This is a genomic window from Streptomyces sp. NPDC088732 (genome assembly GCF_044751205.1).
GTDB lineage: Bacteria > Actinomycetota > Actinomycetes > Streptomycetales > Streptomycetaceae > Actinacidiphila.
In genome coordinates, this window is sequence record NZ_JBIVLI010000030.1 from 1 (window position 1) to 56,460 (window position 56,460).

At 73.0% G+C, this 56,460-nt stretch carries 50 protein-coding genes and 1 tRNA gene (1 of these 51 only partly in view); 21 read left to right on the plus strand and 30 right to left on the minus strand.

The features are described 5' to 3' along the window. Nucleotides 1-216 precede the first annotated feature (216 nt). Nucleotides 217-954: a hypothetical protein gene (locus tag ACIP9H_RS36450; RefSeq protein ID WP_401963301.1), complete on the plus strand. Its 738-nt coding sequence runs from the start codon at nt 217-219 to the stop codon at nt 952-954. A gap of 1 nt (nt 955) precedes the next feature. On the opposite strand, the gene ACIP9H_RS36455 is transcribed toward ACIP9H_RS36450, so the two are convergent. Beyond that, a complete protein-coding gene (locus tag ACIP9H_RS36455) occupies nt 956-1,540 on the minus strand; it encodes a hypothetical protein (RefSeq protein ID WP_401583602.1) in 585 nt (194 codons plus the stop codon). Between the two features lie 71 nt (nt 1,541-1,611). Between ACIP9H_RS36455 and ACIP9H_RS36460 the strand changes: the two genes are divergently transcribed. The 6 genes from ACIP9H_RS36460 (at nt 1,612) to selB (ending at nt 11,639) form a co-directional block, all read left to right on the plus strand. Further along, a complete protein-coding gene (locus ACIP9H_RS36460; protein WP_401963304.1) occupies nt 1,612-2,796 on the plus strand; it encodes a cysteine desulfurase family protein in 1,185 nt (394 codons plus the stop codon). Between the two features lie 84 nt (nt 2,797-2,880). Then, on the plus strand, nt 2,881-6,171 hold the full coding sequence (gene fdh / locus ACIP9H_RS36465) for a formate dehydrogenase (RefSeq protein ID WP_401963306.1): 3,291 nt from the start codon (nt 2,881-2,883) through the stop codon (nt 6,169-6,171). Next, nucleotides 6,168-7,193: a 4Fe-4S dicluster domain-containing protein gene (locus tag ACIP9H_RS36470; protein ID WP_401583606.1), complete on the plus strand. Its 1,026-nt coding sequence runs from the start codon at nt 6,168-6,170 to the stop codon at nt 7,191-7,193. The genes fdh and ACIP9H_RS36470 overlap by 4 nt, the downstream gene beginning before the upstream one ends. Beyond that, nucleotides 7,190-8,203 (plus strand): NrfD/PsrC family molybdoenzyme membrane anchor subunit, encoded by a 1,014-nt coding sequence (gene nrfD, locus ACIP9H_RS36475; RefSeq protein ID WP_401583608.1) that lies wholly within the window; start codon nt 7,190-7,192, stop codon nt 8,201-8,203. The genes ACIP9H_RS36470 and nrfD overlap by 4 nt, the downstream gene beginning before the upstream one ends. Nucleotides 8,204-8,496: 293 nt before the next feature. Continuing rightward, on the plus strand, nt 8,497-9,834 hold the full coding sequence (selA, locus tag ACIP9H_RS36480; RefSeq protein ID WP_401583610.1) for an L-seryl-tRNA(Sec) selenium transferase: 1,338 nt from the start codon (nt 8,497-8,499) through the stop codon (nt 9,832-9,834). 2 nt (nt 9,835-9,836) lie between these two features. After that, a complete protein-coding gene (gene selB, locus ACIP9H_RS36485; RefSeq protein ID WP_401583611.1) occupies nt 9,837-11,639 on the plus strand; it encodes a selenocysteine-specific translation elongation factor in 1,803 nt (600 codons plus the stop codon). A gap of 23 nt (nt 11,640-11,662) precedes the next feature. On the opposite strand, the gene ACIP9H_RS36490 is transcribed toward selB, so the two are convergent. Next, nucleotides 11,663-11,755 (minus strand) — tRNA-Sec (locus ACIP9H_RS36490). 98 nt (nt 11,756-11,853) lie between these two features. Between ACIP9H_RS36490 and selD the strand changes: the two genes are divergently transcribed. Further along, complete coding sequence (gene selD, locus ACIP9H_RS36495; protein WP_401583613.1) at nt 11,854-12,885, plus strand: selenide, water dikinase SelD; 1,032 nt, start codon at nt 11,854-11,856, stop codon at nt 12,883-12,885. A gap of 15 nt (nt 12,886-12,900) precedes the next feature. Here selD and ACIP9H_RS36500 read toward each other — a convergent pair whose 3' ends face one another. The 3 genes from ACIP9H_RS36500 to ACIP9H_RS36510 form a co-directional block, all read right to left on the minus strand. Beyond that, nucleotides 12,901-13,269 carry a hypothetical protein gene (locus ACIP9H_RS36500; protein ID WP_401583615.1) on the minus strand — a complete coding sequence of 123 codons (369 nt, stop codon included), beginning with the start codon at nt 13,267-13,269 and terminating at the stop codon, nt 12,901-12,903. Between the two features lie 146 nt (nt 13,270-13,415). Then, entirely contained in the window at nt 13,416-14,612 is a 1,197-nt protein-coding gene (locus ACIP9H_RS36505) for an amidohydrolase family protein (RefSeq protein ID WP_401583616.1), read from the minus strand. A gap of 611 nt (nt 14,613-15,223) precedes the next feature. After that, nucleotides 15,224-15,784: a hypothetical protein gene (locus tag ACIP9H_RS36510; RefSeq protein ID WP_401583828.1), complete on the minus strand. Its 561-nt coding sequence runs from the start codon at nt 15,782-15,784 to the stop codon at nt 15,224-15,226. Between the two features lie 702 nt (nt 15,785-16,486). Between ACIP9H_RS36510 and ACIP9H_RS36515 the strand changes: the two genes are divergently transcribed. After that, complete coding sequence (locus tag ACIP9H_RS36515) at nt 16,487-18,145, plus strand: phosphodiester glycosidase family protein (protein WP_401583617.1); 1,659 nt, start codon at nt 16,487-16,489, stop codon at nt 18,143-18,145. Between the two features lie 53 nt (nt 18,146-18,198). Here ACIP9H_RS36515 and ACIP9H_RS36520 read toward each other — a convergent pair whose 3' ends face one another. Continuing rightward, a complete protein-coding gene (locus ACIP9H_RS36520; protein ID WP_401583619.1) occupies nt 18,199-18,693 on the minus strand; it encodes a PaaI family thioesterase in 495 nt (164 codons plus the stop codon). A gap of 90 nt (nt 18,694-18,783) precedes the next feature. Between ACIP9H_RS36520 and ACIP9H_RS36525 the strand changes: the two genes are divergently transcribed. Continuing rightward, a complete protein-coding gene (locus ACIP9H_RS36525; protein WP_360905251.1) occupies nt 18,784-19,251 on the plus strand; it encodes a helix-turn-helix domain-containing protein in 468 nt (155 codons plus the stop codon). Between the two features lie 59 nt (nt 19,252-19,310). Here the strand turns inward: ACIP9H_RS36525 and ACIP9H_RS36530 are convergent, their stop codons facing one another. Further along, a complete protein-coding gene (locus tag ACIP9H_RS36530) occupies nt 19,311-19,622 on the minus strand; it encodes a hypothetical protein (protein ID WP_360905249.1) in 312 nt (103 codons plus the stop codon). Between the two features lie 707 nt (nt 19,623-20,329). Between ACIP9H_RS36530 and ACIP9H_RS36535 the strand changes: the two genes are divergently transcribed. Then, nucleotides 20,330-21,562 (plus strand): MFS transporter, encoded by a 1,233-nt coding sequence (locus tag ACIP9H_RS36535; RefSeq protein WP_401583621.1) that lies wholly within the window; start codon nt 20,330-20,332, stop codon nt 21,560-21,562. A gap of 39 nt (nt 21,563-21,601) precedes the next feature. On the opposite strand, the gene ACIP9H_RS36540 is transcribed toward ACIP9H_RS36535, so the two are convergent. Next, nucleotides 21,602-22,495, minus strand: coding sequence for a LysR family transcriptional regulator (locus ACIP9H_RS36540; protein ID WP_401583623.1), 894 nt, complete (start codon nt 22,493-22,495; stop codon nt 21,602-21,604). Between the two features lie 116 nt (nt 22,496-22,611). Further along, a complete protein-coding gene (locus ACIP9H_RS36545) occupies nt 22,612-23,724 on the minus strand; it encodes a PP2C family protein-serine/threonine phosphatase (protein WP_401583625.1) in 1,113 nt (370 codons plus the stop codon). Between the two features lie 307 nt (nt 23,725-24,031). Between ACIP9H_RS36545 and ACIP9H_RS36550 the strand changes: the two genes are divergently transcribed. After that, nucleotides 24,032-24,928 (plus strand): alpha/beta fold hydrolase, encoded by an 897-nt coding sequence (locus ACIP9H_RS36550; RefSeq protein ID WP_401583627.1) that lies wholly within the window; start codon nt 24,032-24,034, stop codon nt 24,926-24,928. Here ACIP9H_RS36550 and ACIP9H_RS36555 read toward each other — a convergent pair. The 3 genes from ACIP9H_RS36555 to ACIP9H_RS36565 are packed head-to-tail and all read right to left on the minus strand — an operon-like array spanning nt 24,855 to nt 27,570. Continuing rightward, nucleotides 24,855-25,724 carry a metal ABC transporter permease gene (locus ACIP9H_RS36555; protein WP_401583831.1) on the minus strand — a complete coding sequence of 290 codons (870 nt, stop codon included), beginning with the start codon at nt 25,722-25,724 and terminating at the stop codon, nt 24,855-24,857. The genes ACIP9H_RS36550 and ACIP9H_RS36555 overlap by 74 nt on opposite strands. A gap of 14 nt (nt 25,725-25,738) precedes the next feature. Next, nucleotides 25,739-26,632 carry a metal ABC transporter ATP-binding protein gene (locus ACIP9H_RS36560; RefSeq protein WP_401583628.1) on the minus strand — a complete coding sequence of 298 codons (894 nt, stop codon included), beginning with the start codon at nt 26,630-26,632 and terminating at the stop codon, nt 25,739-25,741. Further along, complete coding sequence (locus ACIP9H_RS36565) at nt 26,629-27,570, minus strand: metal ABC transporter solute-binding protein, Zn/Mn family (RefSeq protein ID WP_401583834.1); 942 nt, start codon at nt 27,568-27,570, stop codon at nt 26,629-26,631. Before ACIP9H_RS36565 ends, ACIP9H_RS36560 begins: the two co-directional genes overlap by 4 nt. A gap of 191 nt (nt 27,571-27,761) precedes the next feature. Between ACIP9H_RS36565 and ACIP9H_RS36570 the strand changes: the two genes are divergently transcribed. After that, nucleotides 27,762-28,601, plus strand: coding sequence for a patatin-like phospholipase family protein (locus tag ACIP9H_RS36570; protein WP_401583630.1), 840 nt, complete (start codon nt 27,762-27,764; stop codon nt 28,599-28,601). A gap of 63 nt (nt 28,602-28,664) precedes the next feature. On the opposite strand, the gene ACIP9H_RS36575 is transcribed toward ACIP9H_RS36570, so the two are convergent. From ACIP9H_RS36575 to ACIP9H_RS36585, 3 genes are all read right to left on the minus strand, one after another. Then, on the minus strand, nt 28,665-31,562 hold the full coding sequence (locus tag ACIP9H_RS36575) for a M4 family metallopeptidase (RefSeq protein WP_401583632.1): 2,898 nt from the start codon (nt 31,560-31,562) through the stop codon (nt 28,665-28,667). A 235-nt stretch (nt 31,563-31,797) separates the two neighbouring features. Beyond that, on the minus strand, nt 31,798-33,132 hold the full coding sequence (locus ACIP9H_RS36580; RefSeq protein ID WP_401583633.1) for a PP2C family protein-serine/threonine phosphatase: 1,335 nt from the start codon (nt 33,130-33,132) through the stop codon (nt 31,798-31,800). A gap of 287 nt (nt 33,133-33,419) precedes the next feature. Further along, nucleotides 33,420-34,016 carry a CGNR zinc finger domain-containing protein gene (locus ACIP9H_RS36585; RefSeq protein WP_401583635.1) on the minus strand — a complete coding sequence of 199 codons (597 nt, stop codon included), beginning with the start codon at nt 34,014-34,016 and terminating at the stop codon, nt 33,420-33,422. Between the two features lie 137 nt (nt 34,017-34,153). Here ACIP9H_RS36585 and ACIP9H_RS36590 point away from each other — a divergent pair, with 137 nt between their 5' ends. Together ACIP9H_RS36590 and ACIP9H_RS36595 are read left to right on the plus strand one after the other, a co-directional pair. Next, entirely contained in the window at nt 34,154-35,014 is an 861-nt protein-coding gene (locus ACIP9H_RS36590; protein ID WP_401583636.1) for a DUF427 domain-containing protein, read from the plus strand. A gap of 53 nt (nt 35,015-35,067) precedes the next feature. After that, on the plus strand, nt 35,068-35,784 hold the full coding sequence (locus tag ACIP9H_RS36595; protein WP_401583638.1) for an SDR family oxidoreductase: 717 nt from the start codon (nt 35,068-35,070) through the stop codon (nt 35,782-35,784). Nucleotides 35,785-36,004: 220 nt separating this feature from the next. Here ACIP9H_RS36595 and ACIP9H_RS36600 read toward each other — a convergent pair whose 3' ends face one another. Genes ACIP9H_RS36600 through ACIP9H_RS36615 form a run of 4 tightly spaced genes read right to left on the minus strand, consistent with a single transcriptional unit; the run spans nt 36,005 to nt 41,819 of the window. Continuing rightward, nucleotides 36,005-38,683 carry a hypothetical protein gene (locus ACIP9H_RS36600; protein ID WP_401963313.1) on the minus strand — a complete coding sequence of 893 codons (2,679 nt, stop codon included), beginning with the start codon at nt 38,681-38,683 and terminating at the stop codon, nt 36,005-36,007. Beyond that, nucleotides 38,680-39,597, minus strand: a complete 918-nt coding sequence (locus tag ACIP9H_RS36605) for a carbohydrate ABC transporter permease (protein ID WP_401583642.1) — start codon at nt 39,595-39,597, stop codon at nt 38,680-38,682. Before ACIP9H_RS36605 ends, ACIP9H_RS36600 begins: the two co-directional genes overlap by 4 nt. Further along, nucleotides 39,594-40,493 carry a carbohydrate ABC transporter permease gene (locus tag ACIP9H_RS36610; protein ID WP_401963315.1) on the minus strand — a complete coding sequence of 300 codons (900 nt, stop codon included), beginning with the start codon at nt 40,491-40,493 and terminating at the stop codon, nt 39,594-39,596. Before ACIP9H_RS36610 ends, ACIP9H_RS36605 begins: the two co-directional genes overlap by 4 nt. A gap of 42 nt (nt 40,494-40,535) precedes the next feature. Further along, nucleotides 40,536-41,819 (minus strand): ABC transporter substrate-binding protein, encoded by a 1,284-nt coding sequence (locus ACIP9H_RS36615; RefSeq protein WP_401963317.1) that lies wholly within the window; start codon nt 41,817-41,819, stop codon nt 40,536-40,538. Nucleotides 41,820-42,118: 299 nt separating this feature from the next. Here ACIP9H_RS36615 and ACIP9H_RS36620 point away from each other — a divergent pair, with 299 nt between their 5' ends. Continuing rightward, nucleotides 42,119-43,174: a LacI family DNA-binding transcriptional regulator gene (locus ACIP9H_RS36620; RefSeq protein WP_401963319.1), complete on the plus strand. Its 1,056-nt coding sequence runs from the start codon at nt 42,119-42,121 to the stop codon at nt 43,172-43,174. Nucleotides 43,175-43,284: 110 nt separating this feature from the next. Further along, nucleotides 43,285-44,787, plus strand: coding sequence for a CocE/NonD family hydrolase (locus ACIP9H_RS36625; RefSeq protein ID WP_401963321.1), 1,503 nt, complete (start codon nt 43,285-43,287; stop codon nt 44,785-44,787). Nucleotides 44,788-45,044: 257 nt separating this feature from the next. Here ACIP9H_RS36625 and ACIP9H_RS36630 read toward each other — a convergent pair whose 3' ends face one another. The 6 genes from ACIP9H_RS36630 to ACIP9H_RS36655 form a co-directional block, all read right to left on the minus strand. After that, nucleotides 45,045-45,938 (minus strand): DUF1963 domain-containing protein, encoded by an 894-nt coding sequence (locus tag ACIP9H_RS36630; protein ID WP_401963322.1) that lies wholly within the window; start codon nt 45,936-45,938, stop codon nt 45,045-45,047. 152 nt (nt 45,939-46,090) lie between these two features. Beyond that, nucleotides 46,091-46,240: a hypothetical protein gene (locus ACIP9H_RS36635; RefSeq protein WP_401963324.1), complete on the minus strand. Its 150-nt coding sequence runs from the start codon at nt 46,238-46,240 to the stop codon at nt 46,091-46,093. 45 nt (nt 46,241-46,285) lie between these two features. Then, the gene (locus ACIP9H_RS36640) at nt 46,286-46,714 is read right to left on the minus strand and encodes a cytidine deaminase (protein WP_401963326.1); all 429 of its coding nucleotides are present in this window, start codon (nt 46,712-46,714) and stop codon (nt 46,286-46,288) included. Nucleotides 46,715-46,854: 140 nt separating this feature from the next. Next, nucleotides 46,855-47,409 (minus strand): hypothetical protein, encoded by a 555-nt coding sequence (locus ACIP9H_RS36645; protein WP_401583654.1) that lies wholly within the window; start codon nt 47,407-47,409, stop codon nt 46,855-46,857. 75 nt (nt 47,410-47,484) lie between these two features. Further along, complete coding sequence (locus ACIP9H_RS36650) at nt 47,485-47,934, minus strand: group III truncated hemoglobin (protein ID WP_401963329.1); 450 nt, start codon at nt 47,932-47,934, stop codon at nt 47,485-47,487. Continuing rightward, nucleotides 47,931-48,365: a hypothetical protein gene (locus ACIP9H_RS36655; protein WP_401583658.1), complete on the minus strand. Its 435-nt coding sequence runs from the start codon at nt 48,363-48,365 to the stop codon at nt 47,931-47,933. Before ACIP9H_RS36655 ends, ACIP9H_RS36650 begins: the two co-directional genes overlap by 4 nt. A gap of 198 nt (nt 48,366-48,563) precedes the next feature. Here ACIP9H_RS36655 and thrS point away from each other — a divergent pair, with 198 nt between their 5' ends. Continuing rightward, entirely contained in the window at nt 48,564-49,880 is a 1,317-nt protein-coding gene (thrS, locus tag ACIP9H_RS36660) for a threonine--tRNA ligase (protein ID WP_401963331.1), read from the plus strand. 11 nt (nt 49,881-49,891) lie between these two features. Here the strand turns inward: thrS and ACIP9H_RS36665 are convergent, their stop codons facing one another. After that, nucleotides 49,892-50,356 carry a MarR family winged helix-turn-helix transcriptional regulator gene (locus tag ACIP9H_RS36665; RefSeq protein ID WP_401583662.1) on the minus strand — a complete coding sequence of 155 codons (465 nt, stop codon included), beginning with the start codon at nt 50,354-50,356 and terminating at the stop codon, nt 49,892-49,894. A 66-nt stretch (nt 50,357-50,422) separates the two neighbouring features. On the opposite strand from ACIP9H_RS36665, the gene ACIP9H_RS36670 reads away from it, so the two are divergent. Beyond that, nucleotides 50,423-51,988, plus strand: coding sequence for an FUSC family protein (locus tag ACIP9H_RS36670; protein ID WP_401963333.1), 1,566 nt, complete (start codon nt 50,423-50,425; stop codon nt 51,986-51,988). Here the strand turns inward: ACIP9H_RS36670 and ACIP9H_RS36675 are convergent. Further along, complete coding sequence (locus ACIP9H_RS36675; protein ID WP_401583665.1) at nt 51,961-52,572, minus strand: flavin reductase family protein; 612 nt, start codon at nt 52,570-52,572, stop codon at nt 51,961-51,963. The genes ACIP9H_RS36670 and ACIP9H_RS36675 overlap by 28 nt on opposite strands. 169 nt (nt 52,573-52,741) lie before the next feature. On the opposite strand from ACIP9H_RS36675, the gene ACIP9H_RS36680 reads away from it, so the two are divergent. Together ACIP9H_RS36680 and ACIP9H_RS36685 are read left to right on the plus strand one after the other, a co-directional pair. Then, nucleotides 52,742-53,107 carry a hypothetical protein gene (locus ACIP9H_RS36680; RefSeq protein WP_401583666.1) on the plus strand — a complete coding sequence of 122 codons (366 nt, stop codon included), beginning with the start codon at nt 52,742-52,744 and terminating at the stop codon, nt 53,105-53,107. 172 nt (nt 53,108-53,279) lie between these two features. Further along, the gene (locus ACIP9H_RS36685) at nt 53,280-53,849 is read left to right on the plus strand and encodes an NADPH-dependent FMN reductase (protein WP_401583667.1); all 570 of its coding nucleotides are present in this window, start codon (nt 53,280-53,282) and stop codon (nt 53,847-53,849) included. A gap of 67 nt (nt 53,850-53,916) precedes the next feature. On the opposite strand, the gene ACIP9H_RS36690 is transcribed toward ACIP9H_RS36685, so the two are convergent. From ACIP9H_RS36690 to alsS, 3 genes are all read right to left on the minus strand, one after another. Continuing rightward, on the minus strand, nt 53,917-54,111 hold the full coding sequence (locus tag ACIP9H_RS36690; protein WP_401583669.1) for a hypothetical protein: 195 nt from the start codon (nt 54,109-54,111) through the stop codon (nt 53,917-53,919). A gap of 51 nt (nt 54,112-54,162) precedes the next feature. Then, entirely contained in the window at nt 54,163-55,131 is a 969-nt protein-coding gene (locus tag ACIP9H_RS36695) for an alpha/beta hydrolase (protein ID WP_401583670.1), read from the minus strand. A 236-nt stretch (nt 55,132-55,367) separates the two neighbouring features. Further along, nucleotides 55,368-56,460, minus strand: partial view of an acetolactate synthase AlsS gene (alsS, locus tag ACIP9H_RS36700; RefSeq protein ID WP_401963336.1) — the 3' portion only. Its footprint extends 593 nt past the window's final position; only the last 1,093 of its 1,686 coding nucleotides appear in the window; its start codon lies beyond the right edge, outside the window — the gene reads right to left on this strand; it ends in the stop codon at nt 55,368-55,370.

Here is a 56,460-nt window from a genome sequence, read left to right on the forward strand (position 1 = left end):
CCCCGTGAACGTCTCCACCCACACGCGCTCAGCCCGTAACACCCCAGCCATACAGAGAAGATGCCCAGCTCAGAGCCTTGTGCAACACCCTTTAGAATCGTGTCGATGCGTTGATCTCCCGGGCGGCGGCCCCGCGCCGCCGCGGACGGTACCGGCGGCCCCCGGCAGGCGGGCCGCCGGCAGCCATGCCCGGCCACCACTCCGCGGAGATCACCGATGCCCCCTCAGCTCCCGCTCACCTACGCGGCGTTCACCGAACTCGCGCTCGCCGACCCGGCCGTCGTCGGTCTCGTCCTCAAGGGCTCACAGGCCCATGAGGGCATGACCACGGCGTACTCCGACCACGACCTGTACGTCGTCCTCGCCGACGGCGCGGCGACGGACCTCACCCGCTTCACGGGCCACCGCACCCCCGGACTGGACCTCGTCGTCGTCACCCTGACCGCGTTCCGCGCGGCCGGGATGCCCGGCTTCGAGCGGTACGCCCTCGCCCGCGCACGCGTCGTGCTCGACCGGCTCGACGGGGGCATCGCCCGCATCGTCGCCGCCAAGGCGCGCCTCGGCGCCGGCGAGGCGTTCCGCGACTCCGGCCGATGGCTGGACGCCTACGCCAACTCCCTCTACCGGTCGGTGAAGAACGACCGGGACGGCCACGGCCTCGCCGCCCGCCTCGACGCCGCCGAGAGCATCGGCTTCCTGCTGGAACTGCTCTTCGCCCTCGACCGCCGCCCCCGTCCGTACCACAAGTACCTGGAGTGGGAGCTCGCCCGGTACCCCCTTCCCGGCTGGGACTCCGCCGCGCTGCTGGCCGCGGTCGACACCGTCGCGCGCACCGGCGACGTGCCCACGCAGCGCCGCCTGTTCGCCCGCGTCGAGCCGGCGGCCCGGCGCGCCGGGCACGGCGCGGTGCTGGACGCGTGGGGAGAGGACCTCTTGCTGATGCGACCGCGGTGACTTACGTGGGCCAGTCGTACCCGAGGGCGAAGTCGACGACGACGGCGAAGGTCAGGTACATGAGCCAGCAGGCGGTCAGGATGCGGAACAGCCCCATCGCCCGCTCGGCGACGGGAACGCCGACGGACATGACGAGTTTGGCGGCGTAGACGAGGAACAGGCCGATGAAGACGATCCCGACGGGCCAGTCCTTCACGGCGAAGAACACCGTCGCGCCCAGGGCCGACAGCACCATGTAGGCCACCGAGACCCCGGCGTTCACGCGGGGGTCGTTGCCCCGGTAGCGGTCCCAGCCCAGGGCGAACCAGTGGATGCCGTACGCGGAGAAGGCGAGCGCCGCCATGTAGAGGGTCGGCGCCTTGAAGACCTCGAACCAGGTGAGGCCGACGAAGAGGATCGCGCCGGCCAGCAACTGGCAGAAGCCCGGGAGCCAGATGCCCCAGGTGCCCAGCGCGCGGTCCACGCGCTCGTCGCGTCGGGGCCAGCCGAACAACTCCTGCGGGCCCCAGATCAGGTAACCGGTGCCCAGGCCGAAGAAGCCGAGGGCGAGCGGCGGATACGCCGAAACGGGAAATATGACATCCATAAGTCGCTCATTCCCGACACATGGTAAATAATGCCCCCTTACCGGACATCGAAGGAAGGCGCAGGCCGCCCGTGAACGTGCCGACCCATCCGGGCCTCGACGGCGGCCCGGTGTACCTGGACTACAACGCCACGACACCGGTCGACCCGCGGGTCGCGGCGGCGGCGCGGCCCTGGCTGGAGCGCTGGTTCGGCAATCCGTCCAGCGGACATGCGGCCGCTGAGCGGCCGAGGGCGGCCCTCGCCCGCGCCCGCGAGCAGGTCGCCGCACTGATCGGGGCCGGAGCCGACGAGATCGTGCTCACCGGCTCCGGTTCCGAGGCGGACACCCTCGCGCTGCGCGGCGCCGTGCTGGCGGCCCCGGCCGGCCGGTCACGGGTGATCACCCAGGTCACCGAGCACCCGGCCGTGCTGGAGACCTGCCGCGCGCTGGAGCGGCTGCACGGTGCCGAGGTCGTCCGTCTGCCGGTGGACGGCGAGGGGCTGGTGGACCCCGCCCGCCTGGCCGCCGTACTCGACGAGCGGACCGCCGTGGTCTCCGTCATGGCCGCCAACAACGAGACGGGCACCCTCCAGCCCGTCGCCGAGCTGGCCCGGCTGGCCCGCGCGCACGGCGCGCTCTTCCACTGCGACGCCGCCCAGGCGGCAGGCAAGGTCCCACTGGACGTGCGGGAGCTCGGCGTGGACCTGCTGACCGTCGTGGGCCACAAGATGTACGCCCCGAAGGGCGTCGCGGCCCTGTACGTACGGCGGGGGGTCGGCCTGGAGCCCCTGGTCCACGGCGGCGGCCAAGAGGGCGGGCTCCGGGCGGGGACCGAGAACGTCGCCTTCGCCGTCGCCCTGGGGACCGCCGCGGAGCTGGCCGCCGCGGAACTCGCCGGCGGCGGCGTACGGCGCACCGCGGCGCTGCGCGACCGGCTGCACGACGGCCTCGCCGAGGCGCTTCCCGGGCGGATCCGCCTCAACGGCTCCGCCCGGCACCGCCTGCACGGCACCCTCAACGTCAGCATCGACGGCACCGCCGCCCACGAGCTGCTCGCCGCGGTGCCGCTGGTCGCCGCCTCCACCGGCTCGGCCTGCCACAGCGGCGCCCGCACCCCCTCCCCCGTACTGCGGGCCATGGGCCTGGACGACACCCGCGCCCTGGCCGCCGTACGCCTGTCGGTCGGCCGCTGGACGAACCCGGCCGACATCGACCGGGCCACCGCCCTGCTCACCACCGCGGTCCGCGACGCCGCAGCACCGTCCCGCACCTGACACCTGCCTGGCCCGGACTTGCGAGCGGCCTCCCGGCCGGTAGCGTCGGGAGGACGCAGGGCCACCGCACGGAGGAGCAGGCGGATGGGCTGGAAACGGTTGATCGAGGCCTGGCCGGTGTACCGGCAGCTCACCGGGGCCGACTGGCTGGGCCGCGGCAAGGCGGTCCAGTCGAAGCGGTCGACCGGTCTGCGGCCCCGCACGGAGGAGGCCGACCGGGTGGTCCACTCGGTCTGCCCGTTCTGTGCCGTGGGCTGCGCGCAGCGTGTCTACGTGCACGACGAGAAGGTCGTCCAGATCGAGGGCAACCCGGACAGCCCGGTCTCACGCGGCCGCCTGTGCCCCAAGGGTTCCTCCAGCAAGCAGCTGGTCACCGGGCCGCACCGGGAGCAGAAGGTGCGCTACCGGGCTCCGTACGCCGCGGAGTGGCAGGACCTGGACCTGGAGACGGCCATGGACATGGTGGCCGACCGGGTGCTCGACGCACGGCGCCGCGGCTGGCAGGACGCGGACGAGCAAGGCAACCCGCTCCGGCGCACGATGGGCTTCGCGAGCCTGGGCGGCGCCGCTCTGGACAACGAGGAGAACTACCTCATCAAGAAGTTGTTCACCGCCCTCGGTGCCCTGCAGATCGAGAATCAGGCGCGTATTTGACACTCCGCCACCGTTCCCGGTCTGGGAACCTCGCTCGGACGTGGCGGCGCCACGGACTACCCGGAGAACCTCACGAGGTCCGACTGCATCGTCATCATGGGCTCGAACATGGCCGAGGCCCATCCGGTCGCGTTCCAGTGGGTCACCGAGGCCAAGACCCTCGGTGCGAAGGTGATCCACATCGACCCGCGGTTCACCCGGACCAGCGCCCATGCCGACCAGCACGTGCGGATCAGGGTGGGTACCGACATCGCCTTCCTCGGCGGCGTCGTCAACCACATCCTCTCCAACGACCTGCACTTCGAGGAGTACGTGCGGGCGTACACCAACGCCACGTTCCTGGTGAGCGAGGACTTCCGGGACACCGAGGACCTGGACGGCCTGTTCAGCGGCTACGACCCGGCGACCGCCAAGTACGACAGCACCAGCTGGGCGTACGAGTGCGAGGACGAGGGCGACGGGAGGCAGGGCAGCACACTCATCTCCGCGACCCCCGCGCAGTCGGCCGGCGGGCACGAGGCGCCGCCCGGTGCGGCCGGCCGGATCGCGACGGACCCCACCATGGAGCATCCGCGCTGCGTGCTCCAGGTGCTCAAGCGGCACTTCTCCCGGTACACGCCGGAGATGGTCGAGCGGGTCTGCGGCATCACCCAGCGGCAGTTCCTGGACGTCTGCCGCGCCTGGACGGAGAACTCCAACCGAGAGCGCACCACCGCGCTCGTCTACAGCGTGGGCTGGACGCAGCACTCCGTCGGCGCCCAGTACATCCGGGCCGGTTCCATCGTCCAGTTGCTGCTCGGCAACCTGGGGCGGCCCGGTGGCGGGATCTACGCCCTGCGGGGCCACGCCAGCATCCAGGGCTCCACGGACATCCCGACGCTGTACAACCTGCTGCCCGGCTACCTGCCGATGCCCAACGTCACGCACACGAGCCTGACCAGGTTCATCGACGACGTGCGCCATGTCATGCGCAAGGGTTACTGGGGGAACGCCGACGCCTACATGATCTCCTTGCTGAAGGAGTACTGGGGCGACGCGGCGACCGCCGAGAACGACTACTGCTACGACTACCTGCCGCGCATCAACGACGACCACGGCACCTACCGCACCGCCATGGACATGATCGCCGGCACCGTCTACGGCTTCTTCCTGGTCGGGCAGAACCCCGCGGTGGGTTCCGCGCACGGGCGGCTCCAGCGGCTCGGCATCGCCAACCTGGAGTGGCTGGTCGTCCGCGACCTGGCGATGATCGAGAGCGCGACCGTCTGGAAGGACGCGCCGGAGATCGAGACGGGCGAGATCTCCACCGGGACCTGCAAGACCGAGGTCTTCTTCTTCCCCGCCTCCTCGCACGTGGAGAAGTCCGGCACCTTCACCCAGACGCAGCGCATGGTGCAGTGGCGTGACCAGGCCGTCGAACCGATCGGCGACCGCCGCTCCGACCTGTGGTTCTTCTACCACCTCGGCCGGCTCGTCCGCGAGAAGCTGGAGGGCTCGCGGGACGAGCGCGACCGGCCCGTCCTCGACCTGGCCTGGGACTACGCCATGGAGGAGGGGGACGAGCCCTCCGCGGCGGACGTCCTGCGCCACATCAACGGCATCGACCTGCGCACCGGACGTACCGTGAGCGGCTACGGGGACCTCAAGGCGGACGGCTCCACCGCGTGCGGCTGCTGGATCTACAGCGGCGTCTACGCCGACGAGACCAACCACGCACGGCGCCGCGGCTCACGTTTCGAGCACCCGGCCGCGGAAGGCCAGTGGGGCTTCGTGTGGCCGCTGAACCGGCGGGTCCTGTACAACAGGGCGTCCGCCGATCCGGACGGCCGGCCGTGGAGCGAGCGCAAGGCCCTCGTGTGGTGGGACGAGGAACGCGGTGTGTGGACCGGGGACGACATCCCCGACTTCCAGGTGGACAAGCCGCCGCACTTCCGGCCGCCGCCGGGCGCGACCGGTCCCGACGCGCTGGCCGGGGACGACGCGTTCATCATGATGGGCGACGGAAAGGCGGCGCTGTTCTCGCCGACCGGGCTGGTCGACGGCCCCCTGCCGACGCATTACGAGCCGGAGGAGTCCCCGGTGCGCAACGCGCTCTACGGCCAGCAGTCCAACCCCGCCCGGATGGTCTACGCACGGCCCGACAACCCCTACAACCCCTCGCCGCCGGAAGCGCACAGCGATGTGTTCCCCTTCGTGTTCACCGCCTCCCGGCTCACCGAGCACCACACCGCGGGGGCGATGAGCCGCCAGTTGCCCTACCTCGCGGAACTCCAGCCCGGGCTGACCGTGGAGGTCTCCCCCGAACTCGCCGCCGAGCGGGGGCTGCACCACATGGGCTGGGCTCATGTGGTCACGAGCCGCACCGCGGTGGAGGCCAGGGTGGTGGTCACCGACCGGCTGGCCCCGCTGAGCCTGGAGGGCCGCAGGGTGCACCAGATCTGGATGCCGTACCACTGGGGCGGCACCGGGCTCACCACTGGCGACGTGGTCAACGACCTGATCGGCGTGGTCGCGGACGCCAACGTGCTGATCCAGGAGAGCAAGGTGCTCACCTGCGACATCCGTCCCGGAAGGCGCCCCCGCGGTCCCGAACTCCTGGCGTACGTCGAGGAGTACCGGCGCCGCGCCGGGATCACCACGCAGACCGGTGCCCACAGGATCACACCCGACGGCCGTCGCCGGGCGCCGGACGAAACGCACGGGCCGGAGGACCCCTCATGAGCGAGCACCGGAACAGCTTCTTCGGCCCCCTGGCGGACCCGGCCGCGGACGCCGGCCATCCCGAGGACCATCCGCCCAGGGTGGGCTTCTTCACCGACACCTCCGTCTGCATCGGCTGCAAGGCGTGCGAGGTCGCCTGCAAGGAGTGGAACGGCGTGCCCGCCGACGGCATCGACCTGCTGGGCATGTCCTACGACAACACCGGCTCGCTCGGTGCCAGCACCTGGCGGCACGTCGCCTTCATCGAGCAGGAACGGCAACTGGGCACCCAGGACTCCGGCCTGGTCGGTCTGCCGACGGGACCGTCCGGTACGGAGACGACGGCCGAGGTGGCCGCCGAGGCCATCCGCAAGGGCCACCGGGCCGGCGGTGAACTGGGCACAGAGCCGGTGGACCTGGGCTTCCCCAGCTTCGATCTGCCCGGCGCCGCCGGCGGCGCCGAGACCCGTACGGACTTCCGCTGGCTGATGTCCTCGGACGTGTGCAAGCACTGCACCCACGCCGGCTGCCTCGACGTGTGCCCCACCGGCGCCCTCTTCCGCACCGAGTTCGCCACCGTCGTGGTCCAGCCGGACATCTGCAACGGCTGCGGCTACTGCGTCTCCGCCTGCCCCTACGGCGTCATCGACCGGCGCCCCGACGACGGCCGGGCCTGGAAGTGCACCCTGTGCTACGACCGGCTCAAGGGCGGTCTGGAGCCGGCCTGCGCCAAGGCGTGCCCGACCGACTCCATCCAGTTCGGCGTGCTGGACGAGCTGCGGGAGCGGGCGGACCGCCGCCTGGAGCAGCTCCACGAGGCGGGTGTGACCGAGGCTCAGCTCTACGGCCGCGACCCCGATGACGGGGTCGGCGGCGACGGCGCCTTCTTCCTGCTCCTCGACGAGCCGGAGGTCTATGGACTGCCACCGGACCCGGTCGTCACCACCCGGGACCTGCCCTCCATGTGGAAGCACGCGGCCGTCGCCGCCGGGGCCATGCTGGCCGCCTCCGCCGCCGTCTTCGTCAAGGGACGGTCGCGGTGAAGGGCCGCAAGGGCGGCAGGGCGGTCGGAGGCGGCGGGGGCGAGGAGCCGATGGTCCCCCGCGCGGACTTCCGTTCGTACTACGGACGCCCGGTGCTCAAGCCGCCGGTCTGGGAGTGGATGGTGCCCGCGTACCTCCTCACCGGCGGACTCTCGGCGGGTGCCGCCCTGCTGGCCGCGGGCGCCGACCTGACCGGTCGGCCGAATCTGTGCCGGTCCTGCCGCATCGGCGGCTTCGGGGCACTGCTGGCCAGCAGCTACCTCCTGATCGGGGACCTCGGTCGGCCGCTGCGCTTCCACCACATGATGCGGGTGGCGAAGCCCAGCTCGCCGATGTCGGTGGGCACCTGGATCCTGCTCTCCTACGGGCCGGGCAGCTCCCTGGCCGCGATGGTCGAACTCCTGCCCAGGTCCTGGCGCACCCGGGGCACTCTCGGAACCGGCCTGCGGTGGGCGGCGCGTCTGAGCGGCATCTCCGCGGCCGCGATCGCCCCGGCTCTCGCCTCGTACACGGCCGTCCTGCTTTCCCAGACCGCGGTACCGGCCTGGCACGAGGCCCACCGGGAACTGCCGTTCGTCTTCACCGGCTCCGCCGCCGCCAGCGGTGCGGGCCTGGCGATGATCTGCGCGCCGGTCGCCGAGGCGGCACCGGCCCGCCGGCTGGCCGTCGTCGGAGCCGCGATCGAGATCGCGGCGGCCCACCTCATCGACCGCAAGCCGCAGTTCGAGACCTCGACGTTCACCCATGGCAGCGCGCACATGATGCGCAGGGCCTCGGAGTACCTGACCATCGCCGGCGCGGCCGCCGCGCTCACCTACGCGCGGCGCAGCCGGACCGTCGCCGCGCTCGGCGGCCTGGCCCTGCTCGCGGGCAGCGCGTTCCAGCGCTTCGGAACCTTCGAAGCGGGGGTCGAGTCCACGAAGGACCCCGCCTACGTGGTCAAGCCGCAGCGCGAGCGGCTCGACGCCAGGGCCGAAGGCCGCCACCCGCAGGGGAGCGACAGCGGCTGACACGACCCGGGCGCCTCCGCGGTGCAACCGCGAGCGGCGCCGCTGAGCTGAGGCGCGCGGGCCGCGCACGGGCCCTCGCCGGGGGCGGCATCCCGGATCCGGACACCGCGGTGGCCCGCGTGGCTGCTCGGCCTCGGGCGGGGCCCACGGCCGCCGAGGCCGACGGGACCGGCGCTCCCGGTGTCGCGGACGGGCCCCTCCGCACAACAGGAACCGGTGTGGCGCGGGCACCCCTGGCCGCGGTCCCCGTAATCTGATGGGGTTTCAGTGGGGCCAGAGCGAAGGTGCACCAGATGGACCGCGAGCACGCCTCCACCGCGCCGCCCGACGAGCGGCGCCGACTGCCGCGCACCGACGCGCTGTTGGCGGACCCCCGGCTCGTCTCGGCGGCGGAGCGGCTGGGACGGGGTCTGGTGAAGGACGTGGTCGCGCGGGTGCAGGAGCGGGCGCGGGCGGGCGAGGTGCCCGTCGCCGACGTCGCCGAGCACGCCGTGGCCGCACTGCCGGCCACCGCAGCCGGGCTCCGGCCGGTCCTCAACGCCACCGGGGTGCTGCTGCACACCAACCTCGGCCGGGCCCCGCTGTCGGCCGCGGCCCGCGAGGCCGTCATGGCCGCGGCCGGGACCACGGACGTGGAACTGGACCTGACCACCGGCGGGCGCTCCCGGCGGGGGCGGTCCGCGCTGGAGGCGCTGCTCCGGTACGTGCCGGAGGCGGAGGCCGCCCATGTGGTCAACAACGGCGCGGCAGCGCTCGCGCTGGCCGCCACCGCGCTCGCCCAGGGCCGGGAGATCGTCGTCAGCCGCGGCGAACTCGTGGAGATCGGCGACGGCTTCCGCCTGCCCGACCTGCTGGTCTCCACCGGCGCCCGGCTGCGGGAGGTCGGCACCACCAACCGCACCACGCCGGCGGACTACGCGGCGGCCGTCGGACCGGACACCGGCTTCGTGCTCAAGGTGCACCCGTCCAACTTCCGCGTCACAGGCTTCACGCGCGAGGCCGGGGTCGCCGAACTGGCCCGGCTCGGCGTGCCCGTGGTCGCCGACATCGGCTCCGGCCTCCTCGCGCCGGAGCCGGCGCTGCCCGAGGAGCCCGACGCCGCGACCTGGCTGCGCGCGGGGGCGTCCCTCGTCACCGCGAGCGGCGACAAGCTGCTCGGCGGCCCGCAGTGCGGGCTGCTGCTCGGCCGCGCCGGCCTGGTCGAGCGGATGGCCCGTCACCCGCTGGCCCGCGCGCTGCGGGTGGACAAGCTGACCCTCGCCGCGCTGGAGGCGACGGTCCGCGGACCCGCCACCCCGACCCGTACGGCGCTGCACGCCGACCCCGCGCGGCTGCGGGAGCGCGCCGAACGGCTGGCGGAGCAGCTGCGTGCGCAGGGCGTCGACAGCAGGGCGGTCGGCACGCGGGCGGTGGTCGGCGGCGGAGGGGCGCCTGGGGTCACCCTGCCCAGCGCCGCCGTGTCCCTGCCCGCCGCCTACGCGGCCCGGCTGCGGCAGGCCGACCCCGCCGTGCTGGCCCGGGTCGAGGACGGCAGGTGCCTGCTGGACCTGCGGGCGCTGCCGGAGGACGCCGACGGGGCGCTGGCGGCTGTCGTGCGCCGCGCCGGCCCCGGGCCGGACGGGGAGTCGTGAGGATGCGCGTCGTCGCCACAGCGGGCCATGTCGACCACGGCAAGTCCGCGCTGCTGCGGGCCCTGACCGGGATGGAGCCCGACCGCTGGGCGGAGGAGCGGCGCCGCGGCATGACCCTGGACCTGGGGTTCGTGTGGACGCGGCTGCCGGACGCCGGGGACATCGCCTTCGTGGACGTGCCCGGGCACGAGCGCCTGGTGGGCAACATGCTGGCCGGGGTCGGGCCGGTGCCGGCCGTCGTCTTCGTCGTGGCCGCCGACCAGGGGTGGCAGCCGCAGTCGGAGGAGCACCTGGCCGTGCTGGACGCCCTGGGGGTGCGGCACGGTGTCCTCGCCGTCTCCCGCTGCGACCTCGCGGACCCCGGCCCGGCACGGGAGCAGGCCCTGGCCCGGATCGCGGAGTCCTCGCTCGGCGACGTGGACTGCGTGGCCGTGAGCAGCGTGACCGGCCAGGGCCTCGACGCGTTGCGGGCGGCGCTCGCCCGGCTGGCCCAGGCACTGCCCGCCCCCGACCGTACCGCCGACGTCCGGCTGTGGGTCGACCGGGCGTTCACGGTACGGGGGCGGGGCACCGTGGTCACGGGCACGCTCGGGGCGGGCACCGTGCGGGTCGGCGACCACCTCCACCTGGCGCGGAGCGGAAAGCCCGTACGGGTGCGCGGACTTGAGTCCCTCAAGGAGCCGCGGGAGGAGGTCGGGGCGGTCGCGCGGGTCGCGGTCAACATCACCGGTCCCGGGTCCGCCGACGTGCGCCGGGGCGACGCGCTGCTGACCCCGGACCGCTGGCTGACGACCGATCAGGCGGACGTGTCGCTGTGCGGCGACTCCGCCCGTGAACTGCCCCGTGAGCTGACCCTGCACGCGGGGTCCGCGGCGGTCCCGGTGACGGTCCGTCCGCTGGGCGACGACACGGCACGCCTGCGGTTGGCCGCGCCCCTGCCGCTGCGCGTCGCCGACGTCGCGCTGCTGCGCGATCCGGGGCGGCATCGCGTGGCCGCGGGGATCACCGTCCTCGACGTTCGGCCGCCCCGCCTGACCCGCCGGGGAGCGGCGGCTGCGCGGGCGGCCGACCTGCGGAGCGCGTCCGGGCCCGCCGACGGGGCGGCGGAACTGCGCCGCCGGGGGCTGGTGCGCCGCCAGGAACTCCTGGCCATGGGCGTGCTCCCGCCGTCCGGCCCCGTGGCCGGGGACTGGCTCGCGGACCCGGCCCACTGGGCGGACCTGCGCGCGCGGCTGCGCCGGGCCGTCGACGACCACGCGGAGCGCCATCCCCTGGAACCGGGCATGCCGCTGGAGGCGGCCCGTCAGGTGCTCGGGCTGCCGGACCGCTCCCTGGTCGAGGCGCTGCTGACGTCCGAGCCCGGGCTGCGCCACAGTGACGGGCGACTGTACGGCGGCCGGGGCCGCCCCGCGCTCCCGCCCCCCGTGGCCGCGGCCGTGGACGCGGTCCGCGCCGATCTGGCCCGTACGCCGTTCCGCGCCCCGGAGGCCGACCGGCTGGCGGACCTCGGGCTGACGCCGAAACTGCTGGCCGCCGCCGAGGCGGCGGGCGCGCTGCTGCGGATCGGCGAGGGCATCGTGCTGCTGCCGGGCGCGGACGCGCGGGCGGCGGACGTCCTGGCGCGGCTGGAGCAGCCGTTCACCGCGAGCGAGGCGCGCCGCGCCCTCGACACCACGCGGCGGGTCGCGATCCCGCTGCTGGAACACCTGGACCGGCACGGCCGCACGGTGCGGCTCGAAGGGGCGCTTCGGCGCTGCCGCGGGGCGGGCCCGACGCCGGACGAGGACGGGGCGGACGCGGGATGAGCCCTCCGGGTGCGACGTGCCGGCGGAGACGGACGGGAATCGAACCCGCCTGCCCGAGTTGCTCGGACACCTCGGTTTTGAAGACCGGGAGGGCCACCAGGCACCTGTACGTCTCCCTGCGGCGCCGTTCCGGCCACGCGCCCATCGAACCCGCGGCCCCCGGGCCTGTCAACGCGCCACACGGCGCACCCTCCCACGAAAGGAACGACGCACCATGACGGAAACCGACGTCCGCCGGACCGGCGTGCGGCTGACCCAGTACGCCCACGGCGGCGGCTGCGCCTGCAAGATCCCGCCCGGCGAGCTGGAGGAGATCGTGGCCGGGCTGGCCTCCCGGGCGGGGACGGACAGCGGCACCGCGGCCGGCCTGCTCGTGGGGCTCGACAGCGGCGACGACGCCGCAGTCGTCCGGCTGCCGAACGGTCCCGGCGCGCCCGCGGTGGTCGCCACCGCGGACTTCTTCACGCCCGTCGTCGACGACCCCTACGACTGGGGCCGCATCGCCGCCGCCAACGCGCTGTCCGACGTCTACGCGATGGGCGGCACGCCCCTCGTGGCCGTCAACCTCCTGTGCTGGCCGCGCGAGGTGCTGCCCTTCGACCTCGCCGCGGAAGTGCTCCGCGGCGGTGCGGACGTCGCCGCGCAGGCGGGCTGCCTCGTGGCCGGCGGCCACAGCGTCGACGACCCGGAACCCAAGTACGGCATGGCGGTGACCGGCACCGCCGACCCGTCCCGTCTGCTGCGCAACGACGCCGGGCGGCCCGGTATGCCGCTGTCGCTCACCAAGCCGCTGGGGCTGGGCGTGCTCAACAACCGCCACAAGGCGACCGGGGAGGTCTTCCCGCAGGCGGTGGAGACGATGGCGGCGCTCAACCGGGACGCGGCTCAGGCCGCGCTGGCGGCGGGCGCGGTCTGCGCGACCGACGTCACCGGCTTCGGCCTCCTCGGGCACCTGTACAAACTCGCCCGGGCCTCCGGTGTGACGGCGGTGCTCGACCCCTCCGCCGTCCCCTTCCTCGACGGCGCGTGGGAAGCGGCCCGTGCCGGCCACATCAGCGGCGGCACGCGCCGCAACCTCGACTGGGTCGCCGCCCACACCGACTTCGGCATCACCGACGAACTCACCTGCCTCCTCCTCGCCGACGCACAGACCTCCGGCGGACTCCTGGTCGCCGGCGAAGTACCGGGCGCCCCGGTCGTCGGCGAACTGACACCGGCCGGCCCGAACCGCCTGATCGTCCGCTGACCCCGGGTCAGGGGGTCAGCGGTCGAGCACCCGGTAGCTGAGGGCGGGGAAGGCGAAGCCCGCCGTGTGGAGGCTGCCGAGGACGAAGACGGTGTCGCCGCTGCTGCCGGGGATGCCGGGACGGCAGCCGGGGTTGTAGTAGACGGCGATGTCGGTGCCGGACAGGTTCTGCGCGGAGAGCGCGGGACGCGGCAGTGCCTGGCAGGCGGTGCTGCCGAGGTCCGCGGTCATCGCGGATCCGCTCCTGCCGGCACCGGTGTAGAAGACGGCGTCCGGGGAGGTCGCCGCGCCGGCGGGCTGCACGGAACCGGCGAAGGCCAGCAGTGCCGTACCGAAGAGGCCCGCGGCGAGACCGGCGAGCGGGCGTGTCCTGGAACTGGTCATGCGATCCGCCTTGTGTCCGTGGGGGGTGGGCTCTCACAACGACGTGTGACACTGCTGTCGCACCGTCACAACATCGCCGATTATTGCCCGTTCAACCATGCGGACGACAGATCAGATCAAGCCGTCCGGACGGGGACGCCGCGGCGTCAGCGGATCCGGACGCCCGCGCGGAAGACCGCGTGCACGTCGCGGAGGGCGTCGAGATCGAGCAGTGGATCGCCGGCGACCGCCAGGAAGTCGGCGTCGGCTCCGGCCTGGATCCGGCCCTTCCTGCCCTCGACCCCGCACGCCGCGGCGGCCTCACTGGTGATGGCCTTCAGCGACTCCAGGGGCGTCATGCCGAGTTCCACGAGTTCGCAGGCGCTGTACGGCAGCACGTCATGCGGTTTGTGCGGCGCCACGCCGCCGCCGGAGGTGACGACCACGCGCGCCCCCAGCCGCACCAGGGAACCCGACGCCGCCCGGATGCCGTCGGCGCGCAGCGCGAGACCGTCGAAACCGGTCCTGACGGGCTCGCCCCGCCGGCCCAGGGGCAGGCCGACGAAGGTGCCGCTGCCCGCGATGCGGGCCATCAGTTCCAGGTCGCGGGTGACGCCCCACTCCTCCCAGAAGCTCACGTACCCCAGGATGTCCACGCCCGCGGCCAGCGCGTCCCGTATGGAGGTCGTCGCGTGAGCGTGCGCCGCGACGGGCAGGCCGAGGCGGTGCGCCTCCTCGACGACGGTGCGCAGTTCGGTCACCGAGAACTGCGGGAGATGGGCCGGCGAGCCGTACGTCATGGCCCCGCCGCTGGCGAGGATCCCCACCACGGCGCAGCCGCGGGCGTGCCGCTCCCGCACGGCCTCGATCAGGGCGGCCTCGCCGGAGACGGCTCCGCCGAGGAAGTGGCACTGACCGCCGGGCGTGGTGATCGGCGGCCCGGACGCCAGGATCTCGGGGCCGAGGTGCGGTTCCCGCAGGGTCTCGTCCGCGAGCGTCAGGGACAGGAAGTTCCGGTCGCCCAGGTCCCGGGCGGTCGTGATGCCGGCGAGCAGCGCCTCGTGGGCCGCCGCGCGCATACGCGTCAGCACCTGGTCGTCGTCCTCGGCCACGAGCGAGGCGACCGGGTGCGTACTCGCGTCGAACGACAGGTGGAGGCCGGACTCCACGAGCCCCGGCAGGAGGCAGATGCCGGCGCCCAGGTCGATCACATGGGTGTCCCGCGGTACCGAGCCGGTGCGGTCCACGGCGACGATCCGGCCGCGCCGGACGTGCACCGTCACGGGGCCGGACACGGAGAAGCCGTCGAACATCGCCTCGGCCCGCACGGCGTGGGAGTCCGGCAGGACCTGGTGACGCGGCACCCGGCCGCTTCCCTTCGGCCGGGACCTGCCTCTTACGTCTCCTCGCACCACCATGTCGCGCTCCCTACCGCAGGGCACATCCGTGCCCCGCCCCCGTTGACACTGCCGCCGCCCGCGGGGACCTGTGGCGCCCGCGGACATGAGGCCCGCGCCGCCGACCTGGACGCCCGGGGCCATGCTCCGGGCGTTCCGGCTCCGGCCGCGCGCCCTCGGTCGTCCCCGGCCGGCCGGTTCTCCACCGTCGGCCAGTGAGACGAGGTCCAACCCTATACACGCTTCAGTGACACTCAAAGTGCGGAACGCAAGGCACACACCTTCACTCGTTCTGCACACCGTGTGCGGCCGGCGGAGGCGTTCCCAGGAATGGCGGGGCCGGGACGGCAGCCTTCACAGCGCCATGGCGGCAGGTGAAAGCCGCTGTTCAGCGCCCGAGAAGTGCGTGTACACCGAGAGTTCCCCGCGGACGTGACAGGGCGGCCGCGGCGCCCGGTCCGCCGGGACCACGTTGTACGATCACATGACGACAACAGCACTCCGGCAGTGTGTTCACCTACGACAGGGGGAGGACCGCAGGGGCGACCACGTTCACCGCACCGGGACGCGCGGGACGGTCAGGTGGCGGCGCGGTACAGGCCGCGGCCGGCGCGTTGCGCGCGGGACGCGCCGACCAGCCGGTCGAGGGTGCTGCGCACGGCGTTGATGCTGCCCGCGTTGGCGTCCCGGCCGAGGGCGGCGGCGACGTCGCGCGCGCGGACCTCGGCGCCGTCGGTGGTGGCCAGGTACTCCAGGATCTGCTCGGTGAGCCTGCCGTAGCCCGGCTGCGCGGTCGCGTGGGCGTCGTCGTCGCCCTCCGTGCCCGGTTCGCCGGGTTCCGCCTCGGGCGCGACCTTGACCGCCTCGGCGGCGGACTTCGGCGTGAGGTCGGTGTAGCGGCCGACGAGGGACGACGGGGCGGCGGACCTGGGGCGCCCGATCGTGGCGGTGTCGGGGACGGCCGACGGCATGAGCTTGCGGAGGGCGTCCAGTGCCTTGTGCACGGAGCAGAGGTGTGCCGCGACGGCCGCCAACTCGCGTTCGAGTCCCTGCTTCTGGGCCTCGAGCCGCTCCGCCTCGTCCCTGAGGGCCGCTGCCGTGGCCTCAATGTCCCGGGGGGTGTGCGTCATTGAGTCCAGGTGTCCTCTCGTCCTCAACCGGTCGGCAGCTTCCAATATGGCACGTTCCGGCGTTCCTGATATCCATCGTGGCGGGTAAAGCCGCAACGGATGAACACCCGCACACCGGATGACAGATTAGTACGCCGAAGTGTGAGGTGATCACAACAGATCGTCCCGGATCCCTTACTCGAGAAATCGTTACCATCGGCTCGATGTGACGCATCTCGCAAGCGTGCCCGCGGTGCGACGGGACACCGACATCGCAGGTGGGCCGCCCGCGCGAAGGGCGGGTCGGCACCGCGCCCCGGCCCTCCCCGCCATCCCGGCGCACCGCATTGCGCCGGTGTCCCCGGACCCGGCCGATCCGCTTCCTCTCTTTTTGTTGGGCGATGTCGTTCACATACGCGTTCAAGGGGATCGTTGTCGCCCACAAATGAACGCGCGCGACGGAATGCACAAGGCGGTCGCGGAGGCCCGGACGCGCTCCCGGAAGACACGGCTCCCGGAAGACACAGCGGGCCCCGGCCCGTCAGGGCAGTACACGGGCGCAACTGATGTACCGTCACCTCGCAGCGGGCGGCGGACACCTGCGCTTGTCACCGAGGTTTCTCCCACGAGCCCTTGGCGGTTGACGTGCGCGTCTCCGCGCGGGGCTGGGATGGCGTTCGATCGCGGTGCCCGGAGTTCCGGCACCGTGGAGGACCGTACGTCAGGAGAGGCATGTCCGTCACAGCCGAGAAGACACGCCGCGGAACGAGCCGGGTACGGCACGGTGCCTGGAGAGGGGCCGGCCTGGGCGCCGCCCTCGCCCTGGTGGCCCTGGTCCCGCCCGCGACAGCCGGGGCGTCGTCCAACGCGTCCCAGGTGTCCGCCCCGTTCACTGCGTCTTCCCCGCACGGGATCGCCTGGACCACGCAGAACGTGGCCCCCGGCATCCAGGTCCGCACCGGCGTCCTCGACGACGCCGACGCCGCCGGGGTGTGGACGGTCACCGTGCAGGCGCCCGCCGTCAACCGCCTCACCGGCGCGGCCACGTGGGCCCCGCTCGGGGACCGCACCTGGGCCGACGCCACCGCGGCGCGCCTGCGCGACGCCGGTTTCGAGCCCCGCCTGGAGCGCGTGGCGTGGGACGACTACTCCGACACCCCGCACGGCACGATGGGCTGGCAGGTCAGGGTCGGCGGGTTCGCCACCCAGGCCGCGGCGGGCACCACCAACTCCGGGATGACGGGAGCCGGTTTCCGCACCTCCGTCGAGTGGACCGGCTACGACGGTCGGCAGGCCGCCGACGGGGAGCGCATCCACGTCGCCGTCCTCGACCCGTTCCGCCTGCGCGGGACGATCGAGGTCAGCGACGGCGGCAACGCGGCGGACCGGGAGAAGACCTCCACGGTGGCCGGCCGGCTCGGTTCGCTGATCGGCGTCAACGGCGGCTTCTTCATCACCTCGGACGCCGACGGCGTCCAGGGCACGATGGCGGGTCTGTCCGCCGTGCACGGCGAGCTGGAGTCCATGGCCGTCGGTTCGCGCACCGCGCTGATCCTCGGCGACGGGGGCCGGCGGCCGCGCATCGCCGATCTGTCGACCACCGTGACGGTGCGGTCCGGCAACGCCTCGTACGCGGTGCAGGGCATCAACCGCGTCCCGGGCAAGCTCCGCAACTGCGGCCGCCCGGGCGCCGTTCCCACCGAGCAGCCCCGGCACGACACCACCTGCACGCTGGCGGACGACCTGGTGAAGTTCACCCCGGCCTTCCGGGCCGCGCTTCCCACGGGCGCGGGCACCCAGGTGGTCCTGGACAAGCGGGGCGTCGTCGTCTCCGCCGGTGCGCGCGGCGGTTCGGTACCGGAGGACGGCTCGGTCCTCCAGGGCACCGGCGCGGCGGCGGACTGGCTGAACGGCCACGCGGCGACCGGCCGGCGGCTGTCGCTGAGCGAGGTCGTCCGCGACTCCTCCGGGCGGCAGGTCCGCCTCGGCCCCGACGACAGCATCGTCAGCGCGGCGCCGACCCTCGTGCAGAACGGGCGGATCCACATCGACGCCGCGACCGAGGGCACGCTCGACCCGCGCGACCTGTCCTTCGGCTTCGCCTGGTCCAACGTCCGCCAGCCCCGCACCCTCGCGGGGATCGACCGGCACGGACGTCTGCTCCTGGTCACCGTCGACGGGCGCCAGCCCGGCGTCAGTGAGGGCTTCACGCTCGGCGAGGCCGCCCGCTTCATGCGGTCGCTCGGCGCGGTCCAGGCCCTCAACCTCGACGGCGGCGGCTCCTCGGCGATGACGGTCAAGGGCGCCCTCGTCAACGTCCCCTCGGACGCGACCGGTGAGCGCGCGGTCGGCGACACGATCCAGGTGCTCCCGGAGACGGGCAGGCACTGACCCCGAAGGGTCCCCCGGGGCGGCGTCCGTACGGGTGCCGCCCCGCTGTGCTGTCAGCGCGGCGGCACCGGGAAGAGCATGCAGCTGCTGGTCGCGTGGGCGAGCAACCGGTCCTGGGCGTCGAACAGTTCGGCCTGGGCGAGGGCGGTGCGGCGGCCCTGGTTGAGGACGCTGCCGACGGCGCGCACCTTGCCGGTGTCCACATTCATCGGGCGCAGGAACTTCAGGCTCAGGTCGAGCGAGGTGTACCCCGTGCCGGCGGGGAGGACGGACTGCACGGCGCAGCCCGCGGCCGAGTCGAGGAGCGTGGCGTAGACGCCGCCGTGGACACTGCCGATGGGGTTGTAGTGCTCCTCCCCCGGTTCCATGGTGAAGACGGCATGGCCGAACTCGACCTGTTCCAGGGTGATTCCGAGCGTCGCGGCGATGGGCGGGGCGGGCAGGCGTCCGGCCACGATGTCCTGGAGGAACTCCAGTCCGCTGCGCTGCCCGACGGCGGCCGCGGAGACGCTCGGGTCCTTCCACTCGAACGTGCGTGACCGGGTCATGGCCGCCCTCTCTCCAGCTGACTTCGGCATCCGAAGTTAGAGGGTCGCACATCTGGCTGTCAATGCCGAAGCCAGCTTACGATGACGGGCATGACCTGGCTGGAGACCAGCACCGAGAACTGCACCGTGCAACGCACCCTCGACCTGATCGGCGAGAAATGGTCGCTGCTGGTGCTGCGCGAGGCGATGAACGGCGTGCACCGCTTCGACGACTTCCGCCGGCACATGGGCCTGTCCGAGGCGGTGCTCGCGGACCGGCTGCGCAAGCTCGTCGCCGCCGGGATCCTCGACACGGTCCCGTACCGCGAGCCGGGCAGCCGCACCCGGCACGAGTACCGGCTGACCCGCAAGGGCTGGGACCTGTGGCCCGCGATGATCGCCCTCAAGCAGTGGGGCGACCGCTACACCGCGGATCCCGAGGGACCGCCCCTGGAGGTGGTGCACCGCGAGTGCGGCGCACCGGTGGAGGCGGTCGTCGTCTGCACGGACGGCGACGGGCCGCTGACACCCCGTCAGGCGGCCACGCGGCCCGGGGCGTCGGCCCGCGCGGCCACCTGACACGGCTGCCCGTGCCCGGACCTGACAGGTCCGGGCACGGGCCGGGTGCTGCTCAGCGATCACCGGAAGCCGTAGCCACCGAATCCGCCGAAGCCGCCGTAACCCCCGTAGCCTCCGAAGCCGTAGCCTCCGAAGCCGCCGTAACCTCCGTAGCCGCCGAAGCCACGGTAACCGCCGTAGCCTCCCCAGCCGCGGCCCCAGCCGCCACCCCAGCCGCCGCCCCAGCCGCCGCCACCGAAGTGGGCGGACGACACAGTGGCGGGAGCGACCTGCGGAGTGGCGGCGCTGGCAGCGCCGGCGCCGGCGAGTGCGAGAAGCGGTGCCGCCAGGGCGGCCGCGGCGACTCGACGAGTGGTGATGTTCGCGCGCATGGGACTTCCCTTCGGGACGGGAACGTCGGATCGCGGTCCGCGTGGGGCGACCGCTGCCGCACCGGCCCTTACGTGGTGGACCGGTACGACCTGGGCGCTTCGTCCGAGGACGTGGTCCCGCCGTTACAGACGTGACCAATGTGGCCAAAGCCACTAAAAACGCCCAGATATGACCGTGCCACGAGGGGGTCCAGGAGTCAAAAGATAGACAGGAGGGGGCAAAGCGCCGCCTGGGAACTGGACTTTCGCCGTATTCGCCACGCTCAGTAGCGAGTTGATCACTCACCGTGCGTGAGCGGTGCCCGTAAGGGCGTACAGCGCGCCGCACCGCTGCGTCGCCCGCCAAGTCCGGTCGTTCCACGGTGCGTTGAGCCTCGCTGCCGGCCTACCGCCGACCCGCCGACGACCGGCGGGCACCCCGTTTCCCGTACCGGAGCCCCGGAGTCGTGACGGAAAGTGTTCGTGCGACAACTTCATGTCGCGCGGAAATCGGCTTCGGTCCGTGAGGCCTCCGGCCCGGGCCCCGGGCCCGGTCATCCCTCACAGAGATGACTGACATCATCATTCATCTCCACCGCATGGGAAGCGACGAGCCCTCCCCGACGCTGCACCAGGCGGAAGGGCGGGAACCGGCGAACGGCCCCGCCCGCAGGAGAGCCCCACCCGGACCGCCCGACGCGGTTCCCGTACGAGGAGAGACAGCACCCGTGCTCGCAACAACCGCACAGCGGAGCCCGCGCACCACCGCGTCCGGCAAGGACGTACACGGTGTGCCGGGCTGGCTGGTCGCACTGCTCGCCGTCGCCACCGGTATGACCGTCGCCAACCTCTACTACGCCCAGCCGCTGCTGTCCTCGCTGAGCCGGGTCTTCCACCTCGGTACGACCGCCGCCGGAGGGCTGATCACCCTCACGCAGGTCGGCTATGTGATCGGCATGCTGTTCCTGGTGCCGCTGGGCGACCGGCTGGAGAAGCGCCGGCTCATCACCGTGCTGCTGGCCGTCACCACGGTGGCCCTGGCCGTCGCCGGATTCGCGACGAGCTTCCCCGTGCTGCTGCTCGCGTCCCTGGTGAGCGGCGCCACGTCGGTGGTCGCCCAGATCCTCGTGCCCTTCGCCGCGAGCCTGGCCCCCGACCACGCGCGGGGCCGGATCGTCGGCCGCGTCATGAGCGGGCTGCTCACCGGCATCCTGCTGTCGCGCACCATCAGCAGCCTGGTCTCCGACATCGCCGGCTGGCGCTACGTCTACCTGGGCTCCGCCGTCCTGATGGCCCTGCTCGCGGTGGCGCTGCGCGTGGCCCTGCCGGAGCACGCCCCGACGACCTCCATGCCGTACCTCCAGGTGCTGCGGTCGACGGCACGCCTGGTGCGCACGCACCCCGCACTACGGCGCCGGGGGCTCTACCAGGCGGCGATGTTCGGCGGGTTCAGCGCCTTCTGGACCACCGTGTCCTTCGTCCTGACCGGGCCCCGGTTCCACTACTCGCCCATCGGCGTGGCCCTCTTCGCGCTCGTCGGGGCCGCCGGTGCCGCCGTGGCCCCGCTGGCCGGGCACTGGGCGGACCGCAGGCTGGTGCGGCCCATGACGGGGGCCGCGTTCGCCGTGGCGGCGGTGGGCTTCGCCGTGGCGGGCTTCGGCGGGCACCACATCGTGCTGCTCGCGCTGGCCGCGATCCTGATCGACATGGCCGTGCAGACCACGATGATCCTCGGCCAGCACACCGTGTACCAGCTCGACGCCGGCGCACGGGCCCGCCTCAACAGCGCCTTCATCGCCATCTTCTTCACCGGCGGCGCCCTCGGGTCCCAGCTGGGCTCGCTCGCCTACCACGCCGCGGGCTGGACGGCGGTGAGCGCGTTCGGCGCCCTCCTGCCGCTGCTCGCGCTGGCCTACTGGGCCACCGAGCTGCGGCGGCCGCGGCCGGGCGCCACGGGCTGAGGCACCCGGAGCGGGCGACCGCGGCGGGGACGGCCGGTGTCATCCCGGCCCGGCGGTCCCCGCCGCGGGGATGTGCTCGATGTGCCGCAGCAGGGCCTCGACGGCCGGGGTCGGCTCGCCCTGCGGCCGGACCACCATCACCTTCCAGGCCGGGACGTGGTGGGTGAACCGCCGCACCGCCAGGCCGGGGAACCGGGCGGCGATGGACGCGGGCATGATGCTCACGCCCAGGTCGTGGCGGACCAGCTCGGAGGCGGCGACGATGTCGTTGACCTCGTAGGCGGTGGCGCGTTCCACTCCGGCGGCGCGGAACGAGCGGTCGACGGCGTACCGGACCGCCCACCCCGGCGAGAAGTCGACGAAGGGCAGCCGGGCCACCTCCGCGTGCGACACCACGTCGGTCTCGGCGAAGGCACGCGCGGGCGAGGCCACGAGCAGCATGTCCTCGCGCGAGAGCAGGCGGGTCACCAGGCCCCGCTGCTGCTCGCGGGCGAGCGCGACGACGGCCAGGTCCACGGTCCCCTCGCGCAGTGCCTGCCGGATGTCGGCCACGGCCGCCTGCCGCAGGTGGACGCTGACACCGGGATGGTCCCGGCGCAGGTTGGCGAGGGCATGGTGCAGTCCGGCCCACACCCCCTGCATCGTGCCGACGGTGACGCGCCCGCGCAGTTCGCCCCGTACCGCGTCGACGGCGGCCCGCGCGTCGGCCGCGGCCCGCAGCGCCGTCCGGGCCGCGGGCAGGAAGGCCTCACCGGCCGGGGTGAGGGAGACGCGGTGCGTCGTACGGTCGAAGAGCGGGCTGCCGAGCTCCTTCTCCAGGGCGCGCACCGTCCCGGACACGGCGGACTGCACCACGTGCAGGCGCCGCGCCGCCGCGGTGAACCCGCCCTCCTCGGCGACGGCGACGACCACTTCCATCTGCCGCAGGTCCATCGGCGCCCACCACCGTCCTCGCGTGTCCCGGGCCCTGGCGGCCATCTCCGCGGGAGATGGCCCGTACCCGTGATCATCGCATCCGCCGGTCCGGGCGGCGGGGCGGGCGCCGAGGTTCACGCGGAGGGTTCGCGGGCGCGGACTCCGTGGCACTGGACGACGACGGCGGCGATGTCGTCGCCGAGCCGTCCCCCGCCGTAGCGGAGCAGGTCCTGGTGGAGCCGGTCCAGCAGTTCGCGGGGCGACCTGCGGCCCTGGCCCCTTATCCAGTCCGCGAGCGGGAAGAAGGCACCGGTGCGGTCCCGGGTCTCGGTGACCCCGTCGGTGTAGAGCAGCAGCTGGTCACCCGGGTCGAAGGCGAAGGTGTCGACCCAGTAGCGGCCGCCGATGAGCCGCGCGAGGTTGAGCGGCGGGGACGGTGTCGTGGGCTCCAGCACGCGGATCTCGCCGCGGTGGATCAGCAGCGGCGGGGGGTGCCCGCAGTTCAGGATCCTGACGTGGCCGCTGCCGTGCGGGATCTCGGCGAGGACGGCGGTGGCGAATCGTTCCGGCAGATCGGGCCCCGGGAAGGTGGCGCTGTGCCGGGCGATGCTGGTCTCCAGGCGCGGCGGGATGTCCATCAGATCGGGCTCGTCGTGGGCGCTGTCGCGGAAGCAGGCGGTGATGGCGGCCGCCGCGCCCACCGCCGACAGGCCCTTGCCGCGTACGTCGCCGATCAGCAGCCGCACACCGTGCGGGGTGTCGGCCGCCTCGTAGAAGTCGCCGCCGATCCTGGCCTGCTCCTGCGAGGCCAGGTACAGCGACTCGATCTCGACGGACTGCATGCGGTGCGGCAGTGGTCGCAGCAGCACCTGCTGTGCCGCGTCGGCGACGAGCCGTACCTGGAAGAGGGCTTCCTCGCGCTGGAGCCGGACGTGGCTGGCGTAGGCGGCCGCCAGCGTGACCGCGACGATCGCGGCGCCCGTGTACGGGGTCCCGAGGTCGGGGTAGACCATGCCGACGCCGATCATGACCAGGAGGCAGCACACGCCCAGCAGGATCGTGGGGATGACAGGCCACATCGCGGCCGCGAGGGCGGGCGCGGTGGGCAGCAGCCGGCTGAAGGCGATCTCGCGCGGTGTGGCGAACGCCAGGACGGCGATCAGGACGGTCAGCAGCACCGGCGGCAGCAGGGCCGCCCGCCACCGGCCGACGCGGCGGGGGCTGCTGCCCCGTAACTGTCTGCGCATGACCACGAAACGCATCATATCGGCATAAAGAGTTCAACAGCAGCCTCGCGGCCCAGGGGTGAGGGTGGCCCAGAGTGAGTGCGGCCGCGCAGGCGGCCGGAGCAGCCGCCCCCGCGGACTCGGGTCACGAGCAGCCGAGGGAAGTATCACCGAGAGCTGACAGTCCCTCACATCCCAGCCGCAGAGGGCCCATTGGTGTGCCTGTCACCGTCCGGTGCGCGACGGGCCCTCCCCCGGGCCGCCGCGCAGGCGTGCGCAAGGGCCTGCCCGTGCGGGCGGCGGGAAGGCGGCCGCATAGGCTTCGCAGGTGTCCGACGAAACATCGCTCTCCCTCTTCGCCCTGCCGCCCGGGGCCCGCCGTACGACGCTGCCGACCCGGCGGGGTGAATTCGCGGCCCTGGAGGCCGCTCCCGAGGCCCCGGTCCGGGGCACCGTCCTGCTGCTGCCCGGCTACACCGGCAGCAAGGACGAGTTCATCCCCCTGCTGCGGGCCGTGACGGGCGCCGGCTACCGCGCGGTCGCCGTCGACGGCCGCGGCCAGGACGCGACGGCGGGCCCGGACGAGGAGTCCGCGTACGCGCAGGAGGCCCTGGTGGCCGACGTCCTGGCCCAGGCGGAGGCGCTGGCCGTGCCCGTGCACCTGCTCGGCCACTCGATGGGCGGACAGGTCGCCCGCGCCGCCGTCCTCACCGACCGCCGCCCGTTCCTGTCCCTCACGCTGATGTCGTCCGGCCCCGCGGAGGTCGGCGACGAGCGCGCTTTCCTGCTGAAGCTGCTGCTGGACGCCCTGGCGACCATGACCATGCAGCAGATCTGGGACGTGATGCAGCAGCTCAAGCCGTCCGCCACGACGCCGGCCGACACCGAGCTCCTGCGGCAGCGCTGGCTGCGCAACAGTCCGGTGCAACTCCGCGTCGCCGGGGCCCGGTTGCTGGAGGAGCCCGACCGGACCGACGAGCTGGCCGCCGTCGCGGCGCTGCCGGTGCACGTGCTGTACGGCGACCGGGACGACGCCTGGGCGCCGGACCTCCTCGCGGACATGGCCCGCCGGCTCGGCGCCCGCCGGACCGTCGTGGCGGACGCCGAGCACTCGCCGAACCTCCAGCAGCCGGCCGCCACGGCGGCCGCCCTCACGGCGTTCTGGGACGCACTGCCCGCCGCGGGCGGCGACGGCCCGCCAGACGGCAGCAGCCGTAGATCGTGAACGAGATCGTCGTGACGTAGGGGCTGATGGGGATGGTGCTGCCGAGCGCGAGGAGGATGCCGCCCTCGATCGAGAGGACGGCGAATCCCGCGCTCAGCACCGCCAGCAGAACCGGTGAGGCGGTCACCCGCGCCGCGGCCGCGGCGGGGGTGACAACGAGGGTCAGGACCAGCAGCGCCCCGATGATCTGCACCGACAGCGCGACCGCCGCCCCCAGGGCGAGCATGAAGGCGAGCGACAGCCCGCGCAGCGGCACGCCGCGGGCGGCCGCGACCTCCGGGTCCGCGCTGGCGAACGTCAGCGGCCGCCACATCACCGCCAGGGCGGCGAGGACGAGCACGGACGTGCCGATCAGCCAGGTCGTCTGCGGGGTGTCGACGGCCACGATCTGCCCGGTGAGCAGGCCGAACTTGTTGGCGGCGCGGCCTTTGTAGAGCGCGAGGAAGAGCACGCCCAGGCCGAGCCCGAACGGCATGATGATGCCGATCGCCGAATTGCGCTCCCGGGCCCGCGCGCCGAGCACGCCGATCGCGCCGGCCGCCGCCAGGGAGCCCACGATGGAGCCCGCCACCACGTTCACGCCGAGCAGCAGGGCGCCCGAGGCCCCGGCGAAGGACAGTTCGCTGATCCCGTGGACGGCGAACGGCAGGTCGCGCATGATCACGAAGACTCCCACCAGCCCGCCGACCAGTCCGATCACCGCACCGGCGATCAGGGAGTTGCGGACCAGGGGCAGGAGTTCGCCGTAGTGGTCGAAGACGAAGACCTGCTGCCACAGGCCGTCGGCGAGCGTCACGCCTGTCATGTCGGTCATCTCCGTGTCTGTTCGGGCGGTTCGGCGTGGTGCGGAGGGGCGGCCGTCTCGTCGGGCGCGCCGACGACCGTGACACGGCCGCCGACGCGGACGACGTCGACCCGGGTCCCGTACAACTCGGACAGCGACTCCGAGGTCAGCACCTCGTCCGGGGGCCCGGCGCGGTGGCCGCCGCGGGCGAGGTAGAGGACGCGGTCGGCCGCGGCCAGCACCGGGTTGATCTCGTGCGTCACGAACACCACGGCGGTGCCGTGCGAACGGCGCCGGGCGTCGACGAGCCCGGTCACCGCCCGCTGGTGGTGCAGGTCCAGGGAGAGCAGCGGCTCGTCGCACAGCAGGATCCGCGGATCGCCCGCCAGCGCCTGCCCGACCCGTACGCGCTGCCGCTCACCGCCGGAGAGCAGGCCGACCGGCTCGTCCGCGTAGGCCTCGGCGCCGACCGAGCGCAGCACCTCGTCCACCCGGCGGCGCACCGCGCGGCCGGACCGGCGCGGTCCGAAGACATGGCCGTCGATGCCGAGGCGCACCAGGTCCCGGGCCCGCAGCATGGTCTGCGCGGACAGCGCGGCCTGCTGCGGGATGTAGCCGATGTGCCGGCTGCCGCTGCGCGGGGGTTCGCCGAGTACGGTCAACGTCCCTGCGGACAGGGGCCGCTGGCCCAGCAGTGCGCGCACCAGACTGGTCTTGCCCGCGCCGTTGGGACCGAGGACGGCGAGGAACTCACCGGGCTGCACGTCGAGGTCCAGCCCCTCCCACAGCACGCGCGTGCCGTAGGCGAGCGCGCCACCGCGCAGGCTGATCACCGGGGCCGCGGCGGTGTCGCCGGTGCCGCCTTCCGGGGAACGGCCCTGGCGGGCCGGGGGGATGCGGGCCGCGGCCGGGTCGCTCATGCGCCCAGCGCGGCGGCGAGCGCGTCGACGTTGGCGGTCATCCAGCCGAGGTAGTCCTTGCCCTCCGGCAGCGTCTCGGTGACGGGGACGACCGCGACACCGGCCGCCTCGGCGGCCTGCTGGACCTTCTCGGTCTGCGGGCCCGAGGTCTGCTCGTTGTAGACCAGCGCCTTCACCTTCTTCCCGGTGAACAGCGCCAGGGTGTCCTGCAGCGTCCGCGGGGAGACGTCGTCGCCCTCCTCGACCGCCTCGCTGAAGTCCGGGGGTGTGGCGTTGCGCAGGCCGCTGGCGTCGATCAGGTACAGCGGGACCGGTTCGGTGATGGCCACGGCCTCGCCGGCGTGCGCCGCCTTGATGTCGGCCTCCTTCGCCATCAGCGGCTCCAGCTTCGCCTTGAACGCGGCGGCGTTGGCCTGGTAGTCGCTCGCGCCCGCCGGGTCGGCCCCGGCGAGCGCCCCGGCTATCTCGTCGGCGATCGCGGCGACGGAGGGGAAGTCGTACCAGATGTGCTCGTTCAGCTCACCGCCGGGCGGGGCGGTCTTGCCCGACACCTTCACCGCGTTGATCACACGGGCGGAGCCGTTGCCCGCGCTGCGCAGCATGCGGTCGACGAAGTCGTCGTAGCCGCCGCCGTTCTCGATCACAACCTTGGCCTTCGACAGCGCCAACTGGTTCTGCGTGCCCGCCTCGTAGGAGTGCGGGTCCTGGTCGGGACTGCTGATGATCGAGGTGACGGTGACCCGCCCGGCGCCGATGCTGCGGGCGATGTCCCCGTAGACGTTCGTGGAGGCGACCACCGGCACGTTCGCGGACGGTGCCGAGCCGGAGGACGCGGCCGCGGGCGACGCGGTGTCCTCCGTGGTGCCGCACCCGGCGGCGAGGACCGCGAGGCAGAGTCCGGCACTCAGGGCCAGGAGCCGGGACGGTGACGTGGGCAGGGACATGGATTCCTCCGACGCGCTGGGCAAGGGGTGGCGGCCCGGCACGGCGCGGTGCGTGGCGGGCTCTGGCGAGGACTATACACAAACGGTTTTCATTTCCGATAAGCACTTCCGCGCCGCTCGCAGCCGGTGGGGGGAGGATGGTGCGGGGATCACCCGGGACCCCCGACACGACGGGAGGGCGGGACATGACCGAGGCACTGGTGCTCGGCGGCGGAGGGGTCGCCGGGATCGCATGGCTGACCGGGCTGCTGGCCGGGCTCGCGGACACGGGTCAGGACGTCTCCGGGGCCGAGGTGGTCGTGGGGACGTCGGCGGGTTCCGCCGTCGCGGCCCAACTGGGCAGCGGGCTGCCCCTGGAGGAGCTGTACGCCCGGCAGACCGAGCCCGGGCTCCAGTCCGCGGAGATCATGGTCGACGTGGACCTGACGACCCTCGGCGAGCGGATCGGCGGTTCGCTGCAGAACGCCACCGGCGTCGCGGACATACGCCGCGCGGTGGGCAGGTTCGCGCTGGAGACCGGGACGGTGACCGAGGAAGTGCGCCGCAAGGTCGTCGAGGGGCGCCTCCCCTCGCACGCGTGGCCCGGCCGCACACTCAGGATCGTCGCCGTGGAGGCCGGGACCGGCGAGCCCCACGTCTTCGACAACACGTCCGGCGTGAGCCTGGTCGACGCCGTCACGGCGAGCTGCGCCGTGCCGGGCGTCTGGCCGCCCGCCACCATCGGCGGGCACCGCTACGTCGACGGCGGTGTGCGGTCGGCCACCAACGCCGACTACGCCGGGGGCGCCTCCCGGGTCCTGGTGCTGGCGCCGCTGGGGAGCACCGATCTGTTCCCGACCGAGGTACCCCTGGAGCGGGCCGTCCGCGAACTGCGCGCCGGCGGCGCCGAGGTCGCGGTCGTCGAACCGGACGAGGCCTCGCTCGCGGCCATCGGCACGAGCCCGCTGGACCCGTCCACGCGCCGGCCCTCCGCCGAAGCGGGCCGCGCGCAGGGGCGCGCGCTCCGGCTCCCGTGGAGCCGCTGACGGTGCACGGCAGTGGGCCCCCGCAGCGGCACGTCGCTGCGGGGGCCCACCTGGGGGAAAGGGTCAGGAGCAGGTGCCCGCCGGGCGGTTGCGGGTCACGAGATCGGTGTCGGTGGTCGTGGTGTCCAGCCACAGGACACGCCGGCCGGTGTCGGCGGCCGCGTTGGCCTGCTGGCCGTGGCTGCACGAGACCCGGCCGAGCGGGGCGCCCTTCGGGGTGAACTGGTAGAGCTTGGCCAGGGAGTCGTTGTAGTCGTCGAAGACCTGGCTCCAGGACGCGTAGACCGTGAGGGTGACCGCGGTGTCCGAGGCGGTCAGCCCGTAGGCGCGGACCGGGTGCGCGCTCTTCTCCGGGATCAGGTCGGTGACATGGGAGCCGTCGATGTCCGCCCGGCGCAGCGTGGTGAAGTCGTCGTCGGTGTAGTCGGTGTCGATGACCCAGTAGACCCCGGAGGCGGTGACGACCGGGGCGCTCATCCACTCCGGCTGCGAGGGTGCGCCCAGCATCGTGGTGGTGCCGGCCGCGATGTCGTACACCTCGACGGCGACTCCGTAGACGCCGTCGAACAGGCCGTCCTGGATGTACGCGATGCGCCCGTCGCGCACCGACGGCTCCGCGGCCTGGTTCTCCTCGCGGCTGAGCGGAACCTTGCGCGGGACGGTCGCGCCGCCCTTGAGGTAGAAGACCCGCTGGCGGCCGGACGACGCCTCGCGGTACGACCACGCCACGGTGTCGCCGTCGACGCTGAGGCCGCTGATCTCGGCAGTGGTGCTGAAGAGCGTCTTCGGCTTCCCGCCGGTGACCGGCGCGGCCAGGATGTCGTAGGTGCGGGTGTAGGGGTCGTCAGGGGAGACGAGGTCGCCGACGGCCACCCAGACCACGCGCTTGCCGTCGGTGACGGGGCTGAGGTGGGAGCGGCCGTCGTCCGGGGAGACCTGGCGGGGCTTGCCGGAGCCATCGGTGCGGCCCACCCAGACGGCGTACGGGGCCAGGCTGTCGGCGCTGGACTTCGGCGCCGCCCACCAGCCGTTGCCCGCGCTGGGGTTGTTGCCGCTGCCGGTGTACGACATCAGGGTGCCGACCCGGCCCATGAGGACGTCGCTGTCCAGGCCGAGGGACTTCTCCCAGCCGGGGACGATGCCGTGGGCGTCGAAGGCGCCCTTGACGACGGCCAGTTGGCTGCCCTTGACGCCGAGCGACCGGGCCGCGGCGACGACCGCGTCACGGCCCTCGTCGAACCCGTCGAGCGGGGCTATGTAGGAGGTCAGGGCGCGGTAGACGATGCGGTCGGCGAGTGTGCCGCCCAGGCGCTCGCGGATGTCCCACAGGGCGCCGCTGAAGATGGTGGAGTTCATGTGCACGCCACCGTTGTCGTACGAGGAGCCGAGCGGCAGGCCGAGGAACTTGGCCGTGGTGGCACCGTCGTTGAGGTCGCGGAAGGCGCACTGCCGCGGCGTGCGGGTGCGGCACAAGTCGCCGCCGATGAGCCCCGCGTCGGGGTCGGTCATCGGGGTGTGGTTGACGGTGACGTCGATGGTGTTGCCGAAGTAGTCGGCGATCGCCTCGTTCATGGCGCCGGACTGGCCCGCGTAGACGAGGTTCGCGGTGTGCTCGACCACGCCGTGGGTCATCTCGTGGCCGACGACGTCGAGGTCGGAGGCGAGCGAGCGGTACTCGTCGTCGCCGGTGCCGTAGACCATCTTGGTGTGGTCCCAGAAGGCGTTGACGAACGGGGAGCCGAAGTCCGTCACGCCGACCAGGGAGTTGATGGTCATGCCCTTGCCGTCGAGGCTGTCGCGCTTGAAGGTGTCGCGGTAGAAGTCGTACACCTGGCCCGCCGCCCAGTGCGCGTCGACCGCCCCGGTCTCGGTGAACTCGGGGCCCACCTTCGGCGTGGGCGAGACGAACGGGACGACGCTCTCGGGCCACGCGCCGGAGACGTCCTGGTACCAGACGCTGGAGGCGTCCCAGGTCTGGATGACGCCGTGCTGCTTGCTGTCCGCCATGTGCGCGGTGTCGCGCAGCAGGTACTGGCCGGTGGCGGCGTCCTTGGTCAGGTACAGCGGCACGGTCCTGCCGCCCAGCAGGGTCCCGCTGCCGGTCACGCTCCCCGAACCGGCGCCGGGAGTGGCCGGCTTGCCGGTCCGCATCGACGTGCCCTCGGTGCCGACGGCGGAGGCGGCGGGCGACGGGGCCGCGAAGGTCGGAAGGCCGCCGGACTGGAAGAGCGCGACGCCGGTGGCGGCGTCGACGTACACCTCCTGGACGAGCGGCGTGCGGCTGACGGGGTCGGTGCCGCGCACGGTGACATGACGGGCGAGCACGCCCTTGCCGACCGGCAGGACGGTCAGGCCGCGGTCGGTGCCCGACAGGTCGTCCGCGGCGGACTTGGAGTGGGCCGGGCGGTAGCCGCCGCGGGCCAGTCCGGACCGGATCTCCTCGACGGCGCTCCGGACGGCGGTGGCCGCGGGGAGGGCGGGCCGGGCGGTGTCGACGTCCAGGGCGGCGAAGTAGGCCCCGGAGGTGCCGGTGACGGTCCGCTTCCCGTCGCGGTGCGTCATGCGCACCACGTACTGAGCGCCCAGGACCGGCACACCGCGGTACTTCTGGTCGAGCCGCACGGTCTCCGTCCCGTCGGTCTCCGTGGTCACCGACTCCGTGACCAGGTCCCGGTCGGGTGCGGGGATCCGGTACCGCTCCTGGTGCCCGGCCAGGTGCGACCGCGCCGCCTCGGCGGCCGGCGCCGACGCGTCCACCGCGTCGTCAAGTCCCTCCACCAGCGCGGGAGTCGCCGTGTCGGGAGTCGGCTGGGTCCCGGTCGGCGCGGCCGGTGCCGCTTCCTCGGCGTGTACGGGAGAGGTCAGGCCCGCGACACCCAGCGCCGTGGTGACGGCGAGCAGGGCGGCGAGGCCGGCGCGGCCGGGTCTGTGAACGGGCGTGCGCCGTGTACGAGATGACATGGACAACGTGCCTCCGACGGCCCGGTGCGAACCCGGGCCCGGTAGTGGGACAGCAGATGCATGGCGCACCATCGCGCCCGCGGCTCGCCCCGACCTTTGTCGCCTCACGCGCGCATGACAAGAGAAGATCCCGTGGGAGTACGCGCAATTGCGCAGGTGCGAAGGCCGGGTGTCCGTCAGGCGCGGGCGCCGGAACGCGCGAGGGCACGCGACACGTCGGAGGTGGCGGCCGGTCTCAGTCCGAGGGAGTGCGCAGCGCGAGCACGGCCAGGTCGTCGTGGCCGTCGCTCGGGTGCTGGTCGGCGATGACCGAGCAGAACCGGTCGACCGGCAGGTGGAAGTTGGCCGAGGCGAGTTGCGCCAGGGCCCGCAGCCCGATGTCGACGGGGACGTCGCGGTGCTCGACCAGCCCGTCGGTGTACAGCACGACGGTGGAGCCGGGTTCGAGGCGGTGGGCGTGGTCGTGCCGGCGCTCGGAGATGTCGACACCGAGGGGCAGGTCCGGCTCGGGGGCCAGATAGCGGGCGTGGCCGTCCGGGGTGACGAGCAGCGGCGGCGGGTGGCCGGCCGTGCTCCAGTGCAGGGTCCACGCGTCGGGGCCCCTGGTCTCGATGCGGACCAGGCAGGCCGTGGTCACGGAGTGCTCCTCGAAGGCGTCCTGCGTGGTGTCCAGCCGGGACAGGACGGCGCTCGGCGGTGTGCGCAGTTCGTAGAGCAGGGCACGGAGCATGCTGCGGGTCTGGGCCATCGAGGCGGCCGCCCGCAGGTCATGGCCGGCGACGTCGCCGACGACGGCGGCGCAGGAGCCGTCGGGCAGCAGGACGGCGTCGTACCAGTCGCCGCCGATGTGCTCGGGCTGCACGGGGGGCCGGTACACGGCGGCCGCCTCGACGGGGCGCAGGTCGGGCAGGCCGGGCAGGAAGAGGCGCTGGAACTCCTCGTTGCGGTCGCGGACGCGCTCGAAGAGGCGGGCGTTCTCGATGGCGACGCCCGCCGCCCCGGCCAGTGCGACCAGCATCGCCTCGTCGGACTCGTCGAAGGGGTTTCCGTCGAGGCGCTCGGAGAGGTAGAGGTTGCCGTAGACCTGCTGGTGCACGCTGATGGCCACGCCGAGCAGCGTGCGCATCTTCGGGTGGCCCGGCGGGAAGCCGACCGAGTCGGGGTGCCGGGCGATGTCGGCCACGCGCAGCGGCTCGGGGTGGTGGATGAGGTAGCCGAGCAGACCGCGGCCGCGCGGGAGTTCGGTACCGGCCAGGCGTTCCTTCTCGGACTCGTCCAGGCCGACGGTCAGGAACTCCCCCAGGGCCTCGCCCTTGGCGTCGAGCACGCCGAGCGCCCCGTAGCGCGCCCCGACCACGTCCACCGCGGCCGACACGATGCGGGACAGCACGACTTCGAGATCGAGCTCGCGGCTGATCGCCAGCATCGCCGCCATCAGCAGCTGGAGCCTGCGCTGGGCCCGCGCCAGGTCGTTCAGCTCGGTCGAGATCCGTTCCAGGCCGGGATCCAGCGGGAACCACGCGTGTCCCAGTTCGCCAGGGTCCCGCCCGGCGCCACTCACCTCACCCATAGCAGCGACACTCGCCCACGACGATCCGACAACGGCAGGAAGCGCACACGACACCACCAGACACCACGATGCAGAACAAAAGCTTCGGCGGTGCCCGCGCGGTCCGCCACCGCGCGCCGCACCGCCATCAGGGTGGCGGCGCGCGCCTGGACGTCCGGGCGGCGGCCGGCGGCGCCGCGCCCCGGTGCGCCGGGGCGCGACGGCCCGGCCCATGCACACGGGCGCGGTAGGGGCCAGTCGGGGCGGCCGGGCACATCACCGGCATGGCCCACGGCGGCCGGGAGGGGTCAGCCCGCCGCGTGGGTACGGGCGTAATGGCGTGCGACGCGGGCGCGGTTGCCGCAGATGTTGCTGGTGCACCACTTGCGGCGCCGGTTCTCGGCGAGGAACAGCATCGAGCACTCGGGGTTCGCGCAGCGCCGCAGCAGGCGCAGCCGGTCGGGGCTGCCCAGCAGGGCGACGGCCTCGCCCGCGATGGCGGCGAGTGCGGCGTTGCCGCCGTGCTCGGTGTGCCAGCGGGTGGCGGCGCGCGGCCCGTCGCCCGTGAGGACCAGGCGCGGGCTGGCGGGCACCGCCGCGGCCGCCGCGTTGATGTCGTCCACGGCGGCGGCGTCGGCGGGACGGTCCTCCAGATGGGCGTCCAGCACCTCGCGGATCGCGGCGCGGAGCCTGCGCGTCGCCCCCGGGGCCGGGACCGGGCCCGGGGGGAGCCGGCGGGACTGGATGTCCCACCAGGCGGTGGCGGCGGCGGACGGTTCGATGAGGTCGACGGGCGGCTCGGCGACCATCATCACCGTGTCGGCGAGATCCAGCGCGACCAGGGGCTCGCCCCCCATGGGGAAGCCCGCGGCCTGGAGCTCCTCGACGCTTACTTGAATGCTCACGTATTGATGCTACCCATTAGTCACGGTGAGGTCCACCCCGCACCTGCACGACACAGTCCGGTCGGCATTGCCTCCACGACCTAACGGAACTACTGTCGATTGAAGCATTAGTCATCGAGCACGGAAGAGGGACCGCCATGGGACTGTCATGGCAGCAAGGACCGCTCTCCACCACCAGGCTCGGGCGCTTCCTGGTCCCGGACCCCCTCCCCGAGCGGATGCTGTTCGCCGAACGGCTGCGCCGCCGCATGCGGGTCCGGTACGCGGGCGAGTGGATCGCCGACAGCGAGGACGTGGTCCTGCTCCACGAGCCCGGCCGCTATCCGGTGGCCTACTTCCCGCGGACCGCCGTCCGGGACGACGCGCTGATCCCCACCGACCGCACCACCCGCCACCAGGACCTCGGCGAGACCTCCTGGTTCACGGTGCGGGCCGGCGACCGGCGGACCGAGCGCGCCGCCTGGCAACTGACCGCCCTACCGGACCACGCGAGCGAACTCGAAGGGCGCGTCGCCTTCGCCTGGCGGGCGATGGACGCCTTCTACGAGGAGGACGAACGCATCCTCGGGCACGCCGCCGACGCCTACCACCGCATCGACATCCGCGACACCTCCCGCACCCTGGAGGTGCGCTCCGAGGACCGTGTCGTGGCCCGCTCGGAGCATCCGGTGGTGCTGTACGAGTCCGGGTTCGCGCCCCGCTGGTACGTGCCGCGCGCGGACGTCGACGAGACCGCGCTCAACCCGGCGGAGGGGCAGACGTTCTGCCCCTACAAGGGCCTCGCCGACTACTACGACATCGGCGGCTCGCGGAAGGCCGCGTGGTCGTACCGCGACGCCTATCCCGAGGTCGCGCGGGTGGGCGGACTCGTCTCGTTCGAACCCGACAAGGTCGAGGTGCTGCTCGACGGCGAACGGCTCGTCCTCGAACCCGGCCAGCAGGTCGTCCCCCACGGCGTGGACCGCGGCCTGGACGCCGCCGAGGTCCGCGGCGCCTGACATCCCGGGGACGGCGCGCCGGCCGCCCCCTCCCGACCACCAAGGAGATCCCCATGCCCACATCCCTCAAGGACCGGACCGTACTCGTGGTCGGCCGCGGCAGCGGGATCGCCCGGGCCGTCGCCGACGCGGCGCTCGCCGAGGGCGCGCGCGTCGTGGCGGCGGGCCGTTCGGTGACCGGCCTCGAGGAGGCCTACTGCGGCACCGGCGTGACGGTCCGTCACGTCGACCTCACCGACGAGGCGTCGATCGCGGCGCTGGCCGAGGACCTCGGCGCCGTCGACCACATCGTGTCCGCGGCCTCCGCGCGCGCCCGCGGCCTGGTGGGCGAACTGGACCCGGCGGCGATCGTGCTGTCCTTCCACACCAAGGTCGTCGGACCGCTGATGCTGGCCAAGCACTTCGCGTCGCGGATGCCGGGGGACGGCTCGTTCGTCCTGCTCTCCGGTGTCGCGGCGCTCGAACCCGACCCGGGCTTCATCGGCGTCGCCGCGACGAACGGCGCGGTCAACACCGTCACCCGCTCGCTGGCGGTCGAACTCGCCCCGATCCGGGTCAACGCCGTCTCCCCCGGCACCGTCGACACCGGCGCGTGGGACGCGCTCGGCGACAAGAAGAAGAGCGACTTCTTCGCCCGGCTGTCCGCCGCCAATCCCGTCGGGCGCATCGGCACCCCCGAAGACGTCGCCCACGCGGCGGTCTTCGCGATGACCAACACCTTCCTGACGGGCGTCTGCCTGCCCGTCGACGGCGGGCAGCCGCTCGTCTGACCGGCGTCCCGACCGGGCCGGCCGCACTCCCGGGCGGCCGGCCCGGTGATGTCGCCGTGCTGCGAACCAGCCGCTCCGCCAGCCCACTCGACCGCCCCGCCCCTACGCGCGGCAGCGCGCGGTGCCGTCCACTTGCCACGCCCGACGAGATGTCCCCTGCGCACCACCGGGCTCAAGACCGGTGGCCCCATGGGCTCGGGCACACCGGCAGGGCACCGGGTCAGGCGTCGCCGTCCGGCAGGCCGTGTCCGGCCGCGCGTACGTCGGTGAGCCGTCCGAAGGCGTTCTCCAGGGGTGGCCCACCGGGCCGGAGCACCTCCGCCGCGATGCCGAAGAGCCCCCCGAGCACCGCCTCGGTGACGGCGACCGCGGCCACGCTCTCGCGGTTGGAGACGCCGCGTTCGGCGACGCGGTAGCTGCCGTCCGGGGTCACCTCCATGGCCTGGCCCCACAGGGCACCGGAGGTCGTGCGGTGCGCCCGGCGGAGGATGCCCGCGGCGAGGTCGGGACGGCCGAGGCGGCACAGGCCGTACGCGGTCGCGCCGGGCCAGGCGGCGAAGGCGCCCGCGGCACCGTGGTCGGGGCGGTCGGAGAACGGGGCGACGGGGTCGCGCGGGTCCAGGGCGCGCATCCAGTCGCCGTCGAGCAGCCGCCCGGTGACGAACCCGACCATCTCCTCGCGGTGCGCGGGGGTGAGGTCGCCGGTCATGTCGGCGGCGACCAGGACGAAGTCCAGGCAGTGCCCGATGACGTCCGTCCCCTGCGGGTGGCTGATGCGCCAGCGCCCGTCGCCCGCGTACTGGCCGAGCACCGCGCGGGCCAGTTCCGCGCCCTCCGCCTCGGCCTCCGCGGCCTCCGCGTCGCTGCCCACCGACCGCAGCAGTGTGCCGAGCGAGCGCAGCATGCCGGCGTACCCGGCGTTGAAGGAGACCACGGCGTCCCGGTAGTTCGGCACGCACTCCAGCAACTCCCAGGCGTCCGAGCCCAGATCGGCCAGGATGCCGTCCGCGTACCGCGCGCGCCGCTCGCGCGGCCGGAAGGCCATCGCGCGCAGGTGGTCCAGCACGCCGCGGTCGCCGGCCCGCTCGGCGAGGAGGCCGGTGTCACCGGTGACGGTGACGTACGCGGTGACCGTGCGGAAGAGGGCGTGGTCGTTGGCGGCGTAGTGGTTGCCCACCGGCAACAGGTTGTGCGTGTCGAAGGAGTGGCAGTGGTCGTAGGGCTGCGCGAGGGCGGCCAGCAGCCAGGCGCGCAGGCCGCGGGGTTCCAGCAGGGCGGCGGTGCGGGCGAATTCGGACTGGTCCCAGAAGAAGGTCGTGGTGGGGCCGAGGCGCGGCCCCCCGGTGAGGAAGACCGGACCGGTCCGGGACACCCGGGTGTTGCGCAGGTAGACCGCGAGCAGCGCGCCCAGGTAGTAGGTGCGCGCGAGGTCGGCGTCGTCGGTGTGCAGGGTGGGCAGGTGGCCGGAGAACTCCGGGTTGCCCGGGGTGAAGGCGTGTCGCCAGGTGGTCCGCCACCGCTCCGCGATCCCCGCGAAGCCCGCCTCGAAGGCGTGTGCGGTCGCGGTGGCCGCGCCGCGTGTCTCCTCCCGGGACGTCCCGATGTCGAGGACAAACTCCAGCACGTGTGCCTGCCCGGGCGCGAGCCGGAGGTCCCAGTGCGCGAGCCCTCGGGCGCCGTTCGCGGTCAGGGTGGCGGGCGGCTCGGCGAAGGCGTACGCCGACCGCGCCGGGCTGCGGGAGTCGGCCACGCACAGGGCGCCGTCCGTCACCCGGGCCGTCCACCGCTGTCCCTCCCACCAGGGCCGGGTGCGGGCGCGCTCCGTGCCGTCGACCTCCAGGCGGGCGCCGTCGTCGCCGAGGCGGAGTTCTATCCGGTGCCACCGCCCGGTGGTCAACGCCACGTCGGCGCCCACCTGTTCACCGCCGATGCGCAGGAAGGGGCGGCCCTCGTCGAGGCCGATCGTCGCGGAGTCGGGGTGGTTGCCGTGGGTGATCACGATCCCGTGGGCGGCGGCCCGGTCGACGCGCACCCGGAAGGCAAGGACGTCCCCGGCGCCGAGGGCTGTGGTCCCGACACGCAGGTCGGTGCCGGGCCGCACGGTCCAGCCGGCGACTTCCGTGCCGACGGGGGTGACCGTGCCGTCCGGCCGCCGTACTTCGAGCCGGTCCACCAGGCACGGGGCGCCGGGCTCGCGGACGCGGTCGGCGTCCGGGGCGGAGTGGTCGGGCAGTTCGGACTCCAGGAGCATGGGCGCCGCGTCCTCGTCCCGCTGGATGCCGGGGATGCGCGGCGAGCCGAGCCGCAGCCACCGCTCGCCGTGCGGCAGGGTCTGCACCTGACGCGGCCGGTCGGCCAGCACCTCGGCCCGCAGGCGTTCCGTGGCGTAGAAGTCGTGGTGGTGGCCGTGGTTCCACGGGGTGCCGTACAGCCAGCCCCAGTCCGTCCCGTGGTGCGCGAACATCGCCAGGAGTTCCTGTTCGACGCGGGTGCGCACGGCCCGGGCCGAGGTGTTGCGCAGCGTGATCCGCCACAGCAGCCGGCTGCGCTCGTAGCCCATCCGCACCTCGGTGTGCACCGTCAACGCGCCCCGGGTGGCTGCGCGTTCGACACCCCACGGGGACCAGCGCAGCCGCTCCGCGGCGAGCGGGCGGCCGTCGATCCGGAGCACGCCGGTGTGGTAGCCGCCGCTGTACGGCGGGAAGGCCAGCCAGGACAACGATGTCAGGTCGGCGTTCACATGCCCCTGCCCCCACTGGTTGCGGAGGCTGGGCAGGTGCGCAAGCCGGTCGGCGGGTATCCAGTCGCCGGCGAGTCCGTCCAGCGGGGGCACCCCCGCGGTGGCGGGTGCGGGGCCGGGGGCCGGAGCGGGCGCCACGGTCCGCGGCGTCGCGCTCACTTGGCCGATCCCGCGGTGAGCCCGGCGGCGAACTGCTTCTGCATCAGCAGGTAGCCGGCCACCGGGATGATCCCGGCGAGGAACATGATGCCGAACAGCTGTCCGTAATCCATCTGGTACTGCCCCACGGAGAGATAGAGACCGGTGGTGATGGTCTGGCCCTGCAGCGGGCCGAGGATGAACTGCGGGTTGAGGAAGTCGTTCCAGATCCACAGCGACAGGAAGATCGCCACGGTGGCGGTGGCGGGCCGGACCAGCGGCATGACGATCGTCCACCAGATCCGCAGCCCTCCCGCCCCGTCCAGCCGTGCCGCCTCCACGACCTCGTCCGGCACCGCGCGCATGAAGCCGACGTAGACGAAGACCGCGAAGGAGAAGTAGCCGCCGCCGAGGTTGGACAGGACGAGCCCGGGATACGAGTGGTCGAGGCCGAGGAAGGTCAGGATCCTGATGGTCGGCAGCAGCACGACCTGCGGCGGGATCATCAGCCCCGCCGCGAGGACCGCCAGGATCGCCGCCCGCGGGCGGGTGCGCCGGCGGGAGATCCAGAAGCTGAACGCCGAGCCGAGCGGGATCAGCAGCAGCACCGAACAGAGCACGACGATCAGCGAGTTGCGCAGCCCGAGCTGGATGAGCTGGTCCGGACGGCCGAGTGCGGTGGACAGATTGCCGAGCGTGGGGTGGACCGGGGGCGCCGCCGGGTTGGCGACGATGGCCTCCTCGGTCTTGAAGGCGTTGACGACGGTCAGGTAGATGGGGCTGACGAAGAGCAGCACCACGACGACCGCGGCGGTCAGCCGCACCGGGGAACGGAGCCCGCGGTACCGCCCGGTCCGCCCGGGGGCGGCAGCCGGCCGCTCCGGCCTCTGCCGGCGGCGCGTCGTGGGGCGGGCGGGGGCGTGCTGGACGGTCAAAGGTCGATCTCCCTGCGGCGGAGGATGCTCGTGACGGACAGGGCGATGACCGCGGACAGTGCCAGCAGGAACATGGCGACGGCCGAGGCGTAGCCGAACCGGTCGGTGGTGAACGCGGTCTTCACGATGTACTGCGCGGTGGACTGGGTGGCGTTGGCGGGGCCGCCGGAGGTGAGGACCTGGATGATGTCGTAGAGCTTGAGCACGGTGATCAGCGAGATGGTCACGCTGATGGTCGTGGCCGGGGCCACCATCCGCAGCGTGATCATGCGGAACTGCTGCGTGCCGGTGGCCCCGTCGATGGAGCCCGCGTCGTACAGCTCCCGCGGGATGTTCTGCAGGGCCGCGAGGTACACCACGGTGGTGAAGCCGGAGAGCACCCAGGCCACCACGATGCCCACCGACAGCTGGGCGAGGTGCGGCCTGCCGAGCCAGTCCACCGGCTCGCCGATGACATGGAGCTTGATCAGTGTGTCGTTGAGCAGGCCGCCCTGGGTGAAGATCGCCTTCCACACGAAGCCGACGATCACCCCGGAGACCACCTGCGGCAGGAAGGCCACGGTGCGCAGCACCCGGTAGGTGAGCGCGGTCCGGTCGAGCAGCACGGCGAGCAGCAGGCCCGCGACGTTGGCCACCGCCGTCACTCCGACGGCCAGTGCCAGGGTGAACAGGACGCTGGCGCGCAGCTGCGGGTCGTGCAGCATCTCGGTGTAGTTGCCGAACCCGATCCAGTCGCTGCCGGCTTTCAGGGGGTTCTCGTCGGTGAAGCTGCTGCGCAGGCTCATGAGGACCGGGACGACGATGAACACCGTGTAGAGCAGCAGGCCGAACCCGGCGATCAGACGGAGCCCGAGGTCCTGCGAGGCGTCGCGGAACCACGTCGACAGCGGTTTCACCCGCCTTCTCCTTTCGTTGGGAGTGCCTGACGGACCGTCAGATCACTTCGTCGCGGAGTCCCACGCCTGGTCGAGCTTGGCCATCTCGCCCTTGACGTCGTCGGTGTTGAACAGGGCCTGGGCGGCGGCGTAGAACTCGTTGTTGAGCGAGCCCGGCAGCGCGTCGTCGTTGGTGGCCCAGCCGATCGCGCTGACCTTGGTGTTGTCCTTGGTCACAAAGGCGTAGGAGTCGGTGAAGGCGGGGCTGACGTTGACGCCGTAGTCGTCGAGGGTCTTGTCCTTGAGCATGGGGAAGGCGCCGTCGCCCTCGATCAGGGCCTTGAGGTTGCCCGCGTCGAGCGACCACGCCTTGGCGAAGGCCATGGCGCCCTTGGCGTCCTTGGCCTTGCTGCTGATCGCCATCGAGCCGCCGACGGCGAACGGCACGACGGTGGATCCGTCGTCGGTCGGCCAGGGGAAGACGCCGATGGTGTCCCACTGGTCCTTGGGGATCGCACCGAGGTACCAGCTGCCCATGGGGTACATGGCCGCCTTGCCGGCGTTGAAGTCCTTGATGGAGTCGGCGTAACTGACGTTGAGCGCGCCCTCCTGGAAGTAGCCCTTCTTCACCAGGGTGCGCATCTTGGTCGCGGCCGCCACGACGTCGGCGTCGGTGAACCTCACCTTGCCCGCGTGCCGCTGCTGGATCCACTGCGGGTTCTTGCCCAGCACGTCGGCGCTGAGCGCGCCGGTCAGCGGCATCCCCGCGGCGAACGGGTCGTTGCCGCCCAGTTCGAGGGGGGTCACGCCGGACGCCTTCAGCTTCTCCGACACCGCGAGGAACTGCTTCCAGGTCGCCGGCGGGGTGACGCCGGCCTTCTGGAAGAGCTTCTTGTTGTAGAAGACCAGCGGGATGATCTGCGAGTTGGTCGGCGGGATGTACACCTTGCCCTTGATGGCGTTGCCCTGCGGCAGCAGGAAGTTCTGGTCGATCCAGGCCTGGTCGTACGGCGTGAGCAGGCCGGCCTCGGTGTACTGCGCGGGGGTGATCGACTGGAGCAGGTCGGGGAACTGGCCGGAGGCCTGCAGCTGCTTGGCGTAGGAGTCGCGGTCGGTGCTGGGTGCCACGACCTGCTTGATCGTCACATCCGGCGCGGCCTTCTGCGCCCTGGCGATCGAGTCGGTCCAGAACGCCGGTGTCAGGGTCGGGGTGTTGAACGTCAGGTATGTCAGCGCGTTGCCGCCGGCCCCTCCGGAGGCGGTGGAGGAGCAGGCGGCGAGCAGGGAGAGTCCGGCGGCTGCGAGGAGAGCGGTGCTGCGCCTGCCGAGGGCCGTTCTTCTGGGCATGGCGGTCCCTTTCCGGGTGTGGAGTTGTCGGGAGACAGGCACCTGGCCCTCCGGGAAACGGCGCGCACCGGCCGCCGGCGCCCCGCGGCAGCGGCGAACGACCGCATCCCGACGGTGGGATAACGTTGTCTCGCCCCATACAGTAGAGTTCTCCGACAGCACGTCAAGTCCTCCGAGGACCGCGGACCGGTTCCGGAACACACTCCGGCCGGTCCGGACGGCCCCGGCAGGGGAACCGGGGAACTCCCGGGAAGACTGCGGACGCAGGGGAACGAGAGAACCGCGAGAGGGGAAGCCACGTGCCCGGACCTGACGCCGCCGGCGAGACCGCCGAGACTGCCGAGACCACCAGGACCAGCCCGCACCGGCCGCGCCGCCCCACGATGGTGGACGTGGCCCGCGAGGCCGGCGTGGCGCTGCGCACGGTGTCGCGCGTGGTCAACGGCGACACCACGGTCGGCGACGACTTCGCCGAGCGGGTCCGGGCGGCCGTCGACCGGCTCGGCTACCAACCCGACGAGCGGGCAAGGCAGTTGCGCAGCGGCCGCAGCGGCGCGATAGGCGCGGCGGTCCGTCACATCGCCGACGCACACCCGGTGCTGCGGGCGATCGACGAGACCGCCCGGGCCGCCGGCCTCACCGTGGTGGCGATGTCGACCGAGGACGACGAGGAACGCGAGCGCGACGCCGTGATGTCCATGTGCCGGCGCCGCATGGACGGCATCATCATCGAGCCGATCGCCCAGGACCACCACTACCTCCAGCCCGAGATCGACTCGGGCCTGGCCGTGGTCGCCTTCGACCGCCCGGCCGCCGGCCTGGACGTGGACACCGTGCTCACCGACAACCGCGGCGGCATAGCCCAGGCGTTCGCGCACCTGACCGCGCAGGGCCACCGGCGGATCGGCTACATCGGCGACGACGAACGGATCCACACCGGGCGCGAGCGCGCGACCGCCTTCCGGGACGCGCTGACCGGGATCGGCCAGCCCCTCGACGGCATGGTCCACCCCGGCCCCGTCGAACCGGCCCGCGTCACCGCCGCGCTGGCCGCCCTGCGCGACCGGCCCGACCCGGCGACCGCCCTGGTCACCGGGAACTTCAGCACCACCGTCGCCGTCATCCGGGCGCTCGGCGCGGACTTCGGCGGTATCGCCCTGGTCGGCTTCGACGACTTCGGCCTCGCCGACCTGCTGCGCCCGGGGGTCACCGTCGTCGCCCAGGGCGACGAGGAGATCGGCCGCACCGCGATCGAACTGCTCACGGCGCGGCGCGCGAACCGGGCGCGCCCGACCCGTACGGTCATCGTCTCCACCCGGCTGATCCCGCGCGGGTCGGGCGAATCGGCGCCCTGACGTCACGGGCGCCGTACGGGCCCGTAGTTGACCGAGACATCGGACGATAACGTTGTCTCCCCTCATGCGGACCGGCCACCGCCGCTGCTTGCCAACGGAAGGGCGCGTCAGTGACCGTCGAGCACGATGTCGAGGCCGTCATGCGCGACGGGACGGTGCTGCGCGCCGACGTCCACCGGCCGCCTGGGGGCGGCGAACCCGGACCGGTGCTGCTGGCCCGCACCCCCTACGCCAAGGACGACCCCGGCCTTCTCGCCCGGCTCGACCCGGCGGCCGCCGTCCGGCGCGGCTACGTCGTCGTCATCCAGGACACCCGGGGCCGCTCCGCCTCCGACGGCGGCTGGGAACCCCTGGTGAACGAGTACGCCGACGGCCACGACACCGTGCGCTGGGCCGCCCGCCTGCCGGGCGGCGACGGCAGGGTGGCCATGTCCGGCCCCAGCTACCTGGGTCACACGCAGTGGGCGGCCGCCGCGGGCCGCCCGCCCGGACTCGTGGCGCTCCTGCCGGAGTTCACCTGGTCCGACCCGAACCAAGGCCTCGTCGCACGGGACGGCGCCCGCGAGACCGGCCTGCTCACGCAGTGGACGCTCGGCCTCGGGGCGGACGTGCTCCGCAGGCGGGGCGTCGGCGGCGCGCAGGCCGCGGCCGCGGCGCTCGCCGCGCTGGACACCCCGGGCACCGCCGACTGGCATCCACCGGTCCTGCGCCGGCTCCCCGTCCCCGGCCGCCCGGACGGGCCCCCGCTGCGCCGCGTCTCCCCCGCGGACCTCCCCACGTTCACGGTGGCCGGGTGGTACGACGCGTTCCTCCAGGGCAGCCTCGACAACCACCTCATGGCCAGGGCGTCGGGACAGCCGGCCGCCCTGGTCGTCGGGCCCTGGACCCATGCCGACCTGCCGTCGGTGATCGACGGCGGCCGGTCGCTCAAGGAACTCCAACTCGACTGGCTCGACGGGGTGCTGGGGCGCGGCAGCGGCAGCGGGCCGGAGTCGCCGGTCCTGATCCACGTGACGGGCGCGGAGGTGTGGCGGCGGCCGGACCGCTGGCCTCCCCCGGCCGTCGAGACGCCCTGGTTCCTGCACGGCTCCGGTGCGCTGTCCCCCGACCCGCCCGGCACGGACGAACCCCCGTCCACGTTCGTGCACGACCCGGCGCACCCCGTGCCGGTACGCGGCGGCACCCTGCTGCTCACCGGCGCGTACCCGGCGGGCCCGTTCGACCAGCGCGCCATCGAGGCCCGCCCCGACGTGCTGACCTGGACCGGTCCCCCACTGCCCGCGCCGCTGGAGGTGGCGGGCCGGATCACCGCGGTGCTCGCGGCCGCAAGCGACGGCCCGGCGGCGTGGGTCGCCCGGCTGTGCGACGTCCACCCCGACGGCAGGTCGATCAACCTCGCGGACGGCATCGCGCTCTCCCCCGGCGGGGACCCGATGGAGGTCCGCGTCGACCTGTGGTCCGTGGCGCACGCGTTCCGCACGGGCCACCGCATCCGCCTCCAGGTGACCGCGTCCGCGCACCCGCGCTGGGAGTTCCGTGACAGCGCGGGCCCGCGGCGCGTCCTCCACGCCCGGTCCCGCCCCTCACGGCTGCTGCTGCCGGTGTCCCTATAAGCGGCATCCTGCCCCGTGGACCGTGTCGGAGCTGGTGCCGATGCGCCCACTCCTGCTGATCCGGCGCGAACGCGCCAGGTCGAGGAGATCCGCCAACCGCTCAAGCGAGGGGATCGCCGACCTCGCGGACCCATCAACCGCGTTCAGCGTACGGACCTATCCCAGCACAAGGTCTCGTGCGTCCCTCACCCGTTCCAACCTACTGGTCTCGGACAACGTCCTGACAGTTGCAGCCCTTTGGTCGAGGCAGCGCGCGGTCAAGAACAATCTGAGCGGTAGGCGAAGGGCCTGTCGGGGCAGCTGACGCATTCGAACAGGTAGATGCCGCCCATGTCGCCGAGCATGAGCCCAGGGGGGCTTTGGATCTTGGTGCGTTGTTCGTAGGGAAGGTCCCAGATGGTTCCTGTGGCCGGTGTGTCCTCGATGGGCAGCCACGTGCGCCAGCTCCCGCCGTCGAATTCGGAGCTGCTGATCGTCAGGAGATGCTCCATACGCACACTGCATGCCGGGCATGCCGGCCAGTCGGGCTCCTGCGTCCACGTCGGATACCCGCCGATCTTGACGCCGTCCGACACGGAGAGGTGGTACCAGTAGGACCAGCCGGTTTCCTCCTCCAGCTCTTCGAACCTGGCTTCCAGCGCGTCGGCGACCTCGTCCGGGAGGTCCCAGTTCGGATAGTCGGTGACGCGCTCGGGGTGCAGCACGCACGGGTCCGGGAGGTAGTCGTTGTGGGCGCCGGTCGGGCGCGGTGGGTCGGCCGGCCGCAGGTCGTCCAGGGACCCGTCCCGCCAATGGATCTCGGGGCAGGGAACGTACCCGTCCTCGTGATCGAAGGGGCACCACAGCACCTGCAGCAGATCGGTGCCGCTCGGGAAGGCCAGGTCAGGCACGTCGGCCGCGAAGAGCTGGAGGACCGGGACCAGCGGGATCGGTCCCTCGCCGGGAGGGGAGAACGCCGTGCGCGGGTGGTCGTCGTCGCAGTGGGGCCAGGGCTCCGAGATCGGCCAGAGCACGGGTCCGCCGAGCGAGCTGTCCCGCGCACTCGGATCGCCCAGGCGCGGATGCAGGCGAACCGCCGTCTTCCGACAGCCGGCCACCTCAGGGAACAGCGTCTCGACTTCGAGTGGACGTGGCGGGGTGGTGCGAGCCATCGGACGTGCTCCTCACAGACCAACGCGTTGCTTGGCCACGACCGAGGCCGCGTTGGGCTGAGAGTAGCCGCACGGTCCGCCGCATCCACCTACGGGCCCCGTTCTCGGTCGCGGGGACCACACAGTGCACTGCCGGCGGCAAGTTGTCCTCCTTACGCCGACAGCAGCATCGGAACCCAGTGGTTCATCACCTGGTGCAGGCGTTGCCTGTGGTCAGCGATCCAGTCGTCCGGAGGAACGAGCGGCACCCGCAGTTCCCGGGGAGCGGTGGCGCCCATGGCCGCCCTTTCATCGGCGAGCACCGGGAGATCGTCGCCTGCCAGAGGGACATCCGCCACGTCATGTCGTCAGGGGTTCTTCGATGCTTCGGTGTCGAGCTGGTGGTCCGCCCAGACATAGCTCTCGGGCAACAACTCGGCGATGGGAACCGCCCGGAGTCGGTCGCCGTTGCCGACGATGACGTCGACGGCCGGGAAGTAGTCGAGAAGGACCTGACGGCACCGGCCGCACGGAGGGACGACCCCGCGGTCGCGGTCGCCCACGGCGACAATGGTGCGCAGGGCGTAGGAGCCCTGGGCCGCTGCGATGCCGATGAGGACCAGTTCGGCGCACGGGCCACCGGTGAAGTGGTACGTGTTCACCGCGGTGACGATGCGGCCGTCCTCGGTGCGGCCCGCGGCCGCCATCGTGTGGTTGTCGCCCTGGCAACGTGTGCGCGCTACGTGGGCCGCGGCCTGGACGAGTTCGTGATCGACGTCGCTGGGTTGCCCGGTCATCGTCCCTGCCTTCATGAGGTGTCGGACGACGATGGCCCGAACGAGGCGCGCACGCAAGCGGATATGGACGGGGTGGCCCGCTGCGGCACGTACGCCGGACGGGCCGCGCCGATCGGTCTCGTTCCGCCGATCGGCGCAAATCACGGCTGCCCGCTGAGGCCGAGTTTCCTCTTCCCATAGGGGGAGAAGATCGACGCCCAACCGGTCCAGCCGGCATGGACCTGGGCGATCTGGGAGGGCAGGGGCATCACGGGGAGCAGGTCTTCGCCCTTGGCCCAGTTGGTGAGGAGGCCCTCCGTGGTGTCCACGGCGGAGACGACCATGGTGACCCTCGCCCTGCCGTCGACCCAGGTCTCCCATAACGCCCACCCTTCGGGGCGTGCTTCCACTCCCAGTCGGGCGCAGGCATGGGGGTAGGTCTCGTCGATGCCGACAGGCATGGCCTCTGGCCGGATGAGGGCCACGGCGGCGAGGGGAACCACCGGGCGCTCTTCTTCCTCCTCCATGCACCCGTCCAGGGGGAAGTGGTAGCGCAACAGCGCCTTCCTCAAAGCGTTGACACTGCGTTGGAGCGGCCCCTGGTCCTCGGTGTCGTCGGCGTGCCACTGCTCGGCGGCGGCTGCGGAAGCGACTGCCCGGGCGAGCCGTTCGATCTCGCGCAGGTAGTCGAGTTCGGAGAGCTCCGGCCTGGTCATGGACGCAGTGTCACATCGCCGCACCCGATCTGCGCAGCTGTTTTTCGCGCCGAATCGGCGCGACCGCGCCCAGGCTCACCCCTGCGGGGCTCCACCGCGCCGGCGGATCGTCACGAACTCGCTCGCGTCCCCGCTGTTCAGGCGACGCAGGAGCGAGCCCGCGATGCGCTGCGCCTGGGTCTTGGCGAGTTCGGCCTTCTCGCCGCGGTAGAGCGCGTCGACCGTGGTGGTCCACAGCGCCAGCCAGCGGTCGAAGTGGGCGGGGCCGAGCGGGGCGAGGCGGTGCAGGGCGAGGTGGGGGTGGAGCGCGTTGCGCCGGTAGAGGCCGGCCGCGAAGAGCACCGACTCCCAGAAGTCGCACATCACGGGCATGTGCGCGGCCAGGTCCATCTTTGCCACGTCGGTGAAGACCGGGCCGATGAGGGGGTCGGCGAACGCCCTGCCGTAGAAAGCCGAGACCAGCGCCTCGACGTCCGGGCGGCCGGTCAGGTCGCGGGCGGCGGGTGCGCCGCCGGCCGGGGTCACAGCCGCCCCAGGACGAGCGCGGAACCGCAGACCGCGAGGGCGAGCACCTTGGCGCCCTCCAGCGCGACGTACACCAGGTGCGTGCGGCTGCGCGGCACCTGTTCCCCCGCGAGGACCCGCGCGGTGCGCCGGTTGAGCGTGGGTCGTACGGCGGTCAGCTGGACGGCCAGTACGGCCGCGGCCACCGCGCCGGCGGCGATCGCGACCGGGCCGGGAACGTCCGCGGCCGTCGCGGAGGCGGCGCACACCGCGAGGGCGACCTCCACCCGGTTCAGGGCCCGGAAGACGATCCGGCCGATGCCGAGGCCGAGGGGCAGTGTGATGCCTTCGGCCCGGAACTTCAGCGGGGCCTCCAGGAACGAGATGCCCAGGACCATGCCCAGCCACAGGAAGACGGCGGCGATCTGCACGAGGACGGCGGCGGCGTTCATCGGCCGGGACCGGCATTGCGGCGGAGTTCCATGTGCCCACCGTAGCAAAATATGCATCTGAGATGAATATTTGAGAGCGGCATCACAGAGATCACGGAAGAAATGCCCTGCGTCCCACCGGCCGGCCCTGTTACCGTCGTCCGCATGAAGCGCGCTGCCATGACGACGACGCCGGAGAGTGTCCCGGCGCGCTGACCGATGCCATCAGTCGAAGCCCCGGGGCGAGTGCCCCGGGGCTTCGGCGTACCCACGGTCACTCGCCCGCCACCCCGCGAGGAGACCGCCATGCACGACCACCGCAGACTCGGCCGAGAGCTCGGCCTGTTCGACACCGACCCGCTGATCGGGGCGGGGCTGCCCTACTGGCTGCCCGACGGCGCGACCGTACGGCACGCCCTGGAGAGTTACGTCCACGAAGCCGAGCGGCGTGCGGGATACCGGCACGTGAACTCCCCCGTGCTCGGCAAACGCGAGCTGTACGAGATCTCCGGGCACTGGGACCACTACCGCGACGACATGTTCCCGCCCATGGACCTGGGCGGCGAGCAGGTCGTGCTGCGGCCGAGCCTGTGTCCGCACCACGCGCTCATCTACCGCTCCCGTGCCCGCAGTTACCGTGAACTGCCGCTGCGCATGGCCGAACTCGGCGGCATGTACCGCTCGGAGCTGTCGGGGGTGCTCGGCGGGCTGACCCGCGTCCGCGCGATCCAGCTCAACGACGCGCACATCTTCTGCACCCTCGGCCAGGTCGCCGACGAGGCGCGCGGGGCGCTGGAGATGATCCGCCGGGCGTACGCGGCGCTGGGCATCACCCCGGCCCGCTACCGGCTCTCCCTGCCCGGTCCCGGCGGCAAGTACGTGGCGGCGCCGGAATTGTGGCGCAGGTCGACCGAGCTGCTCGAAGAGGTGCTGGACGGCTCGGGCCTGCCGTACGAGGCGGCGGAGGGTGAAGCCGCGTTCTACGGGCCAAAGATCGACGTGCAGGTCGCCGACGGCGCCGGTCGCGAGTCGACCCTGTCCACCGTCCAGGTCGACTTCCACCAGCCCGACCGCTTCGACCTGCACTACGTCGGCGCGGACGGCGCCAGGCACCGCCCCGTGATGGTCCACCGCAGCGTCATCGGCAGTGTGGAGCGGGCGGTGGCGCACCTCGTGGAGCAGCACGGCGGCGCCTTCCCCGCCTGGCTGGCGCCCACCCAGATCGCGGTCCTGCCGGTGTCCGAGGCCGAAGTACCGGTCGCCGAGGCGTTCGCCGGGCGGGCCGTCGACCTGGGGCTGCGCGCCGAGGTCGCCGGGCCGGAGCGCGGCACCCTGGGCGCGCGGGTCCGGGATGCCCGCCTGGTCCCGTACCAGGCCGTCATCGGCGCCGAGGAGGCCGTCGACGGTCAGGTGGCGGTGCGGCTGCGCGACGGCCGGCGGCTCGCGCCGCTCCCCGCCGAGGACATGCTGGCCCGCGTCCGGGCGCTGACCTCCGCGTACGGGACCGGCCTGTGGGACGGGGACACCGGCGCATAGCGGTCCACGGATCACGGGTCGCAGAGGCGGTCCATCAGGCGTCCGGCCAGGCGCAGCACCTCGCGTTCGGTCTCGCTCAGCCCGGCGAGCGCCGACGCGAGCCACGCGTCGCGTTCGGCCACGTCCGCCAGGAGCGCGGCGTGGCCGGCCGGCGTCAGGGCGAGGAGTGCTTGGCGGCGGTCGTGTTCGGCGGGGGCGCGGGTGATCAGGCCGTCGCGTTCGAGCTCGGTGAACACCCTTGTCAGGGACTGCGGTTGCTGCCGGTCGGCGCCGGCCACCGCGCCGGGTGTGGCGGGGCCGTGGCGGTAGAGGTGGCCGAGTACGCCCACCTTGTTGGCGCTGAGGGCGCCGGGGGAACGTTCGGCGCGGAGCCGGCGGGAGAGCCGGGTGGCGCCGCGGCGGATCTCGGCCGCCGCCCCCAGGAAGGGCTGGGGTTCCTCGCTCCGCCCGGGCTCCCCGGCTGCTTCCGTTGTCACATTCCTACGCTATCACTTGCTACTGTCGACCAGGATTCAGCCTTCAAGTGGAAAAGCGGTCAGCGAATGCGAAGTATTTTTCGCGGTATACCCGACGCCGCGGTCACCTCCGCCGCCCTGCTGCTCGCGTTCGGCTGCGCCGTCCTGCTCAAGGACTCCGGGCTCGACGACAGCATCGTGGTGCTGACGGTCGCCCTCACGCTCACGCTGGCCCGCGTCCAGCGGGGGGCCTCACCGCGGCGCCGGTTGCTGGGGCTCGCGGTGCTGCCGGTCGTGGCCGTGGCGACGTCGGGGGTTGGCTGGCTGCTGTTCCACCACCTCGCCGTCGGCGGCACGCTCTTCGCGCTCGGGGTGGGCGCGGCGGTCTGGGTCCGGCGCTTCGGGCCCGTCGCCGCGGCGGCCGGGACGCTCGCGACCCTGCCCTTCGTCGCCGTCCTCATCACACCGGTGCCACCGGGCTCCGGCGGTGCGCGGTTGCTGTGGGCGGCCGTCGCCGCGCTGATCGCGTTCCTCAGCGTGGCCGTGTGCCAACTCGCCGCCGCCCGGGCCGGGATCGGCCGGTCCGCTCCCCCGGTCGCGCCCGTCCCGCGGCCGCCGCGTGCCGCGGGCGGGTGGGCCGTCAGCGACCGCATGGCCTGCCAGATGGCCGTGGCACTGGGAGCCGCGTTCCTCCTCGGCAGGCTCGCGTTCCCGGACCACTGGAGCTGGACCGTGCTCACCGCGTTCATCGTGTCCAGCGGCAACCGCGGCCGCGGTGACGTCGTGCACAAGAGCGTGCTGCGGATCGGCGGCGCGGCCGCGGGCGTCGTGGCCGCGACCCTGCTCGCGGGGGTGTTCCCGCCGGGCGACACCTCCTCGGTCGCGGTGATCCTCGCGGTGCTGGCGGTGGCGTCGTGGCTGCGCGGCCTCAGCTACGCGTACTGGGCTGCGGCGATGACCGCCGTGCTCTCGCTGCTGTACGGCTACTACGGCCTGAGCGGCACCGACGTGCTGCTCACCCGGATCGAGGCCGTCGCCGTCGGCGCGCTGGCGGGCGTCGGCGCCGCCTGGTTCGTCCTTCCCGTCCGGTCGGGCGACGTGGCCCGGCGGCGCACCGCCGACGCGCTGGCCGCCCTGACCGACATGCTGTCCGCGTTCCGGGGCCAGGACGCCGGGCAACTCGTCGCGGCACGCGCCCGGTTCGACGACAGCCTCGTGCGTCTCGGCGAGATCGCCGCTCCCTTCCGGGCCCACCGGGGGCTCGTCCGGCTGCTGCGCCGCACGGCCCCTCATCCGGCCGACGCCATCGACGCGCTGATCGGCTGCGCCGGGCCTGTCGGCGACCTCGCCGCGCTCCCCGGCCCGCCCGGGCCGGACCTCGCCGCCCGCGCCAAGGCCCTGACCGCCAATGTCGTCGCCGCCCGCCGCGCCCTCGGGCGCCGGCCGGGACCGCCCCGGCACCCTCTGCCCACCGCTCCGGACGGGGCACCGGCTCACGCGGCCCTGGACCGCGTCGACGCGGCCCTGCGGTGCCTCACCGCCGTGCACGGCGATCCGCCCCCGGCGGAGGCCGGGCCCCGCGACGGCGGTGACCAGACGGCCCGTCAGGACACCGGCACCCGGTCTCAGCCCGTGGGGCGGGGCTCCTCGTAGGGGATGCGGTTGAGGTGGAGGACCTCGCCGAGGGTCCCCCACTCGTCAGCGCCGAGCTTGGTGAGCGGGCGCAGCAGCGGCGCGCTCGGACGGCCGTCGGCGAGGACGTCCTCGTCGGCGACGGCGTGGAGCACGCGCCCGAAGACGAGGGTGGAATTGCCCATGCGCACGGTGGTGTGCGAGCGGCACTCCAGGGCGACCGGCGAGGCGGCCACCCGCGCCGGGCGCACGCGCAGGCTGGGTTCGCGCTCGATGCCCGCGTAGTCGAACTCGCTGACGGTGCGCGGGAAGTCGGTCGCCGTCCGGTTGACGAGGCGCAGCAGCGCCTCGGAGGCGAAGTTGACCACGAACTCGCCGGTGTCCTCGACATTGCGCAGCGAGTCCTTCCGCCCGATCGAGGTGAACTGCACGATCGGCGGATCGGTGCTCGCGATGCTGAAGAAGGAGTGCGGCGCCAGGTTCCCCGTGAGCCCGTCCGGTGTGACGGTGGAGATCCACGCGATGGGCCGGGGGACGACGACGGAGGTCAGGAACCGGTAGAAGGCGCCACTGCTCATGGCCTCGGGATCGAAGTCGACGCGCATGGCCGCAGTATCGTCGGGCGTCCCGCGCCCGGCCGCGCTGCCGGGTCCCGGCGTGTCGGGAAGGTGATGATCCACAGCGGCCGCGGAGGCTACCACCCCCGGCACGACCTGCGCGAGTGCCGTCGTGAACCACTCCACGGATTGATCAAGTTCCCTTAAGCTGCGCGTCATGCACACGACCCTGACGGAGCACGCCCGGTGCTTGTACGGAGACGAGTACCGGCCCACGCGCGACTGCGTGCTCGACCACCAGGAGCAGCACTTCGTCGGCGAACTGACCTTCGCCGACGCCGACTCGATCGTCGCGATGCTGCACGACCTCAGTCCGCACGTCGTCGACGGACTGCTGCCGGTGTGGATCCGCAACCTCGCCTACCGGCTCGCCCTCCTCCAGCGCCCCCACGACGCGGCGCTGCTGCGGGAGGCGGCCGACAGCCTCTACCTCCACGGGCCGGCCTGGGACGACATCGCCGCCGACCTGCGGCGCCGGGCCGACGAGGTGGACCGGCAGCCGGCGGGACCGCAGGCGTACTGACGGGGCGGCGCCGACCCCACGCCGACCCCCGGGGCCCGCCAGGCCCTCACCCGCCCGGCGCAGCCACCGCCCGGCGATCGGGCGAAACCCCGGGCGGGTCCGGTTGCCGGAGGCACGGGCATGGAACGTGACCCGGCACACCGACCCCGGACAACCGCCCAGGAGCAGCGCCATGACCAGGATCGCCGTCATTCTCGGCAGCACGCGGCCCGGCCGCAACGGCGCCGCCGTGGCGGAGTGGGTGTACGACAACGCCGCGGCGCGCAACGACGCCGAGTACGAGCTGGTGGACGTCGAGGACCTCGGGCTGCCGCTGCTGGACGAGCAGGTGCCGCCGTCGATGGGCCACTACAGCCGCCCGCACACGCAGGCGTGGGCGGAGCGGGTCGCGTCGTTCGACGGGTTCGTCTTCGTGACCGCCGAGTACAACCACTCGATCCCCGGCGCGCTGAAGAACGCCATCGACTTCCTGTACGCGGAGTGGAACAACAAGGCGGCGGGGTTCGTGGCCTACGGCAGCGCGGGGGGTACGCGGGCGGTGGAGCACCTGCGGCTGGTGATGGCGGAGGTGCAGGTGGCGACGGTGCGTGGCCAGGTGGCGCTGTCGCTGTTCCACGACTTCGTCGACATGAGCCGCTTCGAGCCGGGCCCGCGCCGGGCCCAGGAGCTCGCTGTCGTCCTGGACCAGGTCGTCGCCTGGAGCAAGGCGCTCGCGCCGCTGCGCCAGGTCTCCGCCGGCTGACCCGTCCCTCGGCGGACACCGAACGGCGCCCGCCCGCCGGGTGACCGGCGGGCGGGCGGGTCCGGGCTCAGCCGGAGCAGGCGGTGCGCTGGGCCTCCTGCCACTCGCAGCGCGGGCAGAGCGGGGTGCCCGGGATCTGCGCCTTGTACTCCGTGGGCTCCCGGCACAGGGTGCACTCGGCGACCGGCTCCCCGGGGGCCGCCGTCCAGTCGACGGAGGCCAGTGCCGGGACCGGGACGTCGCAGTACGGTTCACTGCTCATGTCGTTGCCTTTCGCGAGGACGGCCGGGGACCCGCGGAAGGGTCCCGTGACTCAGACGGTACCCAGTGCCTCGCGCAGGACGGTCTGGGCCTGGGTGATGGCGGCCTGGGCGGCGTGGGTGCCGCGCAGGGCGTTGACCATGACGAAGTCGTGGATGATGCCCTGGTAGCGGACGGCGGTGACGGGGACGCCGGCCTCGCGGAGCTTGTTGGCGTAGGCCTCGCCCTCGTCGCGCAGGACGTCGGCCTCGCCGGTGATGACCAGCGCCGGGGGCAGCCCGGTGAGCTGCTCGGTCGTGGCGCGCAGCGGGGAGGCGGTGATCTCGGCGCGCTGGGCGGGGTCGGTGGTGTACTGGTCCCAGAACCACTGCATGCCGTCGCGGCGCAGGAAGTAGCCCTCGGCGAACTGGTGGTAGGACGGGGTGTCGAAGTTCGCGTCGGTGACCGGGTAGAACAGCACCTGCTGCACCAGGGGCAGGCCGCCGCGTTCCTTGGCCATCAGGGTCAGGGCGGCGGTCATGTTGCCGCCGACGGAGTCCCCGGCGACGGCGATGCGGGTGGCGTCGAGGTCCTTGGCGGCGCCGTCGGTGACGATCCAGCGGGCGACGGTCCAGTTCTGCTCGATGGCCACGGGGTAGCGGGCCTCGGGGGACAGGTCGTACTCGGGGAAGACGACGGCGGCCCGGGCGCCGGTGGCCAGTTCGCGGACCAGGCGGTCGTGGGTGTGGGCGTTGCCGAAGACCCAGCCGGCGCCGTGGATGTAGAGGATCACCGGCAGGGTGCCCTCGACGCCGGCGGGACGGACGATCCGGGCGCGGACGCTGCCGGTCGGGCCGCCCTCGACGGTGATCCACTCCTCGTCGACCTCGGGCTTGGCGATATCACCGGACTGGACCTCGTCCACGGCCTTGCGGCCCTCGGCCGGGGCCAGGTCGAACAGGAACGGCGGCTTCGCCGTCGCCGCCGCGAAATCCGCCGCGGCGGGCTCCAGGACAGGGGCGGTGGGCACGTGCTCGGACATGGCCGACTCCTTCGAGAGCGGTGACCGGACCGTTGCGGCCGGTTCACGAGGAGAAACATAGCCCACGATTGACTTGTGCACAAGTTAACTGCAGTGCCTGCCCTGCGCGCTCGGACCAGCCGGCGGCCGTCAGGGACGCGAGGCCCCTGACGGCCGCCGAATCCTGCGCCGGCACACCGCCGACGCCCCACTCGTGCGTGATCGCGGGGTGACTCTCCCGCCCCGGAAGGGCGCCCCTACTCCAGGACGCCTTCGTGGAGTTGGGCGAACAGCTCGGTGTTGCGGCTGTAGTCGACGGGGACGTCGATGACCGTGACGCCGGGCTGGACCCGGGCCTCACGGGACAGCGACTCACCGAGGACCTTGCTGAACTGCTCGTCGGTGTGCACCCGGTAGCCGTGGGCGCCGAAGGCGGCGGCGTAGTGGGAGATGTCGTAGTCGCCGAGCCGCACCCCGGAGGTCCTGCCGTACTTCAGCTCCTCCTGGAAGCCCACCATGTCGTAGCTGTTGTCGCGCAGGATCACATGGGTGAAGTGCAGGCCGAGGCGTGTGGCGGTCTCCAGCTCCTGGGCGCTGAACAGGAATCCGCCGTCGCCGGAGACGGACACGACCTGTTTGCCGGGGCGCACCATGCAGGTCGCCATCGCCCACGGCAGGGCCACCCCGAGCGTCTGCTGGCCGTTGGAGAACAGCAGGTGACGGGGCTCCCAGGCACGGAAGTGGCGGGCCATGTAGATGTAGTGCGAGCCGATGTCGCAGGTGACGGTGGCGTCGTCGTCCACCATGTCGCGCAGCGTCAGCAGCACCGACACCGGGTTCAGGCCGCTCCCGTTGTGTCCGGCCATGCGCGCCGCCTCGTCGATGCCGGCCAGCGCGCGTCGCTGTTCGGCCAGTTCGCCGAGCACCTCCTCGCCGAGCCGCAGCCCGGACAGCCGGCCCGCCAGTTCACGGAGGGTGGCGGCCACGTCGCCGCGCACCTCCACGGCGGGCCGGTAGTGGGTGTCGACGTCAGCGGGAAGGGAGTCGATGTGCACCAGGGTGCGCGACGGATCGCTGTTCCACAGCCGGGGGTCGTACTCGACGGCGTCGAAGCCGACGGTCACCAGCACGTCGGCGTGGGAGATCAGGATGTCGCCGGGCTGGTTGCGGAAGAGGCCGACACGCCCGGCGTAGTGGTCCTCCAGCTCCCGCGGCACCACGCCCGCCGCCTGGAAGGTCTCCACCACCGGCAGGTCGGTCGCGGCGATCAGCTCCCGCAGTGCCGCGCAGGCCTCGGGGTCCGCCCCGCGCAGCCCGACAAGCAGCACCGGGCGCTCCGCGCCGCGGATC

What these genes read in the sequence shown, in the direction of transcription:
- ACIP9H_RS36450 (WP_401963301.1), top strand. Translation starts at nt 217, where the DNA reads ATGCCCCCTCAGCTCCCGCTCACCTACGCGGCGTTCACCGAACTCGCG.
- ACIP9H_RS36455 (WP_401583602.1), bottom strand. Translation starts at nt 1,540, where the DNA reads ATGGATGTCATATTTCCCGTTTCGGCGTATCCGCCGCTCGCCCTCGGC.
- ACIP9H_RS36470 (WP_401583606.1), top strand. Translation starts at nt 6,168, where the DNA reads ATGAGCGAGCACCGGAACAGCTTCTTCGGCCCCCTGGCGGACCCGGCC.
- selA (WP_401583610.1), top strand. Translation starts at nt 8,497, where the DNA reads ATGGACCGCGAGCACGCCTCCACCGCGCCGCCCGACGAGCGGCGCCGA.
- selB (WP_401583611.1), top strand. Translation starts at nt 9,837, where the DNA reads ATGCGCGTCGTCGCCACAGCGGGCCATGTCGACCACGGCAAGTCCGCG.
- selD (WP_401583613.1), top strand. Translation starts at nt 11,854, where the DNA reads ATGACGGAAACCGACGTCCGCCGGACCGGCGTGCGGCTGACCCAGTAC.
- ACIP9H_RS36500 (WP_401583615.1), bottom strand. Translation starts at nt 13,269, where the DNA reads ATGACCAGTTCCAGGACACGCCCGCTCGCCGGTCTCGCCGCGGGCCTC.
- ACIP9H_RS36515 (WP_401583617.1), top strand. Translation starts at nt 16,487, where the DNA reads ATGTCCGTCACAGCCGAGAAGACACGCCGCGGAACGAGCCGGGTACGG.
- ACIP9H_RS36520 (WP_401583619.1), bottom strand. Translation starts at nt 18,693, where the DNA reads ATGACCCGGTCACGCACGTTCGAGTGGAAGGACCCGAGCGTCTCCGCG.
- ACIP9H_RS36525 (WP_360905251.1), top strand. Translation starts at nt 18,784, where the DNA reads ATGACCTGGCTGGAGACCAGCACCGAGAACTGCACCGTGCAACGCACC.
- ACIP9H_RS36530 (WP_360905249.1), bottom strand. Translation starts at nt 19,622, where the DNA reads ATGCGCGCGAACATCACCACTCGTCGAGTCGCCGCGGCCGCCCTGGCG.
- ACIP9H_RS36540 (WP_401583623.1), bottom strand. Translation starts at nt 22,495, where the DNA reads ATGGACCTGCGGCAGATGGAAGTGGTCGTCGCCGTCGCCGAGGAGGGC.
- ACIP9H_RS36545 (WP_401583625.1), bottom strand. Translation starts at nt 23,724, where the DNA reads ATGCGCAGACAGTTACGGGGCAGCAGCCCCCGCCGCGTCGGCCGGTGG.
- ACIP9H_RS36560 (WP_401583628.1), bottom strand. Translation starts at nt 26,632, where the DNA reads ATGAGCGACCCGGCCGCGGCCCGCATCCCCCCGGCCCGCCAGGGCCGT.
- ACIP9H_RS36570 (WP_401583630.1), top strand. Translation starts at nt 27,762, where the DNA reads ATGACCGAGGCACTGGTGCTCGGCGGCGGAGGGGTCGCCGGGATCGCA.
- ACIP9H_RS36575 (WP_401583632.1), bottom strand. Translation starts at nt 31,562, where the DNA reads ATGTCATCTCGTACACGGCGCACGCCCGTTCACAGACCCGGCCGCGCC.
- ACIP9H_RS36580 (WP_401583633.1), bottom strand. Translation starts at nt 33,132, where the DNA reads ATGGGTGAGGTGAGTGGCGCCGGGCGGGACCCTGGCGAACTGGGACAC.
- ACIP9H_RS36590 (WP_401583636.1), top strand. Translation starts at nt 34,154, where the DNA reads ATGGGACTGTCATGGCAGCAAGGACCGCTCTCCACCACCAGGCTCGGG.
- ACIP9H_RS36595 (WP_401583638.1), top strand. Translation starts at nt 35,068, where the DNA reads ATGCCCACATCCCTCAAGGACCGGACCGTACTCGTGGTCGGCCGCGGC.
- ACIP9H_RS36615 (WP_401963317.1), bottom strand. Translation starts at nt 41,819, where the DNA reads ATGCCCAGAAGAACGGCCCTCGGCAGGCGCAGCACCGCTCTCCTCGCA.
- ACIP9H_RS36630 (WP_401963322.1), bottom strand. Translation starts at nt 45,938, where the DNA reads ATGGCTCGCACCACCCCGCCACGTCCACTCGAAGTCGAGACGCTGTTC.
- ACIP9H_RS36640 (WP_401963326.1), bottom strand. Translation starts at nt 46,714, where the DNA reads ATGACCGGGCAACCCAGCGACGTCGATCACGAACTCGTCCAGGCCGCG.
- ACIP9H_RS36645 (WP_401583654.1), bottom strand. Translation starts at nt 47,409, where the DNA reads ATGACCAGGCCGGAGCTCTCCGAACTCGACTACCTGCGCGAGATCGAA.
- ACIP9H_RS36655 (WP_401583658.1), bottom strand. Translation starts at nt 48,365, where the DNA reads ATGAACGCCGCCGCCGTCCTCGTGCAGATCGCCGCCGTCTTCCTGTGG.
- thrS (WP_401963331.1), top strand. Translation starts at nt 48,564, where the DNA reads ATGCCATCAGTCGAAGCCCCGGGGCGAGTGCCCCGGGGCTTCGGCGTA.
- ACIP9H_RS36670 (WP_401963333.1), top strand. Translation starts at nt 50,423, where the DNA reads ATGCGAAGTATTTTTCGCGGTATACCCGACGCCGCGGTCACCTCCGCC.
- ACIP9H_RS36675 (WP_401583665.1), bottom strand. Translation starts at nt 52,572, where the DNA reads ATGCGCGTCGACTTCGATCCCGAGGCCATGAGCAGTGGCGCCTTCTAC.
- ACIP9H_RS36680 (WP_401583666.1), top strand. Translation starts at nt 52,742, where the DNA reads ATGCACACGACCCTGACGGAGCACGCCCGGTGCTTGTACGGAGACGAG.
- ACIP9H_RS36685 (WP_401583667.1), top strand. Translation starts at nt 53,280, where the DNA reads ATGACCAGGATCGCCGTCATTCTCGGCAGCACGCGGCCCGGCCGCAAC.
- ACIP9H_RS36690 (WP_401583669.1), bottom strand. Translation starts at nt 54,111, where the DNA reads ATGAGCAGTGAACCGTACTGCGACGTCCCGGTCCCGGCACTGGCCTCC.
- ACIP9H_RS36695 (WP_401583670.1), bottom strand. Translation starts at nt 55,131, where the DNA reads ATGTCCGAGCACGTGCCCACCGCCCCTGTCCTGGAGCCCGCCGCGGCG.